51 protein-coding genes and 1 pseudogene (2 of these 52 cut by a window edge) are annotated in these 57,671 nt (G+C 65.6%); 28 read left to right on the top strand and 24 right to left on the bottom strand.

Features of this window, described 5'->3' with window-relative positions:
• The 9 genes from BST42_RS07130 to BST42_RS07090 form a co-directional block, all read right to left on the bottom strand.
• On the bottom strand, positions 1-183 hold the beginning of the coding sequence (locus BST42_RS07130) for a hypothetical protein (RefSeq protein WP_110918510.1). Its footprint begins 708 nt before the window's first position; the window shows 183 of its 891 coding nt (coding positions 1-183); it begins with the start codon at positions 181-183; its stop codon lies beyond the left edge, outside the window.
• Positions 184-189: 6 nt separating this feature from the next.
• Entirely contained in the window at positions 190-618 is a 429-nt protein-coding gene (locus tag BST42_RS07125; protein WP_110918509.1) for a cupin domain-containing protein, read from the bottom strand.
• 17 nt (positions 619-635) lie between these two features.
• On the bottom strand, positions 636-1,370 hold the full coding sequence (locus BST42_RS07120; protein WP_083117827.1) for an SDR family NAD(P)-dependent oxidoreductase: 735 nt from the start codon (positions 1,368-1,370) through the stop codon (positions 636-638).
• Positions 1,367-1,957, bottom strand: a complete 591-nt coding sequence (locus tag BST42_RS07115; RefSeq protein ID WP_083117826.1) for a sigma-70 family RNA polymerase sigma factor — start codon at positions 1,955-1,957, stop codon at positions 1,367-1,369. The genes BST42_RS07120 and BST42_RS07115 overlap by 4 nt, the downstream gene beginning before the upstream one ends.
• Before the next feature lie 138 nt (positions 1,958-2,095).
• Positions 2,096-4,891, bottom strand: a complete 2,796-nt coding sequence (locus BST42_RS07110; RefSeq protein WP_083117925.1) for a helix-turn-helix transcriptional regulator — start codon at positions 4,889-4,891, stop codon at positions 2,096-2,098.
• 86 nt (positions 4,892-4,977) lie between these two features.
• Positions 4,978-5,643: a nitroreductase gene (locus tag BST42_RS07105; RefSeq protein WP_083117825.1), complete on the bottom strand. Its 666-nt coding sequence runs from the start codon at positions 5,641-5,643 to the stop codon at positions 4,978-4,980.
• Positions 5,644-5,651: 8 nt separating this feature from the next.
• Positions 5,652-6,407 (bottom strand): SDR family oxidoreductase, encoded by a 756-nt coding sequence (locus tag BST42_RS07100; protein WP_083117824.1) that lies wholly within the window; start codon positions 6,405-6,407, stop codon positions 5,652-5,654.
• A gap of 91 nt (positions 6,408-6,498) precedes the next feature.
• On the bottom strand, positions 6,499-7,323 hold the full coding sequence (locus BST42_RS07095) for a cutinase family protein (RefSeq protein ID WP_083117924.1): 825 nt from the start codon (positions 7,321-7,323) through the stop codon (positions 6,499-6,501).
• A 55-nt stretch (positions 7,324-7,378) separates the two neighbouring features.
• A complete protein-coding gene (locus BST42_RS07090) occupies positions 7,379-8,866 on the bottom strand; it encodes an FAD-dependent monooxygenase (protein WP_083117923.1) in 1,488 nt (495 codons plus the stop codon).
• Positions 8,867-9,062: 196 nt separating this feature from the next.
• On the opposite strand from BST42_RS07090, the gene BST42_RS07085 reads away from it, so the two are divergent.
• The gene (locus BST42_RS07085) at positions 9,063-9,497 is read left to right on the top strand and encodes a MarR family winged helix-turn-helix transcriptional regulator (RefSeq protein WP_083117823.1); all 435 of its coding nucleotides are present in this window, start codon (positions 9,063-9,065) and stop codon (positions 9,495-9,497) included.
• 16 nt (positions 9,498-9,513) lie between these two features.
• Positions 9,514-10,371, top strand: coding sequence for an LLM class F420-dependent oxidoreductase (locus BST42_RS07080; RefSeq protein WP_083117822.1), 858 nt, complete (start codon positions 9,514-9,516; stop codon positions 10,369-10,371).
• Positions 10,372-10,380: 9 nt separating this feature from the next.
• On the opposite strand, the gene BST42_RS07075 is transcribed toward BST42_RS07080, so the two are convergent.
• The gene (locus BST42_RS07075) at positions 10,381-11,223 is read right to left on the bottom strand and encodes an LLM class flavin-dependent oxidoreductase (protein ID WP_083117922.1); all 843 of its coding nucleotides are present in this window, start codon (positions 11,221-11,223) and stop codon (positions 10,381-10,383) included.
• Between the two features lie 143 nt (positions 11,224-11,366).
• Between BST42_RS07075 and BST42_RS07070 the strand changes: the two genes are divergently transcribed.
• The gene (locus tag BST42_RS07070) at positions 11,367-12,362 is read left to right on the top strand and encodes an Lrp/AsnC family transcriptional regulator (protein WP_083117821.1); all 996 of its coding nucleotides are present in this window, start codon (positions 11,367-11,369) and stop codon (positions 12,360-12,362) included.
• A gap of 51 nt (positions 12,363-12,413) precedes the next feature.
• On the top strand, positions 12,414-13,292 hold the full coding sequence (locus BST42_RS07065; RefSeq protein ID WP_083117820.1) for a polysaccharide deacetylase family protein: 879 nt from the start codon (positions 12,414-12,416) through the stop codon (positions 13,290-13,292).
• An 18-nt stretch (positions 13,293-13,310) separates the two neighbouring features.
• On the opposite strand, the gene BST42_RS07060 is transcribed toward BST42_RS07065, so the two are convergent.
• Both BST42_RS07060 and BST42_RS07055 read right to left on the bottom strand, forming a co-directional pair.
• Positions 13,311-13,931 carry a TenA family protein gene (locus BST42_RS07060; protein ID WP_083117819.1) on the bottom strand — a complete coding sequence of 207 codons (621 nt, stop codon included), beginning with the start codon at positions 13,929-13,931 and terminating at the stop codon, positions 13,311-13,313.
• A gap of 23 nt (positions 13,932-13,954) precedes the next feature.
• Positions 13,955-14,527 (bottom strand): TetR family transcriptional regulator, encoded by a 573-nt coding sequence (locus tag BST42_RS07055; protein ID WP_083117921.1) that lies wholly within the window; start codon positions 14,525-14,527, stop codon positions 13,955-13,957.
• Between the two features lie 224 nt (positions 14,528-14,751).
• On the opposite strand from BST42_RS07055, the gene BST42_RS07050 reads away from it, so the two are divergent.
• From BST42_RS07050 to BST42_RS07015, 8 genes are all read left to right on the top strand, one after another.
• Positions 14,752-15,621 carry an amidohydrolase family protein gene (locus BST42_RS07050; protein WP_083117818.1) on the top strand — a complete coding sequence of 290 codons (870 nt, stop codon included), beginning with the start codon at positions 14,752-14,754 and terminating at the stop codon, positions 15,619-15,621.
• 4 nt (positions 15,622-15,625) lie between these two features.
• Entirely contained in the window at positions 15,626-17,842 is a 2,217-nt protein-coding gene (locus BST42_RS07045) for an acyl-CoA dehydrogenase family protein (RefSeq protein ID WP_083117817.1), read from the top strand.
• Positions 17,843-17,859: 17 nt separating this feature from the next.
• Entirely contained in the window at positions 17,860-19,053 is a 1,194-nt protein-coding gene (locus tag BST42_RS07040) for an amidohydrolase family protein (protein WP_083117816.1), read from the top strand.
• Between the two features lie 9 nt (positions 19,054-19,062).
• On the top strand, positions 19,063-19,347 hold the full coding sequence (locus tag BST42_RS07035; RefSeq protein ID WP_133057420.1) for a hypothetical protein: 285 nt from the start codon (positions 19,063-19,065) through the stop codon (positions 19,345-19,347).
• A 296-nt stretch (positions 19,348-19,643) separates the two neighbouring features.
• A complete protein-coding gene (locus BST42_RS07030) occupies positions 19,644-20,354 on the top strand; it encodes a cutinase family protein (protein WP_083117814.1) in 711 nt (236 codons plus the stop codon).
• Positions 20,355-20,590: 236 nt separating this feature from the next.
• Positions 20,591-20,908 carry an antibiotic biosynthesis monooxygenase family protein gene (locus BST42_RS07025; protein WP_083117813.1) on the top strand — a complete coding sequence of 106 codons (318 nt, stop codon included), beginning with the start codon at positions 20,591-20,593 and terminating at the stop codon, positions 20,906-20,908.
• A gap of 29 nt (positions 20,909-20,937) precedes the next feature.
• The gene (locus BST42_RS07020; RefSeq protein ID WP_083117812.1) at positions 20,938-21,723 is read left to right on the top strand and encodes an SDR family NAD(P)-dependent oxidoreductase; all 786 of its coding nucleotides are present in this window, start codon (positions 20,938-20,940) and stop codon (positions 21,721-21,723) included.
• Between the two features lie 92 nt (positions 21,724-21,815).
• Entirely contained in the window at positions 21,816-22,469 is a 654-nt protein-coding gene (locus BST42_RS07015; protein WP_083117811.1) for a nitroreductase, read from the top strand.
• Here BST42_RS07015 and BST42_RS07010 read toward each other — a convergent pair whose 3' ends face one another.
• The gene (locus tag BST42_RS07010; protein ID WP_276010499.1) at positions 22,470-23,216 is read right to left on the bottom strand and encodes a DUF1906 domain-containing protein; all 747 of its coding nucleotides are present in this window, start codon (positions 23,214-23,216) and stop codon (positions 22,470-22,472) included.
• 5 nt (positions 23,217-23,221) lie between these two features.
• The gene (locus BST42_RS07005) at positions 23,222-23,875 is read right to left on the bottom strand and encodes a L,D-transpeptidase family protein (RefSeq protein WP_435406013.1); all 654 of its coding nucleotides are present in this window, start codon (positions 23,873-23,875) and stop codon (positions 23,222-23,224) included.
• A gap of 97 nt (positions 23,876-23,972) precedes the next feature.
• Here BST42_RS07005 and BST42_RS07000 point away from each other — a divergent pair, with 97 nt between their 5' ends.
• The 7 genes from BST42_RS07000 to BST42_RS06970 all read left to right on the top strand — a co-directional run bounded on the left by BST42_RS07000 (position 23,973) and on the right by BST42_RS06970 (position 35,282).
• Entirely contained in the window at positions 23,973-24,581 is a 609-nt protein-coding gene (locus BST42_RS07000; protein WP_083117808.1) for a TetR-like C-terminal domain-containing protein, read from the top strand.
• Positions 24,582-24,758: 177 nt separating this feature from the next.
• Complete coding sequence (locus BST42_RS06995; protein WP_083117920.1) at positions 24,759-27,608, top strand: MMPL/RND family transporter; 2,850 nt, start codon at positions 24,759-24,761, stop codon at positions 27,606-27,608.
• A gap of 139 nt (positions 27,609-27,747) precedes the next feature.
• Positions 27,748-28,221 carry a hypothetical protein gene (locus BST42_RS06990; protein ID WP_083117807.1) on the top strand — a complete coding sequence of 158 codons (474 nt, stop codon included), beginning with the start codon at positions 27,748-27,750 and terminating at the stop codon, positions 28,219-28,221.
• A 148-nt stretch (positions 28,222-28,369) separates the two neighbouring features.
• Positions 28,370-29,947, top strand: a complete 1,578-nt coding sequence (locus BST42_RS06985; RefSeq protein WP_083117806.1) for a threonine/serine exporter family protein — start codon at positions 28,370-28,372, stop codon at positions 29,945-29,947.
• 207 nt (positions 29,948-30,154) lie between these two features.
• A complete protein-coding gene (locus tag BST42_RS06980; RefSeq protein ID WP_083117805.1) occupies positions 30,155-31,531 on the top strand; it encodes an MFS transporter in 1,377 nt (458 codons plus the stop codon).
• Positions 31,532-31,579: 48 nt separating this feature from the next.
• Positions 31,580-32,662, top strand: a complete 1,083-nt coding sequence (locus tag BST42_RS06975) for a sulfite oxidase (RefSeq protein ID WP_083117804.1) — start codon at positions 31,580-31,582, stop codon at positions 32,660-32,662.
• A 79-nt stretch (positions 32,663-32,741) separates the two neighbouring features.
• Positions 32,742-35,282, top strand: a complete 2,541-nt coding sequence (locus BST42_RS06970) for a DEAD/DEAH box helicase (RefSeq protein WP_083117803.1) — start codon at positions 32,742-32,744, stop codon at positions 35,280-35,282.
• A gap of 55 nt (positions 35,283-35,337) precedes the next feature.
• On the opposite strand, the pseudogene BST42_RS06965 reads toward BST42_RS06970, so the two are convergent.
• Positions 35,338-36,574 (bottom strand): annotated as a pseudogene (locus BST42_RS06965) (cytochrome P450).
• A gap of 164 nt (positions 36,575-36,738) precedes the next feature.
• On the opposite strand from BST42_RS06965, the gene BST42_RS06960 reads away from it, so the two are divergent.
• On the top strand, positions 36,739-40,053 hold the full coding sequence (locus tag BST42_RS06960; RefSeq protein WP_083117802.1) for a helix-turn-helix transcriptional regulator: 3,315 nt from the start codon (positions 36,739-36,741) through the stop codon (positions 40,051-40,053).
• 141 nt (positions 40,054-40,194) lie between these two features.
• A complete protein-coding gene (locus BST42_RS06955) occupies positions 40,195-41,838 on the top strand; it encodes a peptide chain release factor 3 (protein ID WP_083117801.1) in 1,644 nt (547 codons plus the stop codon).
• Between the two features lie 28 nt (positions 41,839-41,866).
• Here BST42_RS06955 and BST42_RS06950 read toward each other — a convergent pair whose 3' ends face one another.
• Both BST42_RS06950 and BST42_RS06945 read right to left on the bottom strand, forming a co-directional pair.
• Positions 41,867-42,544 carry an SDR family oxidoreductase gene (locus BST42_RS06950; RefSeq protein WP_083117800.1) on the bottom strand — a complete coding sequence of 226 codons (678 nt, stop codon included), beginning with the start codon at positions 42,542-42,544 and terminating at the stop codon, positions 41,867-41,869.
• 103 nt (positions 42,545-42,647) lie between these two features.
• Positions 42,648-43,538: a DUF732 domain-containing protein gene (locus BST42_RS06945; protein ID WP_083117799.1), complete on the bottom strand. Its 891-nt coding sequence runs from the start codon at positions 43,536-43,538 to the stop codon at positions 42,648-42,650.
• Positions 43,539-43,671: 133 nt separating this feature from the next.
• Here BST42_RS06945 and BST42_RS06940 point away from each other — a divergent pair, with 133 nt between their 5' ends.
• Entirely contained in the window at positions 43,672-44,703 is a 1,032-nt protein-coding gene (locus BST42_RS06940; protein WP_083117798.1) for a fused (3R)-hydroxyacyl-ACP dehydratase subunits HadA/HadB, read from the top strand.
• Positions 44,704-44,755: 52 nt separating this feature from the next.
• On the opposite strand, the gene BST42_RS06935 is transcribed toward BST42_RS06940, so the two are convergent.
• The gene (locus tag BST42_RS06935; RefSeq protein ID WP_083117797.1) at positions 44,756-46,099 is read right to left on the bottom strand and encodes an APC family permease; all 1,344 of its coding nucleotides are present in this window, start codon (positions 46,097-46,099) and stop codon (positions 44,756-44,758) included.
• Positions 46,100-46,163: 64 nt separating this feature from the next.
• Positions 46,164-47,027, bottom strand: coding sequence for a universal stress protein (locus tag BST42_RS06930; RefSeq protein WP_083117796.1), 864 nt, complete (start codon positions 47,025-47,027; stop codon positions 46,164-46,166).
• A 298-nt stretch (positions 47,028-47,325) separates the two neighbouring features.
• Between BST42_RS06930 and BST42_RS06925 the strand changes: the two genes are divergently transcribed.
• Both BST42_RS06925 and BST42_RS06920 read left to right on the top strand, forming a co-directional pair.
• Positions 47,326-49,449: an EAL domain-containing protein gene (locus BST42_RS06925; RefSeq protein WP_083117795.1), complete on the top strand. Its 2,124-nt coding sequence runs from the start codon at positions 47,326-47,328 to the stop codon at positions 49,447-49,449.
• Between the two features lie 76 nt (positions 49,450-49,525).
• Complete coding sequence (locus tag BST42_RS06920; RefSeq protein ID WP_083117794.1) at positions 49,526-50,005, top strand: hypothetical protein; 480 nt, start codon at positions 49,526-49,528, stop codon at positions 50,003-50,005.
• Between the two features lie 6 nt (positions 50,006-50,011).
• Here BST42_RS06920 and BST42_RS06915 read toward each other — a convergent pair whose 3' ends face one another.
• From BST42_RS06915 to BST42_RS06900, 4 genes are all read right to left on the bottom strand, one after another.
• Positions 50,012-52,888, bottom strand: coding sequence for an MMPL/RND family transporter (locus BST42_RS06915; protein ID WP_083117793.1), 2,877 nt, complete (start codon positions 52,886-52,888; stop codon positions 50,012-50,014).
• Complete coding sequence (locus BST42_RS06910) at positions 52,885-53,331, bottom strand: MmpS family transport accessory protein (protein WP_110918490.1); 447 nt, start codon at positions 53,329-53,331, stop codon at positions 52,885-52,887. The genes BST42_RS06915 and BST42_RS06910 overlap by 4 nt, the downstream gene beginning before the upstream one ends.
• 119 nt (positions 53,332-53,450) lie before the next feature.
• On the bottom strand, positions 53,451-54,281 hold the full coding sequence (locus BST42_RS06905) for an LLM class F420-dependent oxidoreductase (protein ID WP_083117918.1): 831 nt from the start codon (positions 54,279-54,281) through the stop codon (positions 53,451-53,453).
• A gap of 56 nt (positions 54,282-54,337) precedes the next feature.
• Positions 54,338-55,018, bottom strand: a complete 681-nt coding sequence (locus tag BST42_RS06900) for a TetR/AcrR family transcriptional regulator C-terminal domain-containing protein (protein WP_133057419.1) — start codon at positions 55,016-55,018, stop codon at positions 54,338-54,340.
• A gap of 83 nt (positions 55,019-55,101) precedes the next feature.
• On the opposite strand from BST42_RS06900, the gene BST42_RS06895 reads away from it, so the two are divergent.
• The 4 genes from BST42_RS06895 (at position 55,102) to BST42_RS06880 (ending at position 57,395) form a co-directional block, all read left to right on the top strand.
• Positions 55,102-55,875, top strand: coding sequence for an emopamil-binding protein (locus BST42_RS06895; RefSeq protein ID WP_083117791.1), 774 nt, complete (start codon positions 55,102-55,104; stop codon positions 55,873-55,875).
• Between the two features lie 74 nt (positions 55,876-55,949).
• Entirely contained in the window at positions 55,950-56,474 is a 525-nt protein-coding gene (locus tag BST42_RS06890; RefSeq protein ID WP_083117790.1) for a hemerythrin domain-containing protein, read from the top strand.
• Positions 56,471-56,719 (top strand): hypothetical protein, encoded by a 249-nt coding sequence (locus BST42_RS06885; RefSeq protein WP_083117789.1) that lies wholly within the window; start codon positions 56,471-56,473, stop codon positions 56,717-56,719. Before BST42_RS06890 ends, BST42_RS06885 begins: the two co-directional genes overlap by 4 nt.
• A 4-nt stretch (positions 56,720-56,723) precedes the next feature.
• Positions 56,724-57,395, top strand: coding sequence for an alpha/beta hydrolase family protein (locus BST42_RS06880; protein ID WP_083117788.1), 672 nt, complete (start codon positions 56,724-56,726; stop codon positions 57,393-57,395).
• A gap of 5 nt (positions 57,396-57,400) precedes the next feature.
• Here BST42_RS06880 and BST42_RS06875 read toward each other — a convergent pair whose 3' ends face one another.
• Positions 57,401-57,671: the end of a lysophospholipid acyltransferase family protein gene (locus tag BST42_RS06875; RefSeq protein ID WP_083117787.1), read on the bottom strand. 668 nt of this gene lie beyond the right edge of the window; only the last 271 of its 939 coding nucleotides appear in the window; its start codon lies off the right edge, out of view; the stop codon is at positions 57,401-57,403.

Raw genomic sequence — 57,671 nt, 5'->3', positions numbered from 1 at the left:
CAGCTGGTCGAATCCGAGATCGTCGAGCACGCTGAGCACCGGATCGTCGCCGTGGTGTGCGCGGTTGCGGGCGAGCACGTCATGCCCGGCTGCGCGCAATTCGGCGGCGAGGAGTGTGAAGCGGTCGATGTCCCAGTCATCCGGCTGGGCGGTGATCGTGGTCTGAAGCAGAATGCGAGACACGGTCATTCAGTCCTTTCCGGCGGCGGGTTCGGCCGATACCCGCAAGTGTTTGCGGGCGGCCAGTTCGCTGTCGTCGACGAGCTCGAGCATCGGCCTGCCTGGGACGCACACCATCGTCACGACGAACCGGCTCTTGGCGTCGTCCCGGTTGTTGGCGTCCGAGTAGTGGATGACGTCTCCGCCGGGCTCCCAGAAAGCTTCGCCCGCGCGGATGACACGTGGCGGCTGCCCTTCGAGTTCAAAGAGCATCTCGCCTTCCAGCATGTAGCCGAACGCCGGGCCGCTCGGATGGCGGTGCGGTGGGGCTCCGGCACTGCCCGGCGGGTATTCGATGACGACGGTCATCACGTCGGCGCCGTCCGGGATAAAGGTCGGATGCACCTCCTGAACGACGGTCAGTGCGTTCTCCCATTGCGGGTCATGGGTTTTCGGCATGTTCATTCTCCTTGGTGTCAGACGGCGGTTCCGCCGCCGTCGGCGTGCAGGGTCGATCCGGTGATGAAGCTCGCCCGGGGGGACGCGAGGAAGAGCACCGCGTGGGCGATTTCCTCGGGGTCGGCGGTGCGCCCGAGGGGCAGCGCCCTGCCGAGTTCGTCGTTGGTGTCACCCCATTGCGCGGCGACGCCTTCGGTGTTGGTGGGCCCGGGCGCGACGCTGTTGACGCGCACGCCGTAGGGGCCGAACTCGGCGGCCCACGATCGCGTCAGTGCTTCGACCGCGGCCTTCGACGCGCCGTAGGTGGATGCGCCGCCAACACCCTTGGACGCGACCATCGACGTGACGTTCACGATGCTGCCCCGGTGCCTGCGCAGCATGCCCGGGACCAGGCCTGCGGTCAGGAAATACGTGCCGCGCACATTGGTGTCGAACGTCGTTTGGAACGTTGTGATGTCCTGGTCGACGGTGAGTGCTCCGGGAAAGCTGGCGGCGTTGTTGACCAGGATGTCCACCTCGCCCACCCGGTCGACCAACGCCTGTACCGCGCCGGCGTCGGCCAGGTCCGCGGCCACGAAGTGCGCCCGGCCGGAGATCTGGCCTGCCGCGGCCGCGCCGCGTAGGCGGTCTCTGCCGGTGACGATCACTGTGGCGCCGGCGCGGGCCAACAGCCGAGCGCACGCCAGCCCGATCCCGGCGGTGCCGCCGGTGACAAGCGCCGTCTGCCCGCTCAGTTCCGTCACGGCGGTCATGCGATCTGAGCCGTCGGTGCGTACGCGCTATCTGCCAGAGCCACCCGCAGCCGCTGCCTTCCGCGGGAGGCCCGGGACATCACCGTGCCGCGTGGGATGTTCAGGATCACGGCGGTCTCGGCGTAGGTGTGGCCCTGGATCTCGGCGTAGAACAGCACCGTGCGGAAATCCTCCGGCAAGCTGGCCATCGCCGACCGGAGGTCGCGGTCGGGCAGCCGGGTGAGTGCCTCGGCCTCGGCGGAGCGGGACGCGGTGGACGACCGGGCAGCGCTGTCGGCAAGGTCGCCCTCGGCGACATCGTCGACCGGCACCTCCGATGGCCGGCGCTGCTTGGCGCGGAACCCGCTCACCCAGCGGTTGTAGAGAATGCGGAACAGCCACGCCTTGAAGTCGGTGCCGTCGCGGAACGTGTGATAGCCCATGAACGCGTGCAGCAGGGTGTCCTGCACCAGGTCCTCGGCGTCGGCCGTGGTTTTGGTCAGCCCCCTGGCCCGGCGCAGCAGGGCGTCGAACAGAGGTTGCGCGTCGCGGGCGAACCGGTCGGCGGCCGCGGGGTCGATTGGCCGGGGAACAGACGTGACGGTCATGAACGGTCTCCTGGGGGCGAGTTGCTGATGACCTCAGCCTCGCCGCCAGGTCTCCCCGGCGAACCCTTGATAGCCCGTAGTCCGTAGTCGTCGGCCCGGGGTCGGGCTACCGACTGCCCCCGTCGCGGCGGATCAGGCCTAGCTCGCCCAGGACATCGTCCGCAGTTGCCTGCGTGAGGTGATGCCGAGCTTGGCGAACACCTTTCGCAGATGCCACTCGACGGTGTGTGTGCTGATGAACAGCTGCGCACCGATCTCCTGGTTCGTCAGCCCCTCACCGGCCAGTCGCGCGATCTGCGCCTCCTGCGCTGTGAGCTCACCGCCCGAACTCGGCTGCTGAGCGCGCACCTTCTCGCCGGTGGCCGCCAGCTCTCGGCGGGCGCGCTCGGCGAAGGCGTCGGCACCCATCCGGACGAACATGTCGTGGGCCTCGGTCAGGTGCCGTCGGGCGTCGGTTCGGCGCAGCACCCGCCGCAACCATTCCCCGTACACGAGGTGCGCGCGGGCCCGGTGCACCGCGATCGTGGTGCGCCCCAACCGCTCGATGGCTTCGGTGAACAGCGCGTCGGCGTCGGCGTCGTCGGCGAGCATCGCCTGGGCTGCTGCCAACGTGCCCAGGCCCCAATCGGTTCCGCTTGCTCCCGCGCGATCGGCGAGGTCGTCGATCGCCGCGGTCGCGGTGTCCCGCTGGCCGCTGCGCGCGGCCGCTTCGACCAGTTCGTACAAACACCAGCTGTAGAAGCCGATGTCCTCGTATTCGCACACCGTCCGGGCGGCGGCCAATGCCTCGTCGTAGCGGCCGAGCCCGTTGTAGAGCACCGCCGCCGCGTATCCGGTCAGCCCGAGCACCCGGCCCTCACCCCGACTGGTTCCGTCCGCTTCGGTGGCCTTGATCAACCGTTCGGCCTCGGCCGCATCACCCCGCCAGGCGGTCAGCATCAACGCGTGGTACTTCACCGCCGCATAATGGTCGGTGGCCGACGTGATCGCATTGGCTTCCTCGACAAGGGTTGCCGCCGTGCGGAATTCGCCGGCAACCAGGTGAACGCCGGCCTGGTAGACCAGCGCACGCGGCAGGATGGCCAGGGCGCCGGCGTTGCGCGCGGCGCGCACAGCTGCGGCAGCGAGCTGATGCACGGTGGCATGATCCCACAATTCGTGGGCCGATGACTCTTGCAGGATCGGGAACGCAGGCACCATCCACCGCAGGACGTCGCGATCGTCGGCCGCCGCCTGAATACACATGTGATCCAAGCCGATTCGCATCGATTCGGCACCGGCGCCGACTCCCTGAGTGATGCGCCCGGCGACCCCCTTGAGCAAGAAGTCCACTGGGCGGGACAGTTCGGCCGCACGATCCAGTGCGGCCAGGGCTGCCTGCGCAGCATGGGTCAGCGCCCCCGGGTCACCGAGGCGTCCGGCATACATCAGCGCCGCGATCGCCTCGAGGTAGCTCTCCCGAGATGCGTAGTCGTCGAGGGGTTCCAGCCCGCGAGCAGCGTCCAGCAGTGCCTGCGCGGTCTCCCGCACGGACGGCGCTCCGGCCTCGCCGGCTCGGCTGCGGACAAAGTCCATCTGGGCGCGCACGCGCGCCACCTGTGCCCGTTGCAGCTCCGACAAGGGCCCTCGCTCCGCGAGGTCGAGCAGGTCACGAGCGGCGGCCGGCGCTGCGGCATCTCGCTTGGCCTTGGCAGCGGCCAACGCGCGCGCACCGCGCAGGTGCGGATCGGCTGTCAGGACCGCGGAGCGCTCGAGAAATGCTGCCGCCGCAGCGATTCCGCCACGACTCTGCGCCCGGGCCGCCGAGTTCTGCAGCTCCTCGGCCACCGCGTCGTCCGGGCCGGCCGCAGCGTTGGCGGCATGCCATGCGCGCCGATCAGGATCGGCCTCCGGATCGGTGGCGTCGGCAAGGGCACGGTGGATGGCTCTGCGGTCGGCCAGATCAGCGGCGCGGTAGGCCGCGGACCGCAACAACGGATGCCGGAACCGCATCCGCGGACCGAACTCGATCACACCTGCGGCTTCGGCCGGCGCGAGCGCGTCGATGGGGATACCCAGCGCGGCGGCGGCCCGCAGGAACAACGCCGCATCGCCGACCGGCTCGGCCGCCGCCACCAAGAGCAGCCGTCGAGTCGGTGCGGGAAGGCTCTGGACTCGCTTCACGTAGCTGGTCTCGACAGCGCCGGGCGCCGACGCCGAACCCGACAGCCAGAACCCGCCGGCGAGCTCGGTTGAGGAGGCGTTGCGTGGAACCTCAAGCAGCGCAAGCGGATTACCTCTGGTTTCAGCGACGATGCGGTCACGTACCGGTGGATCGATGCCACCGAGCATCACCGAGTCCAGCAGCTCACGTGCATCCCCGTCGGACAGGCCGCGGACGATCAGTTCGGGCAACCCGGTAAGCGGCTGTGCGCCGTCGTCGCGCGCGGCGAACACCAACGCGATCGGCTCGGCCAGCAGGCGGCGCGCCACGAAACCCAGGGTCTGCACCGTCACCTGGTCGAGCCAATGTGCGTCGTCGACGATGCACAGCAGGGGCTGACGTTGAGCGGCCGCCGCCATCAGACTCAGCACCGCCAAACCCACCAGGAACCGGTCGGGGGGCTCACCCACTCCGCGACCGAAGGCGACGTCGAGCGCGCGACGTTGCGGATCCGGCAGCTCACCGAGGTGCTCCATGAGCGGGGCGCACAGTTGCTGCAGTCCGGCGTACGCGAGTTCCATGTCCGACTGAACGCCCGCGACGTGTAGCACTCGTAGCGCCGACGCCTGCTCCGAGAGATACCCGAGCAACGCCGTCTTACCGACGCCGGCCTCGCCGCGCAGCACCAGCACCTGCGAATCGCCACCGGCGACGGTCGAGATCACCGAGCGCAGCGCTCGGCACTCGGCGGCACGACCATGCAAGTGCTCTGGCCGCCCGTCGCTCGAGATAGGCACCACCGTCTGCCCCTAGCGGACCTCACCGGAATTTCCGGTCCTGATCGTAACCGGGGGTGGGGGCGCCGCGGGGGGTGGACCTATCCGGGCAGGAATGTGACGGTCTCGTCAAGCGGGGCACGACCGGTACGTGAGTAGCTGACCGAGATGTCTTCGTAGCCAACGGACATGCCACAGAACAGCATCAGCTCGTCGGGCGGAGACACCACATCGGCAACCGTTCGGCGAACCTGCGACCACGCCATCTGCGGGCAACTGTGCAGCCCTTCAGCGCGAAGCAGCAGCATGACGGTCTGCAGATACATGCCGAGGTCGGCCCACTGCGGCAGACCGAGGTGTCGATCGATGTAGCAGAACAGCGCGACCGGCGCGCCAAAGCAATCCCAGTTCGCGACGGCCGCCCGCTGCCGGGCCTCCCAGTCCTCCCGAGCGATACCGAGTGCGGCGTACCGCTGCCGACCGAAGGCGGCGCGGCGCTCCCGGTACGGCGAAGCCATCTCGGCGGGATACATCTCGAATTCCCGGTCGTCCCAGGCTTCACCTGCGACGACGCGTTCGACGGCGATCTTCTTCAGCTCGGCCAGCGGTGCACCGGTGACGACGTAGACATGCCACGGCTGGATGTTCGACCCCGAGGGCGACCAGCACGCCGCGGCCAGCACCCGCTGCAGGATCTCGGGTGCGACGGGCCGATCGGTGAAACCCCGGACGGCCCGCCTGCTTCGCACCGCTTCGTATACGTCCACAGCTGTGTCTACGACTTCGCAGCCGATTCGAGGAGCCAGTCCTCGAATCGGGTGTCGAACAGTGTCGCGCCCGGGCCGGGCACCAACGTGCGCTCGTCGATGTCGACGCCCCAGTACGACGCGGCGGGATCGCTGATGACGGTGCGGCCGTCAGCACGGGAGGTCAGCGCGGTGCGGATGAGGTCCGGAAGCAAAACCATGTCGGGGCCGCCGATCTCGACGATGCCGTTGACCGGGTCGCCGACGGCGGCGATCGCGACTCCCTCGGCCACATCGACTGCCGCCATCGGCTGGAAGTACTTCGGCGGCAGCACCACGGTGTCGCCCTCGGTCGCGGCGTCGGCGAGGGTATTGACGAACTCGAAGAACTGCGTCGCGTGCACGATCGAAAACGGGATCGGGCCTTCACTGATCAGCTTCTCCTGGAGCAGCTTGCCCTGGAAGTAGCCGCTCTGTGCGGCAAGGTCCTCGGTGCCCACCACCGACAGCGCGACGTGGTGCCGGACACCGGCGTTCTGCTCGGCGGTCAGCAAGTTCGTGGTCGCGGTGCGGAAGAACTCGATCGCCGAATCGTCCAGAGCCGGCGAATTGGAGACGTCGACGACGACGGAAGCTCCCGCCATCACCTCGGCCAACCCCTCACCGGTGGTGGTGTTCACGCCGGTCGAGGGAGCTGCCGCGACGGCCTCGTGGCCGCGGGCGGTCAGACTCTGCACCACTTTGGACCCCACCAGGCCGGTGCCACCGATTACGACGAGTTTCATGATGATCCCTTCTGGCTTTCGGGAGCAGGACAGCTCCCTGACGGCCAGAACGGATGACGTCTGGAAAACTCATCCCGGCGCTTGATCCGGGTCAGGAGGTGTGGGCGGACAACTCCACCGGCGAGGCGGTCTCCGTCGCCGTCACCAGGGTGTAGAGCGGCGCGACCCACGCGTGGGGGCCGCTGAGGGCAGGCGCGTACGAGGTGTGGATGGCGATCGCCGCATCGGAGATCTTCCCGGTGTCGGGGTTGTAATCGCAGACCGGATCACCGACGTCGCAGACGCTGATGGTTCGGGTGCCGATCGCGGGCGGCAACTCAGAGGTGTTGGTCGACGCCAGGAAGGAGTGATCCTGCGCGACGCCCTCGCCGTGTCCGAGCGCGACGGCCGTCGACCCCAGTTTGATGGTGGTGTCGACCGGCAGCCGGTCACCATCGGCGATCAACAGCGCGGCGGCCAGATGCGGATCGTCAGCAAGGTCGTACAAGTTGCGGTGGACGATCATGGCGCCCTGCGAGTAGCCGGCCAGGACCACCTTGGTGTCCGGGCAACGCTCGGTGAACGCCTTGTACTGCTTTTCGGTCGCGTCCGTACCGTCACCGACACTGCCGAGGAAGCCCAGCCAGCCACTGATGCCGCCCTCCAGCGGCACCGGAGCCGCTGGGTACTGGACCGCCTCGGCGTCGATGGTCCGGCCGTCTGCGGCCAGCTGTGATTTGAGCTGCTGGTAGGACTGGTACACCACGGAGCCCATCCCGCCGTTGGCGGTCAGGTTGGCACCGTCGCGCTGACCGGACCCGGCCGCGCCGATCCAGTGGTAGTCGGCGCACCCCGGTGCCGCCGACGCGGTGGCCGCCGTCAGCCCGGCCAGTGCGATACCCGCGGCCAGCGCGGCCGATCCCAGGCGCCCAATCACAATGAATTCCTCCACGGTTCTGTCGCCTGTTGATCGCCGCACGGGCCGCCCGCCGTTACACCGGCGGGCCAAACCACCTGGTCAGCGCTTCATTCAGACCGTCCGAGGACCCCTCACCGACCCATGCGACGTGTCCGTCCGGACGGATCAGCACCCGTGTGGGCGCGGCCACCTCGCCGAGGGCCGGAAGCTCCCACGCGCCCTGGTACCGCGCAGCGATCAGGCTGACGCGATCGCCCCATCCGGCCAGATCGATCCCGCCCGGCTCGTCGAGGTCCAGCAGCACCGGACGAGCGGCGTGAAGCGGTTCGAAGGCGCGCCTCGGCCCGTCGGCCGTAGCAACGTCGAGGTCCGGCATCCGCCGGCCCAGCAGCGGATGACCCGGCCCGAGGTCGTAGCGGATGTCCAAACCGGACATGCGAGCGGCGAACGTCTTGCGGACCTCGTCTATACCAAGCATCTCGGAGATGTTGTCGTGCAATGCTTTTGTGCGATCGTCGGTGCGCAGCAATGCCATTTGCGCCATCGTGGTCTGCAGTACGCGCGCGCCCACCGGGTGCCGTTCGGCGTGGTAGGTGTCGAGCAGGGTGTCTGGCGCGGTTCCGTTGACCACCTGGGCAAGCTTCCACCCCAGGTTGACCGCATCCTGCAGGCCGGTGTTCAAACCCTGGCCACCGATCGGGTGATGGATGTGGGCGGCGTCGCCGGCAAGCAGGATCCGGCCTTCACGGTAGGTGGCCGCCTGCCGCGACGCGTCGGTGAACCGGGCTATCGAGGTGGGGCTGTGGATCCCGAAGTCGGTGCCGTAGACCGCGGTGAGGGCAGCGCTCAGATCATCGAGCGTGGGTTCGGTTGCCGGCCCGACGTTTCGCTCGGTCACCATCACCCGGACCGGTTCGGTGTCATTCTGCCGGTCGAGCCCGTGGGTGCCGATCGCGTCGCGATGGATGCCCAACGTCGGTTCGTCGCGGACCTCGACCTGAGCGATCAGATAGCTGGTCGTCGGTTCCCAGCCGGGGAAGCCAATGCCGGCCGCCTTGCGAACCAGACTGCGACCGCCGTCGCATCCGAGAAGGTATTCGGCGCGAAGGGGTCCATCTTCGGAGAGTTCGACCTCGACTCCGCCCTCCCCCTGGGTCAAGCCGGTCACCTCCACCCCCCGCCGGATGGGTACGCCCAGTTCGTCGACCCACTCCGCCAGGAGCCGTTCGATCTCGTTCTGCCACAACGCCAATCCGTAGGGGTGGGGTGTAGGAAAGTCGCTGATGTCGAGCCGGATCTGAGCGAACCCGGCGATTTGGACAGCCTGGCCGGCCGCCAGGAACCGGTCCGCGATGCCCCGCTGGTCCAGCAGTTCGATCGTGCGGCAGTGCAGACCGCCGGCCCGCTGGCCGATGACCTGCTGGCTCGTGCGGCGTTCCACGATCGCGACGTCCACCCCGGCCAGTGCCAGCTCACCGGCGAGCATCAGCCCGGTCGGCCCTCCCCCGGCGATCACCACGGTGTGGTCGTAGTCAGATCCGTCGTAGTCAGATCCACGCATTCGCATGCCCCCTGTGCAGTGAGTTTCCATTGAAGGCAGCGATTTTGCGGCACGCAGGGGGTCTTGCCGCAAGCCCCCCGGTGCGCTATATGTTGAAAGTGGCGGGGCACGTCTCCCCGCGAATCCGCAGAAATCGATCGTGCCGTCGCATGCGCCCAGAATAGACAGTTGCAACTGTGCAGTTTAGGCTGTCTATATGGCGACCGTCGATGAGTCCTCGATCCAGGCGGCGCGAGATCTCCGCGTGGTGTTCAGCAGACTGCGTAGGCGATTGCGCGCCGTGGCCACCGACGATGACCTGACCCCGTCGGAGACCGCCGTGCTTCTGCGGCTGTTCAAGGACGGGCCAAGTTCGACCAGCGAACTCGCAGGTGCAGAACGAGTTCGCCCGCAATCGATGGCTGCCACGGTGGCCGGCCTGGACAGGCACGGGCTGATCGACCGCACACCCGATCCTGACGACGGCCGCCGACAGTTGATCGGTCTGACCAACGTCGGGCGCCGACGCGCCGAGAGCGACCGCAAGGTTCGGGACGAGTGGTTGGTGCGGGCGATGCAGGACCGATACACCGAGGACGAGCGACACGTGATCAACAACGCGTTGACGTTGCTCAGTCGACTCGACGAATGAAAGGTAGCTAACCACAATGAAATTGGGCATTCACTACATTGATTTCCTGCCGGGCGCGCCGGAACTTCTCGGGCCGACGATGGCTGGTACCGCCAAGGCTGCCGAGGACGCCGGCGTGGAGATGTTCACTCTCGCCGACCACTTCTTTCAGATGGAACCGATGGCGCCCGCGGAGAACCCCTTCCTGGAGGGCTACACCTCGATGGGTTACCTGGCCGGTGTGACCGACCGAATCACGTTGACCATGTTGGTCACCGGCGTCACCTACCGCTATCCCGGGGTGCTAGCCAAGACGATGACCACGCTGGACGTGCTTGCCGGCGGCCGCACCATGCTCGGACTGGGTGCCGCTTGGTACGAGCGGGAGCATCACGCCCTCGGTATCCCCTACCCCGCTGTGCGTGAACGATTCGAAATGCTGGAGGAGACACTGCAAATCTGTCTGCAGATGTGGAGCGACGACAACGGTCCTTATGAGGGCAAGCACTACCGTCTCGCCGAGACCCTGTGCGAGCCACAGCCGATTCGCCGACCGCCGATTCTTGTGGGCGGTTCCGGGGAGAAGAAAACGCTTCGGCTGGTGGCCCAGTACGCCGACGTGTGGAACAGCACGTCATCCCTGGACGAGCTGCCGCACAAATTGGACGTGTTGCGCCGACACTGCGATTCCGTGGGGCGTGACTTCGACGAAATCCGTCTCACAGCAGCCTATTCGGACGACCCGTTCAATGACATCGACGAGTACCTGCGCACCCTGGAAGCCTACGCGCAGCTCGGCATCGACTTGATCAACACCGGACCGATGCCGGGCACCCCCGACCCGCAGGGTTGGGTGAACCGGCTCGGCGACGAGGTGATCCCGCGAATGCCTTGAGCCAGCGGTCTACAGCACAGCGTCGGCCAACAGGTCGACCTGGTCGATCGACGCGACGGCAGGGTGGAAGAGCAACCGGTCGAACCCGAGGTCGCGGTAGGCGCGCACCGCCGCGCGCGCATCCTCGGCGGAATGAATCATGTCCTCCACGTTGAGTTTTGCGTACTCCGGGTTGAAGCCGTAGTAGCGGCCCAGGTGGTCGCGTCCTCGCCGCACCACCTCCCCATCGCCGAGTGCGAAGTTCACCGAAGCATGAATCTGCGGGGTTCCCGGCCGCCCGGCCGCCTGCCAAGCCGCACGAATCCGCTCCGCGAACACCGACTGCGTCTCGAAATCGCGCAGCGCCCCGGCCACCCATCCGTCACCGACAGTGGTGGCCCTGCGGATCGTGGCCTCCGATCGTCCGCCGAAGAGCAGTGGAATCTGCACTGGCGCAGGGCATAACCCCGCATCAGCACTCCAACCGTGCCGCATCACAACCAGCTGTTCGTCGAGGATGCGTCCCCGCCTGGCGAAGTCCACGCCAACCGCGTCATAGTCGTCGGCCCGCGATCCGACTCCGATGCCGACCGTGAGACGGGAACCCGCACACGCAGCCAGGCTGCCAAGTTGTTTTGTCAGCACCGGTGCCGAATAAAGCGGTGCCAGAATCACATTCGTCACCAGTCCGAGCGTGCTCGTCGCGCCTGCCGCCACCGACAGCGCGATGACTGAGTCCAGGCTCGGGTACAGCAGCCGGTCGATGGTCGTGAGGGATTCGAAGCCGCGCTCCTCGCCGCGACGGGCCCACGAACCGATCACCGCCCCGCTGACACCTGCGACATGGTTTGGCAGCCCGATACCGATCCTCATGACATCCTCCGATTCCATCGGCCACGTCCGCGTGGCCCGTCCAGTGAGCCCAGTGTCGGGGCAACCGGTGCGAATCCACCACAACAGAGCACCAATGCCGCAGATATCGGCAGCGGAGTCAGCCTTTACGTACCGTTATCGACATGACGGCCCCGCTGGACGGCAAGATTCTGCACGCGCTTCAACTGTCCCCACGCGTCTGGTTTCGACGAATCGGTGACGTGCTGGGCGTTCCCGAACACACCGTCGCACGCCGGTATCGCGCTATGCGCCGTGACGGTGCGATCCGCGTGATCGGGATGGTGAATCCCCAGGTGTACGGCGAGTGTCAGTGGGTCGTTCGACTGCGAGCCAGGCCCGACACACTGCCGAACGTGGCCGAGGCGCTCACCCAGCGACCGGAAGTCACCCACGTCAACGTGTTGTCCGGATCAACCGAGCTGGTGTGCATCGTTCGAGCACCGCTGGCCGAGGACAGCGACGGGATCCTGCATCGCCTGCCTCGCACGTCGGCGGTTTTGAGCATGACGGTCGATCTGGTGCTGCACGTCTTCGGCGACTCCTCCGGTGCGGTCTGGACCGGCTACGGACACACCCTCACCGCCGCGCAGACCGCGGCCCTGGTGGACGTTCGACCCGAACGGTCCGGTGGTGTGGTCCCGCCGGGCAGCGAGGATCTTCCCCTGCTGGAAGCACTGTCACAAGATGGTCGGATCGCCCACGCACAGCTGGCCGAGTTGACCGGCTGGTCGCCGGCCCGAGTCAAACGACGCATCGCGGCGATGGAATCAGCGGGCACCCTGACCTATGACGTCGACGTGCTCACCGAACGGTTGGGCTTCGGTGTCCATGCCCTGATTTGGATGGCAGTGACACCCCTCGACCTGACAGGTGTCGCCGAACAGCTTCTCGCACATGCCGAGATCGCCTCGGTGATCGCCGTGAGCGGACCCCATAACCTGCTGGCGGTCGTGATTGCGCGCGATGTCGATCACCTGCACCGCTACATCACCGACCAGCTGGGGAAAGTCCGCCATGTGCAGGGGTACGACGTCGCCGTACGAACGCAGCGGCTCAAGCAAGCGGGCTCGCTGATCTCGCACGGCCGGCTGCTGAGCATGCGTCCGGCTCGGAGATAGGCCATCATCTACGAGCATGACCTGGGAGCACCGTCGGCGGGTCCGCCGGATATGAGCGTGACACCGGCCGAGCCAGTCGCGTGGCCAGCGGGCAAGCGGGCCGCCGCGTGCTTCACGTTCGACATCGACGCCGAGTCCGTCGTCTTGAACATCGATGCGGCGCATGCCGATCGAATGTCGGTGATGTCCCACCAGGCCTATGGGCCGCTCGTCGGTGTGCCCCGTCTGCTCGCGCTGCTGGCGCGACACGATGTCCGCTCGACGTTCTTCGTCCCGGGCTACACCGCGGTCCGCTATCCAGATGTGGTGCGCGCCATCGTCGACGGCGGCCACGAGGTCGCACACCACGGCTATCTTCACGAGGTCCTCACCGGCATGACGCCCGAGCAAGAGGGAGTCATCCTGGACCGCGGCACCGATGTGCTGGCCGCGCTGACCGGTGAGGCTCCGGTTGGCTTTCGGGCTCCCATGTGGGAATTGAACTGGCACTCACCAGAATTGTTGGCCGAGCGGGGCTTCCTGTACGACACCAGCCTGATGGACGCCGACTATCCCTACGAGCTGCGGGTGGGCGCCACCGGCAGCAGCCTCGTCGAGATTCCGGTGCAATGGGCGCTCGACGATTGGGAGCAGTACTGCTACCTACCGGAGATCTCGGGCAGCGGGCTGATCGAGAGCCCGCGCAAGGCCGCCGAGATCTGGCGGCTGGAGTTCGAGGGCCTGCGCGCAGTCGGAGGCTGCTTCGTGCTGACCAACCATCCTTTCCTGTCGGGACGGCCATCACGGGCGGCGGCGTTGGAGGAATTGGTCGAGCACGTGGTGTCGTGCTCGGATGTCTGGGTGGCGCCTCTGCGCGACGTCGCCCAGCACGTGCGTCGACTGGGCCTCTCCCCGCGCTCGGTCGAACGGCCTGATCCCGCCGACTTCTGACGGCGGTCGCGCGACCGGTCAGGTGTCGGTGTTGTTGGCCGCTTCGAAGAACGCCAGTTCCAGCCGCATCGCGCGGCGGTACGCGTTGCGCACCTCGGCAGTGTCCGGTGACTGTTCGTCGAGCAGGTTCTCCAACTGGCGGGCGATTGCGTCGAATTCCGGTGCGCCGTATGCCTGTACCCACTGCGCGTACGGTCCGGCCGAGTCGGCGTCCAGCGATTGACCGAGCCACGCGTACAGTCGCATACACGGCGTCATCGCCGCATAGGTGACCTCTGGCGGTCGCGACGCCGCGGTCGCGAGAAGGAACTCGGTGTACGAGCTGGTGGCCGCAAGCGGTTCGACGCATGCCATGTCGATCTCCCAGGAGCTGGCGTAGGACGCGTGCAGTCCCAATTCCTCGCGAACCCCGGCGATCAGATCGGCCAGAACAAGCAGCGTCGAGGTGTCCGGACTATGAACCAACGCCAATGCATATGCGCGGGCGAAGGATTCGAGGAAGAACGCGTCCTGGGCGATGTATGCGGCGAAGCGTCGGCGCGGCAACGAGCCATCGGCGATACCGCGGACAAACGGGTGCGCCAGGATATCGGCGGCCAGATCGGCATTGCGCGACCACAACTGAGCAGACAACGTCATATCGCTCGAGCCTAGCCGCAGAACTACGCGCGCTGCGCCTCGGCGAGCAACACGCGGGCCACCCACTCCACGTGATTCAGCGATTCGTCCAATGTCAGTCGTCCAGCGCGCAAGCCGGCCAGCGCGGCGCTCAGCGCGGCGTTGAGGCCGAAACTCACCTGGGGGATCAACTCGGGCGCGACCCCGGCCAGCAGACGGTTGTACAGCTCGACGTTGGTGCGCTCCATCTGATCGATCGACGAACGCACCTCGGGATCGGTCGACGTCATCATCTGCAGCATCAAGGCGGTCATGGCGGGGTTACGGTTGAACGCACGCTGGGCGCGGCGCAGGTAGTCCAGAACCGCGGGAAGCGGGTCGCCGTCGGCGGGGCCGCCGCCGGACAGCATGCGGCGGGTCAACCGCTTCTGCCAGTCTGCCAATGCGGCGGCGAGCAGATTCTCTTTGGAGCTGAAGTATCGATACAGGGTGGCCAGAGCGACCCCGGCGCGCTGAGCCACATCTCGCATCTGGACCGCGTCGGCCCCGACCGCACCGATCAGATCGATCACCTCTTCGATGATCTTCGCGCGACGGGCGAGCTGACCGCTGGTCATATCCGACAACGGGATGATCCGGCCTGCCGGCGACATCAAATCGGGAGCTGGCGTGTTGACGATGTCACCTCCGATTCGGCCCAGAACGGTCTTCTGCGATAGTACGACAAACTAGTCGAGAACGGGGATGTAACGCCAGCTAGCGGGTTGACACAAGGTAGAACCGTGTTTCACTATGATGGTCGCGGCGGCACTCCGCCGATCTTTTGGGATGGGAGGACGCCATGGCCGGACCGGTCGGTCTGCCGGTGATCGACACGATGATCGGATTCCCGCACGAGGGGACCGCTCAGTACGACTTCATCCGGAAGCAGACCAAAGATCGCGAGTCCAAAGAGGACTTCGACTTTCCGGTCGAGTACATGTTCAAAGACGTGCCCAAGGGACTGCCTACCGACGACCCGGTGTCGCTGCTGCTGCAACAGATGGACCGATTCGGTATCGAGAAGTCGATGATCGGTGTGAGCGAGGGCTCCGCGGCAGAGCTGGCGCTCAAGATGTTTCCGGATCGGTTCATCGCCTCGGGCAATGTCAACGACCCGAACGACGTCATGGGCACCGTCAACAACATCCGCCGGGAGTACGAGACGTACGGCATCCGCGCCGTGTCGTGCTTCCCGTCGGGCACCTTCCCTCAAGTGCCGATCGACGACCCGAAGATGTACCCGGTCTACGCGACCTGCGTCGAACTCGGCCTCCCCATCTTCTGCTGCGCCGGTGTCCCCGGGCCACGCATTCCGATGGCGCCGCAGGAGGTTTCGCGGATCGACATCGTGATGTTCGACTTCCCCGACCTGGTCTTCGTCACCCGTCACGGGTGCGAGCCCTGGCAGGACCTCGCGGTCAAGCTGATGCTCAAGTGGCCAAACCTGTACTACTCGACATCGGCGTTCGCGCCCAAGTACTACCCCAGGGAAATCATCGACTACGCGAACACCCGCGGCGCCGACAAGATCATCTACGCCGGCTACTTCCCGATGGGCCTGTCGCTGGAACGCATCTTCAGTGATCTGCCCAAGGTGCCGTTCAAAGACGAGGTCTGGCCGAAGTTCCTGTACGGCAATGCCGCTCGAATTCTAGGACTGGAGAACTAACGCAGTGTTGGCGATCACGATCGAGCAGGAGCAGCTGACCGAGGCCGTGACCCAGTTCGCGGCCCGGCATGCCCCGATCGACAAGACACGGGCCTCACTCGACTCGATCGCGGCCGGCGAATTGCCCACCTGGTGGGAGGAATTCACCGCACACGGCTTCCACGCGGTGCACCTCCCCGAGGAGGCCGGCGGCCAGGGTGGCACGCTCACCGACACTGCGTGCGTCATCGAGGCCGCGTCCGCGGCCCTGCTGCCCGGCCCGCTGCTGAGCACGGTGTCGGCCGGTGCGGTGGCCTGCCTGGCCGACGAGTCGGCGGCGACGCTGCTGTCCGATCTCGCCGGTGGGGTGACGGCTGCGGTGGTGCTGCCCGAAGACTCCGGTGTGCGGGCGATCCCCGACGGCGGCGGCTGGCGATTGACCGGATCGATCGACAGCACGCTGGGACTGATTGCCGCGCAGCGCATCCTGCTGGCGGTACACGCCGAGGACGGGAACGAGTTGTGGTTCGGCCTGTCGGCGGGACCGGACATCGCCGTCGAGCAGCAGCGTGGCACCGACCTGAGCACCGACGTCGGCGTGCTGGTGCTCGACAGCTATCCGGTGACCGTGGATCAGCGGATATCGGGCATCGAGACCGAACGCGCTCGTTGCGTCGTCGCGGCGCTGACCGCGTGCGCTTCGGCAGGCACGGTACGCAAGGGCGTCGAGACCGCGGTGAACTACATCCGCACCCGCGAACAGTTCGGCAAGCCCGTCGGGTCGTTCCAGGCCCTCCAACACAAAGCCGCCGTGCTGCTGGTGAACGCGGAGCTGGCCTCGGCGTCGGCATGGGATGCGGTGCGCGCGATCGACGAGAGCATCGAGCAGCACCGGCTGGCCGCCGCCTCGGCCGCGTTGATGGCGGTGTGCGCCGGCCCCGACCTGATGCTGGACGCGCTGTTGATGTTCGGCGCGATCGGCTACACCTGGGAACACGACACCCATCTGTATTGGCGGCGCGCCACCAGCCTGGCCGCATCGCTGGGACCGTCGCCACGGTGGGCGCGGGAGGCAGGTGAACTGTCCCGCACGCTGAAGCGCTCTACCGCAATCACTCTCGGCGACGATGTCGAGTCGGAGTTCCGCGCCGGCCTCGTGAAGACGCTCGACCAGGCCATGGAACTGCGGAACGAGACGCCTACCGACGATCGTCGCGCACCCGGGCTGGCCTACGGATCGCAACGGAACCTGCTGGCCGACGCCGGTTTGGTCGCCCCGCACCTGCCCGCCCCCTGGGGCGTTGGGGCCACACCGGTACAGCAGGTGATCATCACCGAGGAATTCGACAAGCGCCCCGATCTCGTGCGCCCCTCGCTCAACATCGCAGAGTGGATCCTGCCGACGATCCTCGACAGCGGAACCGACTCACAGCGCGAACGATTCGCGTGGCCGATGCTGCGCGGCACCGAGCGCTGGTGCCAGCTGTTCAGTGAACCGGGCGCCGGCTCTGACCTCGCGTCGCTGACCACGCGCGCTGCGAAAGTCGATGGCGGCTGGCTGGTCAACGGGCACAAGATCTGGACCTCGTCGGCGCACGTCGCCCAGTTCGGCGCGATGCTGGCCCGCACCGACCCGGACGCATCGAAACACGGCGGGATCAGCTACTTCCTGGTCGACATGTCCTCCCCCGGCATCGAGATCAGCCCGATCAAGCAAGCCAGCGGACACTTCGACTTCAACGAGGTCTTCCTGACGGACGTCTTCATCCCCGACGACATGCTGGTCGGCGAACCCGGCCAAGGCTGGGACCTGGCCGTGGCCACCATGGCCGTCGAACGCACGGCGATCGGCAACTACGTCAACCTCGATCGGTCCGAAGCCCTGCGGCGGGTGGCCGACGCCGACGGGCCCGATCACGACACCGTCCTGCAGGCGCTGGGCGGAATCGAAGCGCACACCACCGCCATCAAGGCGATGGTCCTGCGCGAGACGTTGCGACTGGTGCAAGGGCAGGGACCCGGACCGACGTCGAGCATCGCCAAGTACGCGATGGTGCTACTGCTGCGCCGCGCCTCCACAGCCACCTTGAGTCTCACCGGACGCCTTGCCATGCTTGAGGATTCGGACCCCCCGGTGATCAGCCCCTACTTCGACATGCCGTCCGAGCTCATCGGCGGCGGCACGGCAGAGATTCAGCTGACCATCATCGCCTCGATGATTCTTGGCTTGCCGCGGAAATAGTTGGAAAGGACCGAGCCATGACCACTGCGCTGCCGTTCACGTTCTTCGACTGTGACAACCACTATTACGAGGCCGAGGACGCGTTCACCCGCTACATCGACCCGAAACTCAAGAAGCGCGCCATCCAGTGGGCACAGCTCGACGGCCGGCAGCGACTGCTGGTCGGTGGCAGGGTCAATCGGTTCATCCCCAACCCGACGTTCGATCCGGTGGGCAAGCCCGGTGCCCTCGACGAATACTTCCGCGGCCGCAATCCTCATGGTTCGGACCTGAACTCGCTGTTCGGCGAGCTGGAACCGATCCGGCCCGAATACCGCAACCGTGACGCGCGGCTGGCGGCCATGGATGCCCAGGGCATGCAGGGCTGCATCATGCTGCCTACCCTCGGAGTCGGGATGGAGCAGGCGCTGCTCCCCGACTTCGACGCGACGGTCGCTACATTCAAGGCTTTCAACCGCTGGCTCGACGATGACTGGGGATTCGCCTACCAGGAGCGGATTTTCACCGCGCCCTACATCACCATGTGCCGCCCGGCCGAAGCAGTGCGCGAGCTCGAGTGGGCGCTCGGCCGCGACGCGCGTTTCATCGTCATGATCCCCGGCCCGATCACCACCGAGGTCGGCATGCGTCCGCCCGGCGATCCGATGTTCGACGAATTCTGGCAGCTGGCCAATGATTCCGGGATCACGGTGTGCTACCACTCCGGGGAGACCTACTACTCGAAGTTCATGCCGGCGTGGGGCGAGTCGGACTACATGATGTCGTTCAACGCGCTGCTGGGCTTCCGGAGCCTGTTCAGCGGCGATGCTATCCAGGACACGTTCGCCAACCATCTGCACAACGGGTTGTTCCTGCGATTCCCGAATCTGCGGATGGCCTGTATCGAAAGCGGATCGACGTGGGTGTTCCATCTCTTCGAGAAGCTGACCAAGTCGTGGGGCCAGATTCCGTTCATCTACAAAGAGGATCCGCGCGAGACATTCAGACGCCACGTCTGGGTGTCACCTTTCTACGAGGACGAACTGGCCAGCCTGCTCAAACTAATGGGTGCCGAGCACATCCTCATGGGGTCGGACTATCCACACGTCGAAGGCCTGGCCGAGCCGGCGTCCTACATCAAAGACCTGCAGAACTTCGATTACACGCCCGAACAGTGCCGGAAAGTCATGCGGGACAATGGTATCGAGTTGTCAGTTCGCCGCCCGGTGTAGTTGCTGTCCGTGAAGGTCGCCAAGACCGGCCTGGTCGCCATGCTGTTGGAGGCAGGCGAGGAGAACGCCGCCGTCCTGCTGGCCCGCTCGACGCTGCCCGATGAGCTCGACACCGACACCGATCTCGACATCCTGCTCAGCTTCGGGCTGGAGCGTGATCTCCTCGACGAGATGGCGCGGCTGACGATCGGCGCGATCGAACCCGACGACGTGAACACCCGCCGCCGACGAGACCTGCTGGACAAGACCATCTCGCGACGATGGGCGGCTCTCGTCGACCGCTGGGTCACTTAGCTTTCGGCGGTTACACCTGGTGGGCGATCCAGTTGCCCAGCGGAATCATCGCCGCCGTCGTGGCACGTAACGCCCTCGCCGAGAGTGGGGATTGTCGTCGCGATTTCGGATCAGCGTCACCGGCAACCCGCACGCTCGACGGATGCGGGGCCGCTGGCGCCCCGATACCTGCTAGCCGGTACACCGATTGGCGGACAGCGGGCGGCGCGACGTGGGTGCCACCGTCGATGTGTCTGCACCCCCGTGCACGGAACTCTTGGGGCAACAACGCACGACATCTCCCGGGAGGAATCACCATGAAGCTCAGCACTTTGACCGCAGTCAGTTTGTCGGCAGCGGCATTGATGGGTCCCGCCCCGATCGCCGCTGCCCAATCGTCGTGCCCCGACGTGCAGGTCGTGTTCGCGCGTGGCACCTTCGAAGCGCCGGGCGTGGGCGCGACGGGTCAGGCTTTCGTCGATGCGCTGACCACCCGGCTGAACGGCAAGGACAGCATCGACGTCTACGGAGTGAATTACCCAGCGTCACTTGACTTCGCCCAAGCAGCCGACGGCGTCGCCGATGCGAGCACCAAGATCGAGTCCATCTCGGCGACGTGCCCGGACACCAGGATCGTCCTCGGTGGCTACTCCCAGGGTGCGGCGGTCGCCGGCTACACCACCACAGAAACGGTTCCGGCGGGCTTCGTGTTACCCAGTGGCATCAGCGGACCGATGCCGCCGGCGACCGCCGGCCACGTCGCCGCGGTGGTGCTGTTCGGGACACCGGCGAACTGGGTGGTCGATCTGGCCGACCACAACGCGCCTCCGATCAGCATCGGGCAGCTGTACCAGCCCAAGACTTTGGAGCTCTGTGCGGCTGGAGACCCGGTGTGCTCCCCGGGAGGGCTGGACCGGTCGGCACACAGTGCCTACAAGAGCAACGGCATGGCAGACCAGGCGGCGGACTTCGTGGTGAACGCGTTGTCGACCACCGCATCCGCTCATTCACCGCAGCAGACGATGTGATCCAACAGAATTGACCACACCCATCGACCACGCCCACGTCGACCGGTAGTCTCGAAGCGTCGAAAAGGACCAGGAGCGGCACCGGTAAGCCCGCTCCCTTCCGCAAGGAAGCTCCGTACCGCCCGTATCGGACCCGCGACAAGCAACTGGCGCTGCTGCGCCGGTGGCTTGGCGCCGGCACCGACAGGGCCGTGGTCAGTCTCCGGTGCACAGCGCCCCTACACAAGGAGGCCGTCATGCCATTGATCCGAACCGGCGCCGGAATCGTCACCCAGATCAATACGTTCACGGTGCCCGAAGGCAGTCAACAACCGCTCATCGAATTGCTCGAAGAGGCAGCGCGATTCGCCAGTACGACCCCTGGTTGGCGCTCGGCCAGCCTGCATCGCAGCCACGACGGCACCCGGGTGGTCAATTACGCCCAGAGCGACAGCCTCGAGGCGGCGCTGCGGGTGATCGAACGGTTACGCGCAGCAGGATTTTTGGAGCGCAACGCCGAATTCGGCGAGGCCCACCCCGGGCTATACGACGTGGTCTTCACATTAGAGCGCTGAATCCACACCGGTGAGGCACAGTATCCCTCGTGGACAACAACCTCACCGACAAGATCGCCGTCGTCACCGGTGCCAGTAAGGGAATCGGTTTGGCTATCAGCCAGACCATGGCGGCCGCAGGCGCGCACGTCATTGCCGGGGCCCGGCACAACAGCGCCGAGTTGGAGGAGCTGGAGGCCGGCGGCTCTGCGACGTTCGTCGCCGCGGACCTCGCCACTCCCGAGGGGGCGAGGGCGGTGGTCGACGCGGCCGCCCAACGCGGCGGCCTCGACATCCTGGTGAACAACGCCGGCGCTGTCACCCCGCGATTCGACGGCCTGTTGTCGGTCACCGACGACGACTGGTTGGCGGGTTTGTCGGTGAACTTCCTGTCCGCCGTGCGGACCACCCGGGAAGCGATCCCGCACCTGCTGCGCCGCGGCGGCGGTTCGATCGTGATGATCGGCTCGGTCAACGCGACACTGCCGGAGTGGAACATCGTCGATTACGGCGCCGCGAAGGCGGCCCTGGCCAGCTTCGCGAAAGCGGTCTCGAAGGAGTTCGGGCACAACGGTATTCGAGTGAACACCGTCAGCCCGGGACCGGTGGCCACGCCGCTGTGGCTGGCCGAGCAGGGTATCGCCGCGCAATTCGCTGCAGCGAGCGGAGCCACCCCGGATCAGGTCGTCGACTCCGTGGTCGCCGGCTCGGCCACCGGGCGGTTCACCACCGCGCAGGAGGTGGCCGACCTCGTCATGTTCCTTGCGGGTGAACACTCCGCGAATATCACCGGCTCCGACATCCGCATCGACGGCGGCTACGTCCCCACCCTGTAGGGACCCGGGAGGACCTCGATGACGTCAATGGGATGCAAAAGTCGATCGGCGACGTTTTCCGCTGCAGAACGGACTGACGAAAGCAGGAAGCGATGCACGACCTCGAGAACGCGATCCGCGAGCGGCGGTCCATCCGCTTATTTCTCCGCGACAAGCCGGTGCCCAAGGAATTGATCACCGAATCACTCGAGCTAGCGATCCGCGCGCCGTCCAACTCCAACATCCAGCCGTGGCACGTGGTCTTCGCCTCGGGGCCGGCCCGTGACCGCCTGGCCGAAGCGCTGCTGGAGCAGGCTGATATCGAGGCTCCGAACGTACCCGAGTTGCCGGAGTCGTTCGCCCACCTCCGCCGCGAGCTGGGCGCACTGGTGTACGGCGCGATGGGAGTGGCCCGCGACGACGCCGAAGCCAGACGCGTTGCGGTGCTGCGTAACTGGGAGTTCTTCCGCGCTCCCCTGGCCGGCATCGTGTGCATGCACCGCGATCTGGGGGACGTCGACGCGGTCGGGGTCGGGATGTTCCTGCAGACCTTTCTGCTCGCCCTCACCGCCCGTGGGCTCGGCAGTTGCGTCCAGGTGTCCGTGGCCGGCTATCCCGAGGTGCTGCGCGAACAATTGGGCATCGCCGAGGAGATGCGCATCCTGTGCGGCGTTTCGATCGGCTATCCCGATCCGGAATTCGCGTGTAATCAGCTGACTGTGCCGCGTAACCCGCTGGACGCCAACGTCACCTTCATCGACAGCTGATCAGCGGGCCAGGTCCCATTGGCCGAAGTCGGGCGCCAGGACGTCGTCGACATCGACATGCACACCGTCGATGAGCGCACCCGGATCCGACGTGGTTACGACCTCCCGCTGGAAGAGCACTGCGGCAGGCTCGCGCACACCGCCCGACCATGCCTTGGTCTGCCAGGCCCAGCGATAGCCGGGCGTGGTGGAATGGCCGACGACACCGTCGCCGATCGCCCATCCGACTTGCCGCACCCCGCCGTATATTCCGGTGCGCTCGACGCCGATCACCGAGTTGATACCGCGAAACCATTGGATCGCAGTGCTTTTCCACGTGTCAGAGCTGATGTCCTCGTCGACGCTGAAGAAGATGGGCGCTGAATTCGGGCCGCCGGCGGCGCCGTGAATCCGCAATGCGGTCTGCGCGTCGGCAACGCCGCCGTCGAAGCCGCGGGTGAAGTCCGACGGCGTGGACCAGCCGGGCTTGCCGAACTGGTAACAGCTGACGACGTGCAGTCCGGCTGCGATGAGTCCATCGGTGTAGTCGCGGGTGACCGGCTTGAAATCGAAGGTGGCGCCGGGACGCAGCTCGGACACGTACACCAGCGCCCCGGCGTAGCCGGCGGCTTTGATCTGCTCCGGGCTCACCAGTCGGTCGGCGAAATCGATGAGCTGCAACCCGTCCGCGCCTGCCCTGGGCGCCCCCAGCGCGGCGGCGCCGGCCAGCGCCGTGAGCGCATACCGAAAGACATCCCGCCGATTCAGCGCGGTCACGACCGAGCCGTGATGAGCGACGGGTCACCCACCCCGATGGTGATCTGCGGGTTGGCCGCGGGATCAAGCCAATTCAGGATCGACCGCATCTCGTCGCGGCCGATCGCGACGCATCCCCAGGTGGGATCGCCGTCGGACACGTGCAGGAAGATCCCGGCCAACTTGCCGGGGATGCGGTTCGGGTTGGACGTGATGTTCACGGCGTAGTCGTAGACCGGGCCGGAGTCGTAGAGGTTCTCCGCGATCGCCGAAGGCTGACCGCCACTGCGGACATGGGTGTTGTACCCCGGCGACTTGGGGTCCTCGTCCCACCAGTCCTGGTCGGTGGCCTGGAAGTACGGCATCTTGGTGCCGGGGTTGGGCTGGCGTCCGAAGGCCTGGTCGAAGCCGAAGGTGCCTTCCGGAGTGCGGTAGACACCGTCGGCCGGGGCGCCGACACCGAGTTCGCCGACCTTGGCCGGCGTGGGGCCCAGCACCACCTTCCAGTCCTGTCCCACCCGCTGGAACGCGGTCAACGCTCCGGTGGTGGCGTTGGCGGCGGGCACGCCGACGACGATCCACTGTGAGGAGTCCGGCGCTGCGCTCGCCGCCGGTGCCAACAGCAAGCTCAACAGCATTGCCAGGCCGATCCGCACCACGACGCTCGCCACGGCGTTCATGGTAACCGCAGGGTGCGGACTATCGGCGGCAGCGAAATGGCCTTCCGCCGGGATTGGGCAGTACTGGACCGTACTGCCTGTGCGCTCTATGGTGGGCGCTGTGACCAGGATTGTCGACTACGAGGCGGATTCGTCGCCGTGGTCGGCGCGCGAGGCCGAACTGCTCGCGGCCACCCTGCAGCTGTTACAACAGCACGGGTACGAGCGGTTGACCGTCGATGCGGTCGCCGCGACCGCCAAGGCGAGCAAGGCCACGGTTTACCGGCGCTGGCCGTCGAAGGGCGAACTGGTGCTGGCCGCCTTCATCGAAGGTGTCCGGTGCGCGGCGGTCCGCCCCGACACCGGGTCGCTGCGGGAAGACTTGCTGCGCCTCGGCGAAGCCATCACCGAGCACGCCGCCAAGCATTCGGCCACTATCCGCGCGGTGATGGTGGAGGTTTCCCGCGATCCGGCCCTGCGCGAGGCGATGCAGCATCAGTTCCTGGATCAGCGAAAGGCTTTGATCGAGTCGGTGCTGCAGCATGCTGTCGACCGCGGCGAGATCAAGGCGGAGGCGATCACCGAAGAACTCTGGGACCTGATGCCCGGGTATCTGATCTTCCGGTCGATCGTGCCCAACCGCCCTCCGGATCGCCAGACGGTGCGGGTGATCGTCGACAACGTCCTGATCCCCAGCCTCACGCGTCCTATCAGCTGAAACCAAGTGTTGCCTGAGGTGATCCAGTACCGTACCGTACCGCCTAGAGCGATCAGCCCCTGCTGACCGGGAAAAGATCTCTCCCCGCCAAGTAATCGTGTTCGCCGGTTATCGAAAGGCTAACGGGTGCAGAGGGTTTCGACGGAGGCTCCAGACCAGCAGGCGGCCGACCGCTCGCTGACCCACCGGTTTGCGCGGCTGACGCGCGTGCTGTGCATCCCGATCCTGCTCTTCTGGCTGGTGGTCGCCGCGCTCAGTAACGCGCTGGTACCCCAGTTGGAAGTCGTCGGCCAGGCGCAGAACGTGGCGTTGAGTTCACCCGATTCACCCTCGCTGCAGGCGTTCAAGCGGATCGGCAAAGTGTTCGGTGAATTCGATTCCGACAGCGTTGCGATGATCGTGCTCGAGGGAGACCAACCGCTCGGGGCCGACGCGCACCGCTACTACGACGAGTTGCTCAAGCGGGTGGCTGCCGACCGTAAACACGTCCAGCACATTCAAGATTTCTGGGGCGATCCCCTGACCGCCGCCGGAGCGCAGAGTCCCGATGGCAAAGCCGCCTACGTGCAGGTCTACCTCTTCGGAAACCAGGGCGAAGCCCTATCACTCGAATCCGTCGACGCTGTTCGCGACATCGTCGATCACACTCCCGCGCCACCCGGGGTCAAGGCTTATGTCACCGGCGCGGCACCACAGGTCGCCGACCAGTTCGAGACCGGCGACAAGGGCACCGTGAAAGTCACCCTGCTGACCATCGGGGTGATCGCGATCATGCTGCTGCTGGTCTACCGCTCGGTGGTCACGATGGTGCTGATGCTCATCACCGTGCTCATCGAGATGTCCGCAGCACGCGGTGTTGTGTCGTTTCTGGCCAATACCGGACTGATCGGGCTGTCCACCTACGCGACCAATCTCTTGACGCTGCTCGTCATCGCAGCCGGCACCGACTACGCGATCTTCCTCGTTGGCCGATATCACGAAGAACGGTCCGCCGGCGTGGACCGGGAGACGGCGTTCTTCGACACCTACCGGGGCACGTCCCACGTGATTCTCGGCTCGGGTCTGACGATCGTCGGGGCTGTCTACTGCTTGGACTTCACCCGCAACCCCTACTTTCGGACCTTGGGTATCCCGTCGGCGATCGGCGTCTTCGTCACGCTGATCGCGGCGCTGACGCTGGCCCCGGCGATCCTGGTGATCGGCAGTCACTTCGGCCTGCTGGATCCCAAGCGGCGAGCCAAGACTCGCGGGTGGCGGCGTATCGGCACCGCGATCGTGCGCTGGCCCGGGCCGATCCTCGTCGTCTCGCTGGGGATCGCGCTGATCGGCCTGCTGGCACTGCCCGGATACAAGACCAGTTACGACGTCGGGGCCTACATGCCCGCCGACGCCCCGTCCAACGTCGGCTACACCGCCGCGGAACGACACTTCTCCAAGGCGCGACTCAATCCGGAACTGGTGATGATCGAAGCCGATCATGATCTGCGCAACCCCACCGACATGATCCTGCTGGAGCGCGTCGCCAAGGCCGTCTTCCACACCCCGGGCATCGCCCTGGTCCAATCCATCACGCGCCCGCTGGGCACACCGCTGGACCACAGCTCGGTGCCGTTTCAGATCAGTGCTCAAAGCAGCGCCCAGATCAACAACCTGCCCTACCAACAGGCCCGCGCGGCGGACCTGCTCAAGCAGGTCGGCGAGATCGACAAGACGATCAACATTCTGCGCGAGCAGTACTCCCTGCAGCAGCAGAGCTCTGAAGCCACCCATGAACAGGTCGAGGCGTTCCATAAGACCGTCGAGGTGGCGCAGGACCTGCGCAACAAGATCGCCAACTTCGACGACTTCTTCCGGCCGCTGCGCAACTACTTCTATTGGGAGCCGCACTGTTTCGACATTCCGATCTGTGCGGCGCTGCGATCGGTGTTCGACGCACTCGACGGCATCGATGCTCTGACCGACCAGTTGGCCAATGTCACAGCCAGTTTGGACAAACTGGATGCGCTCCAACCGAAGCTGCTGGCCCTCATCCCACAACAGATCGACAGTCAGCAGGCCAACCGCGATCTGTCGATGACGAACTACGCCACCCAGTCCGGCATCTACGACCAAACGGCGGCCGCACTGCAGAACGCAACGGCCCTCGGTGCGGCGTTCGACGCGTCGAAGACTGACGATTCCTTCTATCTACCCCCAGAAGTGTTCAGCAACAGCGAATTTCAGCGCGGCCTCAAGCAGTTCCTGTCCCCGGACGGCAAGGCAGCGAGGATGATCGTCACCCACGACGTGGATCCCGCCACGCCCGAAGGACTTGCGCACATCGACGCGATCAGGCACTCCGTTCAGGAGGCCGTCAAGGGAACGCCGCTGGCCGGGTCGAGTATCTACATCGGTGGTACGGCGGCAACGTATAAAGACATCGCCGATATGGCCAAGTACGACTTGATGATCGCCGGCATCTCGGCGCTGAGTCTCATCCTGCTGATCATGATGTTCGTCACCCGCAGCATCGTGGCCGCGTTGGTGATCGTCGGCACGGTGGCGCTGTCGCTGGGCGCCTCGTTCGGTCTTTCGGTGCTGGTATGGCAGGACCTTCTGGGCAAACCGCTGTACTGGGTGGTGCTCGCGTTGGCGGTGATCCTGCTACTCGCGGTGGGTTCGGACTACAACCTGTTGCTGATATCGCGGTTCAAAGAGGAGATCGGGGCGGGCCTGAACACCGGCATCATCCGCGCCATGGCCAGCACCGGCGGTGTCGTCACCGCCGCGGGCCTGGTGTTCGCCTTCACCATGGGCTCGTTCGTATTCAGCGATCTCCTCGTGCTCGGCCAGATCGGCACCACCATCGGACTCGGGTTGTTGTTCGACACCCTGATCGTGCGGTCGTTCATGACGCCGTCGATCGCGGCACTTCTCGGCCGGTGGTTCTGGTGGCCGCTCCGGGTGCGACCGCGACCCGCCAGCACCATGTTGCGCCCCTATGGATCCCGGCCCGCGGTGCGCCAACTGCTGCTGTGGGACGACTGACGGCACTGTCAGCTAAAACACAATGTTTCCACATTGAGATCTAGGTTTGTCCCATTTGCAACAGGGGTAACTTTAGTAACAGCGCTGTGGTATTGGCGCCGTCCTGAACAGCTAAGAAAGAGTCGAATGGATCATCGTGATGAACACAATCTTGTACTTCAGCGCCAACGGCCCCGTTTATGAGACCCGCGCCTACTCGAAGGCCGATATCGATCGCTTGTTCAAGGGGCGTCAGCTCCACTGCCTGACCAGTCCCGACCGGCAGTTCGACTTCTGGTTCAGCCCCTCGTCACCGGGTTGCCAGAGCCGGATCAATGAGCAGGCAACTGAAGTTCTGCTGGCCACAACCAATTTCACCGCTAAGACGGTCCCCCTCCTGCCAGGCTGTGTCGTCGTCGCCACTCACGACGCAGACGGTGACCTCGACGGGCTCAGCTGGCACCAGCTCGAACTCCTGGTCCGCAAAAACCGTTCGCTGACCACTCGCGAACTACGCGTTCTCGACAAGCGGATTCAGCGGCACAATCGCCGCCAGGCCAGGCCCGTCCGCCCCGCAGCCGTCACTGCGATGCCCGTGCCGAGTGCGCCGCGGCGCATGCCGGTCCCACACTGAGCACCTGTCCCGGCACTGCTGCCTGAGCTTGGCCATCGAGCCCGGCAAAGGCTAGACACGGACCGAATCCGTTGCTGGATATACGGTTTCGCATCGCCGAAGGGCAGCCACTCACATCGTTGAGCAGTTCCTCGGTATCGTCGGACAGATGGCGTCCGATCGGTCGGCCCGGGCGGCACGTCGCCGAGGGCTGAATATCAGCCTACGGGGCCGGCGCGACCCCGCCCCGGGGGCGGGCCAGCGCACTCGCGACTCGGCAGGGTTGGGAGACCGCCACACCCGACGGGTCCTCGACCTCACCATCCGGCTGGCCGAGGTGATGTTGTCGTCGGGATCCGGAACTGCCGATGTGGTGGCCACTGCTCAGGACGTGGCGCAGGCCTACCAACTCAATGACTGCGTCGTCGATGTGTTCGTCACCACGATATTCGTGTCGGCCCTGCCAACTGCCGACAGTCCGCCGGTAACCATCGTCCGGTCGGTGCAGGCGCGCTCAACCGACTACACCCGGCTGGCCGAGCTCGACGGCCTGGTCCGTCGCATCACCTCAGGCGGCGTCTCCGTGGACGACGCCCACGAGGCGATGGACGAACTGACGGCGCAGCCCCATCCCTATCCGCGCTGGGTGGCGACCGCGGGATGGGCCGGATTTGCCATCGGCATCGCGATGCTGATGGGAGGCACCTGGCTGACCTGCCTACTGGCCGCAGTGTCAGCGGCGCTGATCGACCGGGTGGCGCGGTTGCTGAACCGCGCCGGCACCCCATTTTTCTTCCAGCAGGCCGCCGGTGCGGCGATCGCCACCATCATCGCGGTGCTGGCATATCTGTTCGCGGGACAAGGTCCTACCGCGTTGGTCGCCACCGGGATCGTCGTATTGCTGTCGGGGATGACTCTGGTGGGCTCGGTACAGGATGCCTTGACCGGTTACATGCTGACCGCCGTCGCCCGGCTCGGTGACGTCCTGTTCCTCACCGCCGGCATCGTCGTAGGCATCCTCGCCGGGCTGCAGATGGCCGCACTTGCGGGCGTTCAGATCGAGCTTCGCGTCGATGCCACCGAATCGTTCATCATCCCGAACCGGCCATTTCCGATCGTGCTCGCGGTCTCCGGCGCCGCGTTGGCCGGCGCGTGCCTGGCCCTTGCCAGTTACGCCCGCCCACGTGCGATGGTCACCGCCGGGGCGGTGGCCGGTCTCGCCGAATTGGCGTTGATCGGTCTCGGCAACGCCGACTTCGGCCAAGTGGTCGCCACCGGCATCGCGGCGGCCGGGGTGGGCCTGCTGGCCACCTTTCTCTCCATTCGGCACCAGGCGCCCTCCCTGGTGACGGCAACAGCGGGCATCACGCCAATGTTGCCCGGCCTGGCCGTCTTTCGGGCGGTGTTCTTCCTGGCCGTCGACGGTGACTACGTCGGCGGGGCCGCCCAGGCCCTGGCAGCGGCCGCCACCGCGCTGGCCATCGGGGCGGGCGTGGTCATGGGAGAGTTGCTCGGATCCCCCTTGCGCTATCGCGCAGGCCGGGTAGGCGACTTCTTCCGAGTCGAGGGGCCACCGGGCCTGCGTCGTGCGGTCGGACGCGTCGTTCGACTGCGGCCGGTTGCCGAACGTCCCGCCAAGCGCGCACCCCACCAACGATCGTGGAGTGTGGCGCTGGAGCCCACCCCGGCCGACGATACCGGCCCGCCTGAGCAGCGTCAGTCCGGTGACCGACCGGACACGCCGTAGCGCAGTCTGCCGACGAGCGGTCGCACAACGCGGCAACTATTGCCCGCCCCCACCCGCCGAGCAATAGTTGCCGCCGAGCAACAGTAGACGGTCGTCAACAACTACTCGAGAGTTTCTTTCCTACTCTGGGTTTCGACCACCAGGCAACTGGGAACGCGCTGTGGGCGGCCCCGCCGCACCGATCAGCTATCCGAAGGAGGGCTCCCTGTGGACGCCGGAGAACATCGACCACCGGTCGTCGACAAGGAACCCTCGCCTGGCGTTTTGAAGAAAGCCATCGCCGCCTCGGCCATCGGCAACGCGACGGAATGGTTCGACTACGGTATCTACGCCTATGGCGTCACCTACATCTCGGCGGCGATTTTCCCCGGAGACACCGAACAGGCAACGCTGCTGGCGCTCATGACATTCGCGGTGTCGTTCCTGGTCAGGCCGCTCGGCGGATTCGTATGGGGACCGCTCGGCGACCGTCTGGGTCGAAAAGCTGTGCTGGCCATCACCATTCTGCTCATGGCCAGCGCGACGTTCTTGGTCGGCCTGGTCCCGACGTACGCCACGATCGGCATCTGGGCCCCGCTTCTGCTGGTCCTGCTGCGGATGATCCAAGGGTTCTCCACGGGCGGTGAGTACGGCGGTGCGGCCACGTTCATGGCCGAATACGCGCCGAGCCGTCGTCGCGGCGTGTTGGGCAGCTTCCTCGAGTTCGGCACCCTGGCCGGGTTCTCCTTCGGCGCTCTACTGATGCTGGGCTGCTCGCTGGTGCTTGGCGACGACCAGATGCAGGCGTGGGGATGGCGGCTTCCGTTTCTCGTCGCAGCGCCACTCGGCTTGATCGGGGTCTACCTGCGGTCTCGGCTGGAAGACACACCGGTGTTCCGGGAACTCGAAGCCCACGGCGATACCGAAGACCAGACGACGACCCAATTCCGCGACCTCATCACCGGGTACTGGCGGCCGATCCTGCAGCTGGGCGGCATGGTCGTCGCACTGAACGTCGTCAACTACACGCTGCTGACCTACATGCCGACCTATCTGGAGAACGAGATCGGTCTGTCTGCCGACCAGTCGCTGTTGGTGCCGATCATCGGGATGTTGTCAATGATGGTCTTCGTCCCGTTCGCCGGTCTGCTCTCGGATCGGGTGGGCCGCAAGCCGCTGTGGTGGTTCTCGTTGATCGGGCTGTTCGTGGCAGGCTTGCCGATGTTCCTGCTGATGGGCACCGGCTTGGCTGGAGCCGTCATCGGGTTCGCCGTGCTCGGATTGCTGTATGTGCCGCAGCTGGCCACGATTTCGGCGACCTTTCCCGCCATGTTTCCGACGCAGGTACGCTATGCCGGTTTCGCCATTGCCTACAACGTCTCGACATCCCTGTTCGGCGGCACCGCGCCGGCGGTCAACGACTGGCTCACCACCCGCACCGGCGATGCCCTGATCCCTGCGTACTACATGATGGGCGCCTGCGTGATCGGCGCGCTCGCCCTGATCAAGGTGCCCGAGACCACCCGCTGTCCGCTCAACGGCACCGCCATGCCGGGTACCGACGACGCACCTCCCCCCGTCGCCTACGAGAAGGCGACCGCCTGAGCCGGGCGTTCATGGTGAGCCCGGTCGCGCACGCGGGATAATGGGTCGATGCCAAACGTTGATCGACACGGGCTCGTCAAGCCAACGCCGCCGGATCTGATGGAAGACACCGGCTCGGGGCTGGACTACGGCACCCGCCCCGATCGGATGTTCGGCGACATCGTCGGCACCGATCGATTTTTCGTGCGCAGCCACGCCGACACACCAGTCATCGATGCCGCCGACTGGAAGTTGCAGATCACTGGTGACGGTGTGCGGCAAGCCGTTTCGCTCGGTTACAACGATCTGCGCACAAATTTCCCGCTGACGTCCATCGTGCGCACCATTGAGTGCGCGGGCAACCGGCGGGTGCAGTTCGGGCTCGAGGTCGGCCAAACCTTCGAAGGCACCCAGTGGGGGCGTACCGCAATCGGCACCGCCGAATGGACCGGCGTCCGGTTGCGCGACCTGCTGGAGTCGGCCGGTATCACGGCCGATGCCAGCGAAGTCGTGCCCGAATCGCTCGATGCGATCCGGGCCAGGCGCCCATTACCGTTGGCCAAAGCCCTCGCCGACGACACCATCGTCGCGTGGGCGATGAACGGCGAAGAGTTGCCACCTGACCACGGCTTCCCGGCGCGATTGGTCGTATCGGGGTGGCTCGGCGCCGCCAGCATCAAGTGGCTCGGCCGTATCGACGTCGCCACGCAGCATGTCGAAGTGCCTTGGAACACCATCGATTACGTGATGATCGGGCCGGGCTACCCCGCCGCAGGCGACCAGGCTCGGGGCCCCGCCATCACCGAACCTGCGCTGTCCAGCCTGGTCGAACTGCCTTGGCCGGCACGCCTGTGCCCTGGCCCGCAGATCATCCGCGGCCGGGCGTTCGCCGGTGAGGCTCGGGTCACCTCCGTCGACTATCGGATCGACGATCATGCCTGGCAGAGCGCCACCATCACCTCCAGTGGCGAACCTGGCGTGTGGGCCCGGTGGCAACTCCGCTGGGACGCCCAACCGGGCGAGCACGTCCTACGCGTGCGCGCCGCCGACGACCGGGGGCGCGTTCAGCCAGATTCCACCCCCTGGAACGAGTTGGGCTACATGCACGAATCGGTTCTCGCCCATCCGATCTCAGTTGGCGACAATCCCTGACCACGTTCCACCACGGAACGAAGCCCGGCCTGCATCCGACCAGGTCGGCGCAGCCTGACTAGGCTGTGCCAGTATCCCGATGACTGCTTCCACTCCCCTCCTCGACGACCCCGCCGATCTGTCCGCAGTTCGCGCGCTGGGCTCCGACCCGGACCGGCTGTTCACCACCTTCGCCGGCTGGGCCGAAGCCAACGGCACCCCGCTGTACCCGGCGCAGGAGGAAGCGCTGATCGAATTGGTCAGCGGCGCCAACGTCGTTCTGGCGACACCGACGGGCTCCGGGAAGTCCCTGGTGGCCACCGGGGCGCTGTACGCGGCCGTGGCCGCAGAGCGGCGAAGCTACTACACGGCACCGATCAAAGCTCTGGTCAGCGAGAAGTTCTTCGCGCTGTGCGCGACGTTCGGTGCCGCAAACGTGGGCATGCTCACCGGCGACGCCGCGGTCAACGCGAGCGCCCCGATCATCGCCTGCACCGCGGAAATCCTGGCCAACATCGCGCTTCGCGAAGGAGCGGACGCCGACATCGGCGTGGTCGTGATGGACGAGTTCCATTTCTACGGCGACCCCGACCGCGGCTGGGCCTGGCAGGTACCGCTTCTGGAGTTGCCGCATGCCCAGTTCCTGTTGATGTCGGCCACGCTCGGCGACGTCAGCTTTCTGCGCAAGGACCTCACCCGTCGCACCGGTAGGCCGACCGCCCTCGTCGCCGGCGCCCAGCGTCCCGTACCGCTGTTCTACTCGTATGCGACCACGCCCATGCACGAAACGATCACCGAACTGCTGCAGACCAAACAGGCGCCGATCTACATCGTGCACTTCACCCAGGCGTCCGCGTTGGAACGCGCCCAGGCGCTGATGAGTGTCAACGTCAGCACCAAGGAGGAGAAGGCAGCGATCGCCGAGCACATCGGCAGCTTTCGATTCTCGACCGCGTTCGGCTCGACGCTGTCACGACTGGTTCGACACGGCATCGGCGTCCACCATGCCGGGATGCTGCCCAAGTACCGGCGGCTGGTGGAACAGCTTGCGCAAGCAGGCCTGCTCAAAGTCATCTGCGGCACCGACACTTTGGGGGTCGGCATCAACGTGCCGATCCGGACGGTCGTCTTCTCGGCTCTGTCGAAGTACGACGGGACCCGGACCCGGCTGCTCAATGCCCGCGAGTTCCATCAGATCGCCGGTCGCGCCGGCCGGGCCGGTTACGACACGGCCGGCACCGTCGTCGTGCAGGCGCCCGACCACGAAGTCGAGAACCTCAAACAGTTCGCCAAGGTCGCCGACGATCCGAAGAAACGGCGAAAACTCGTGCGCCGCAAAGTACCCGAAGGCACGGTGCCGTGGAGCGAGGCCACCATGACGCGGCTGGTCGAAGCCACCCCGGAGCCCCTGACCAGCAACATGCGCGTGTCCACGGCGATGATCCTCGACGTGGTGGACCGTCCCGGTGACCCGTTCGTCGCAATGCGGCGACTACTCACCGACAATCACGAGCCCCGCAAGCGCCAGTTACAGCACATCCGGGAAGCCGTCGGCATCGCCCGCTCGTTGCTGCAGGCCGGGGTCCTCGAACGGCTCGACGAACCACAGGCCGACGGCCGCCGCTACCGGCTGACCGTCGACCTGCCGCCCGACTTCGCCCTCAATCAGCCGTTGTCGACGTTCGCGCTGGCCGCGGTCGGCGTCCTCGATCCGGATTCGGAAACCTTTGCGCTGGATGTTGTTTCGGTGGTCGAAGCAACGTTGGAAGATCCCCGCCAGATTCTGGCTGCGCAGTTGAACAAGGCCAGGGGCGAGGCCGTGGCGGCGATGAAAGCCGACGGCATCGAGTACGACGAGCGGATCGAACTGCTCGACGACGTCAGCTATCCCAAACCGCTCGAGGAGCTCCTCGGACACACCTTCGAGGTGTACCTGCACACCAACCCCTGGGCCGCGGACGCCCGGCTGTCGCCGAAATCCGTTGTCCGCGAGATGTGGGAGCGGGCGTTCACCTTCCGCGAGTTCGTCAGTGTCTACGGACTGACCCGGTCCGAGGGCGCAGTACTGCGTTATCTGTCCGACGCGTTCAAGGCGCTGCGCTCCTCGGTGCCGACCGCGGCGCGAACCGAGGAATTCACCGACATCGTCGAGTGGCTTGGCGAACTGGTGCGCCAGGTCGACTCCAGCCTGCTGGACGAATGGGAGGAGCTCACCAGTCCCGACCAACCGCACGACGTCCCGGTCGCGGTGCCGATGCGTCCGCGGCCGGTGACCGGCAATGTGCGGGCCTTCACCGCGATGGTCCGTAACGCCCTGTTCCGGCGGGTGGAGCTGTTCGCCCGGCGCCGCTGGGATGAGCTGGGCGGACTGGACGCCGGTTCGGGATGGTCCGCGCAGCGCTGGCACGAGGTCGGGGACGACTACTTCGACGAGCACAGCGACGTGGGCACCGGCGCCGACGCCCGCGGACCGGCACTTCTGATCATCGACCGAGGACTCGACGTGTGGCGGGTGCGGCAGATCCTCGACGACCCGGCCGGCGACCACGACTGGGGCATCGAGGTCGAGGTGGACGTGGAAGCCTCGGACGAGGCGGGTGCCCCCGTATTGCGGGTGGTCGACGTCGGCCGGTTGGACTGAGCGCCCGCTCGGCACCCCTGATCTGCCCGTTCGCGCCGCCCAGCGCCTGGACAATTCAGTGCCCGGCGGTGAATTCGATGGGCAATTCGGCGGGTCCGGTGATGCCAGACAGCACATTCCACCGAGCCGGTGCACTGTGCGCGGGATCAGGCATGCGGCGGGTGACCACGCGCAGTGCCTCGGTCAACTCCAGCCGCGCCAGATGTGCGCCCAGGCAGTAGTGAACCCCACCGCCGAACGTCAGCATCGCCGGTGAGCCCTCGCGGATGATGTCCAGTCGATGCGGGTCGGCATAAACCTCTGGGTCCGCGATTGGCGGCGGCGGTGTTGGCAACGACGAGAGTCCCGGCAGGGATGACGATGCCGCCCAGATCGACGTCCTCGGCGGCCCTCCGGATGGTGGCCAGAACGATTGGGTAGTAACGCATTACCTCGTGCACCGCACTCGGCGCTAGGTCCGGGCGCTCAGCAAGCAATGCCCACTGATCCGGCTGAGCGCAGAGCGCGTGAAGTGCCGCGGCCAACTGGTTGCGGGTGGTGTCCGTGCCTGCGACCAAGAGCGCGGCGGCCAGCATCAGCAGCTCGCCGTGGGTGAGGCGGTCGCCATCGTCCTCTGCCCGGATGAGATCTGAGATCAGGTCGTCGGTCAGCCGGTGCTTGCGCTGGGCCACCATGTCTTCGAGATAGGCGTCGAGGTCCCGCCAGGCCGCCAAGATGGTCGGTCCGTCTGTGGCGAGATTCCAGTCGAACAGCTTTTTGATGTCATCCGTCCAGTCCGAGAACAAAGCCCAGTCCTCTCGGGGCGCACCGAGCAGCGCACAGATGATCGGCGTCGGATACCCCCGGGCGATATCGCTGACGGCATCGCAACGTCCGACGTGAGTGAGTGGCTCGACGATTTCGGTGATGGTGGCGGTGATCAGGGCGCGCAGCCGTTCGGCTCCCCGCGGTGCGAGCGCTTTGGACACGAGGCGGCGCAATCGATGATGTTCGACGCCGTCGATGCTGAGGATGTTCTGGGTCGCGCGGTCCCATAGCGGCCCGTCAGTGATTCCCTGTGCATCCAGCCCGAGGCCAGTGGCGGTGACAAACCGCGGATCGCGCAGCACGGTGTGGACGAACTCGTAGCTCAAGATCTCGGGCCCATGCGGCCCCAGCGCAATCGGTGCCTGCGATCGGGCGACAGCGATCGCATGGTGTGCCTGGTCGGGATCATCGAGGTGGTCGTAGGCCAGCGACGGCAGGTTCGCGTCGAAGACGCTCACACCGGAACGGGCGAGTTTGGTAGTCATGGCGGTGGTCTCCTGGAGTCGGTACTGGTCCGACTATCGGCTCGCGGTCAGTTCGGAGCATCGGCCAGTACGCGCAGAAATCGCCGTGTGGGGGTCGTAGATCCGCGTACGGTTGCCCGGGTTCTCCGCATTTGTGCTGATGATTTGCCAGTCGGCGGACCGGGATGCTGACTAGCATGAGCGCAATCGAATCACCGGCGGAGACGCTGCTGACCTGGAGCGAGCAGATCGTGGGGGAGCTGCCAACCGGAACCGTGACGTTGTTGCTTGCCGACGTCGAGGGCTCCACTCGGCTGTGGGAGACCCAGTCCGAATCCATGGCGGCCGCCCTTGATCAACTCAACCGCACCGTCGACGATCTGGTCCCTACCCACGGCGGTGTGCGGCCGGTCGAGCAGGGCGAGGGCGACAGCTTCGTCGTGGCATTCGCTCGCGCAAGCGATGCCGTCGCGTGCGCATTGCAGTTGCAACTCGCCGAACTGGCGCCCATCCGTCTGCGCATCGGGCTGCACACCGGGGAAGTGCAGCTCCGCGATACCGGCAACTACATGGGGCCGACCATCAACCGGGCCGCGCGCCTGCGCGATCTGGGCCACGGTGGGCAAACGGTCCTATCTGGTGCCACCGAACAACTCGTCGTTGACCGGTTGCCCGAAGGTGCTTGGTTGAGCGATCTCGGCGTGCACCAGCTCCGCGATCTGCCACGGCCCGAACGGGTTGTGCAACTCTCCCATCCAGGCCTGCGTAATGACTTCCCGGCACTTCGTACGGTCAATGCTGCTGGAGGTCGACACCTTCCGGCGCAGCTGACCAGTTTCATAGGGCGTGATTCCCAGATCGACGATGTCGAGCGGGTCCTGAAACAGAATAGGTTGGTCACGCTGACCGGCTCCGGTGGTGTTGGAAAGACCCGCCTGGCGGTGCGCATCGCCGAGCACTTGTCCGAGGGTTTGACCGGCGGGACCTGGTTCGTCGACTTGGCTCCGATTACCAATCCCCTTGTCGTGCCGATTGTTTTGGCCCGTACGCTGGGTCTTGCCGACCAGCCGGGCCGATCGACGAGGGAGGCGGTCGCGCGGTTCGTCCGCAATCGCCAGATGCTGCTGGTGCTCGACAACTGCGAGCACATGCTGGACGCGTGCACCGAGCTGTTGGTGGAGCTGCTCGACGTGGGCCAGGAAGTCACAGTTCTGGCAACCAGCCGTGAGCCGCTCGGCATCGCCGGCGAGGTGATTTGGCGGGTTCCATCGCTGTCGGTGGACGGTGAGGCGATCGAGTTGTTCGTCGACCGTGCGCGACGTACCAGGCCAGATTTCGGCCTCTCAGAGGCCAATTCATCGGCAGTAGCGGAGATCTGCCGACGGCTTGATGGCATGCCGTTGGCAATCGAGTTGGCCGCGGCACGGACCCGCACCCTGTCGCTGACCCAGATCGTCGACGGCCTGCACCACAGCTTCCGGTTGCTCGCCGGTGGAGCGCGTACCGCCGTGCGCCGTCAGCAGACGCTGCGAGCATCGATCGACTGGTCGCACACCATGTTGACCGATCCCGAACGAATTCTGTTCCGCCGCTTGGCGGCATTCATGGGCGGGTTCGATCTGAACGCCGCCGACGCGGTCGGAGCTGACGCAGATGTCGAACACTTTCAGCTCATCGATCTGCTGGGTCTGCTTGTCGACAAGTCGCTGGTGGTGGCGGAAGAAGTCCAAGGGAACATGCGATACCGCCTGCTGGAGACCGTCCGCCAATACGGACTCGAGAAGCTTACCGAGTCCGGCGAAGCCGAGACGGTGCGAAACCGTCACAGGGACCACTACACCGAAGCTGCAGTGGAACTCGCAGCCCGCTCCGGCGGCGATGGCGCGCCACTGATCCCATGGGCCGAAATCGAAATGGACAACTTGCGCGCCGCGCACACTTGGAGCTGCGACAGCGGGAACTTCGAGGCGGCTCTGCGACTCGTCTCGGCGCTGCAACGCCTATGGGTCATCCGCGGTCGGTTTCGTGAGGGCGTCGCAGGATTCGGTGCGGTGTTCAACGACGCGAGGTATCGCGACGAGGATGTCGCGCCGGCAACGTGGATACGGGCGGTGGCCAACGCTGAGCTCCTGGCTGTCTGGATATCGGTTCCAACTTCCTTGCAACGCGCGCAATACGCGCTCGCCGCGGCACGCGCACTCGACGAGCAAGCCCTCGTCACTCAGATACTGCTGACATGCGGACTGCTGTCGATGAACGACAGCGACCTCGCCGGGGAATACTTCGCCGAGGCGGCGGGCCTAGCGCGGGCAACCGGTGACTCTGCCACCCTCTACCACGTCTACTGCTACGAATGTTTCGTCACCAACGTCGTCGGCGATCCCCGCGCGTCGGAGGCTGCCGGTGAGTTGGGCCGCGACCTCGCCGACGCGCTCGGTGACAGCTTCATGTCGAGGTATAGCCGCACGTTCCTCACCGGTTCGCTGGGCCTGCAGGGCAAGCTGTCCGAGGCGCTGGCAGTAGGCAGCCAACTGGTCGAGGAAGCGCGCGGCGCCGAGGACCGGCCCATGCAAGCCTTTGGTCTGATGGCGCTGGCCCAGGTACTGACGTTTACCGGGAACGTCGCGGGGGGGCGCGCGGCGGCTGAAGCCGCGCTCGAGGTCGGGGCCTCCCTGGGCGGGTTCCATGACGACACCGCATACCTTGCCGTGGCAACCGCCGCGCTCGCCGCCGGGGACGCCCAGGCGGCTAGAACAGCCTGTGAAGACGCCCGGCGCCACACCACGCCGCTGAAGGAGCTGTTCGTCAGGAGTTTGTTGCCGATGGCCGAGGCTGCCTTGGAGTGCGGTGACATTGCTGCCGCGCGCCGCTGGGCCGATGAGACCGCCGGGGTCGTGCCCGGCAGCTACCGCGTGCAGGCGCTGAACGCTCGCGCCCGGGTCGCCGTCGCGCAAAGCGAGCTGCACCAAGCTGACAGTGATCTACACGATGCCGTCACCGTCGCGGAACGCACCGGCGGATATCTCCGGTTGCCGGAAACGCTTGAATGCCTGGCCGGCCTTGCGGCCGACGACAATCCGGTACATGCCGTCAGGCTGCTCGGCGCGGCCGATGCGATGCGCCGGCGGCACGGCAGCACGCGCTTCCCCCATGTCCAGGTCACTTGCGAGGCGGCCTTGGCAACAGCACGGGAGGCGTTGAGCACAAACGTGTTTGACACCGCTTGGACCGAGGGCACTGCGCTGTCCACCAGCGAGGCCATCAATTACGCACAACGTGGTCGCGGGGCACGCGGGCGGCCGGCCTCAGGTTGGGAGTCGTTGACTCCGAGCGAACTCGACGTGGTTCGACTCGTTAGCGAGGGTCTGTCCAATAGGGACATCGCGGTGCGGTTGTTCGTCTCCCCGCGGACCGTGCAGTCACATCTCACACACGTGTACGCCAAGCTTGGCATCTCGTCACGGGTGCAACTCGTGCAGGAAGCCGCTCGGCACATCTGATATGGCCGTTCACGCCGGTCAGCGTACGGTCGCCACCGATGCTGGCGGGTGTGATTTCGCTGGATATTCCGACCCCGGGTGTGCTCGGAGCGCTCGCACGATTAGAGGTTTTGCGTCGTCGGCAAATACGATCGACGGGCAATGAGTGACCAAGACCTCGACGTCCCGGCGGCGCCGACCACAGCCGCGGGACACCGCCTCGCAGCGGAGGCCGGCCGCCGGCGCACCTTCGCCGTCATCAGCCACCCTGACGCCGGTAAGTCGACGCTGACCGAGGCCCTGGTGCTGCACGCGCGGATCATCACGCAGGCCGGCGCCATCCACGGCAAGGCCGGGCGGCGCGCGACGGTCTCGGACTGGATGGAGATGGAGCAGGCCAGGGGTATCTCCATCACCTCGACGGCATTGCAGTTTCCGTACCACTCGCCCGAAGGGCAGGACTGCGTCATCAACCTGCTCGACACCCCCGGGCACGCCGACTTCTCCGAGGACACCTACCGGGTGCTCAGCGCAGTTGACTGCGCGGTCATGCTGATCGACGCCGCCAAGGGTCTGGAACCGCAGACGCTCAAGCTGTTTCAGGTGTGCAAGCACCGCGGACTGCCCATCCTCACAGTCATCAACAAGTGGGACCGTCCCGGCCGGCACGCACTGGAGCTTCTCGACGAGATCCAGGAACGCATCGGTCTCAAGCCGACCCCGTTGACGTGGCCGGTCGGCATCGCCGGTGACTTCAAGGGTGTGCTGGATCGCCGCACCGGCAACTTCATTCGGTTCACCCGCACCGCGGGCGGTGCGACCGCCGCACCCGAGGAGCACATCGCACCCGAACGCGCCCACGACGCCGCCGGTATCGACTGGGACAACGCGGTCGAAGAATGCGAACTGCTTTCCGCCGATGACGGCGACCACGATCAGGAAGCCTTCCTGCAGGGCGTGACCACGCCGGTCCTGTTCACCTCCGCCGCACTGAATTTCGGCGTGAACCAGCTTCTGGACAACCTGACAAGGCTTGCTCCCGCGCCGAGCGGCCACGTCGATGTCGACGGCAATGTGCGACCGGTCGACGCGCCGTTCAGCGCGTTCGTCTTCAAGGTCCAGGCCGGCATGGATTCCGCCCACCGTGACCGCATCGCCTACGCCCGGGTGTGTTCGGGAACGTTCGAGCGCGGTGATGTCCTGACCCATGCCGCGACCGGTAAGCCGTTCGTGACCAAGTACGCCCAATCGGTGTTCGGCCAGCAGCGCTCGACACTGGATGACGCCTGGCCCGGCGACGTGATCGGCCTGGCCAACGCCAACGCACTCCGTCCGGGTGACACCCTCTATCGCGATGTGCCCGTGCAGTTTCCGCCGATCCCGAGCTTCGCTCCCGTGCATTTCTCCGTCGCCCGGGGCACCGACCCGAGTAAGCACAAGCAGTTTCGCAAGGGGATCGAGCAACTCGAGCAGGAAGGCGTGGTGCAGGTTCTGCGGTCTGATCGCCGGGGCGAGCAGGCGCCGGTACTCGCGGCCGTCGGCCCACTGCAGTTCGAGGTGACGAGTCACCGGATGGCCACCGAGTTCAACGCACCGATCTCGCTGGACCCGCTGCCCTACACCGTGGCGCGCGCCGTCGACCCCGAGGACGCGCCGTTCGTCGACAAGCAGGTGTCGACCGAAGTGCTCACCCGCACCGACGGCGTCATGCTCGCCCTGTTCACCACGAAGTGGCGACTGCAGGGGTTTCAGGAGGACAACCCCGCGGTGACGCTGCGCCCACTGGTCGCCGCCGGCGACGACTGATCACGCGTCGTCTCCCCGCGATGTCGGGCTAACCGTTCGCGGTGGCCAGCCCGGCCTTGACCTGCCTGCTGAGATCGTCGGCCAGGATCTCGGGTTGGCCGCTGAGCAATCCGTCGACGGCCAGCTTGGCCACCACAGCTGGATCAACCTTCTGATCGGCGGGAACGAACGAAGCCATATCGGTGTCCATGAAACCGACGTGTAGGGCCGCGACGTGAACTCCCCTGGGCGCCAACTCAGTTCGCAGCGCGTCCGTCATGGCCCAGCCCGCCGCTTTGGCTGCCGAGTAGGCGCCGAACGACGGTGCGTGATACCACGACAGCACCGACAGAACGTTCAGGACGGAGCCGCCGCCGTTCTTCTCGATGACCGGGACGAACTCGCGGGTGACATTGAGCGTGCCGAAGTAATGCGTTTCCATCTCCAGCCGGATGTCGTCGATCGATCCGGTGAGCAGGTTGGACTCGGTTGAGACGCCGGCGTTGTTGATCAGCACCGAGACATCCTCGGCGATCGCCGCCGCACGGCGTACCGACTCGGGGTCGGTGATGTCCAGCTGGATCGGGACCACACCGGGCAGGTCGATCGTTTCGGGCCTGCGGGCCGCGGCGTAGACCTTGGCTCCCCTCGAGAGCAGTTCGGCGGCGAATTGCCGTCCCAATCCACGGTTCGCTCCCGTTACCAGTGCGGTGATCTGCTGTGTCATAGAAGTTCTCCCTTGGCCAATGTCTTCTCTGGCGACAACAGTAGAACGGGCTGGGTTAATTCCGCTAGACCCAGCCTCTGATGCTCTGGATTCTCGGCCGCAACTAGTGGCCGAGGTGGATTTGAAGTCCATGGCTGCGCAGCTGTTCAAAGCTGTAGCTGAAATCGCCTCGCCGGCCGATGGATACGACGTAGCGATCCTGGCCCTCGTCGATGGAGAACGTGAACGAGAACGTGCAGTTCGCGCTGTCACCGGTACCGGCGCCCAGCGACGTGGTGGTGAGAATGTCTCCCTTGCTGTTCTTGACTGTCACCGGGGTGGTGCGTCCGACATCGGCGTAGCCGTCCGTACCGTGGCATGCGCCGCCGTCGACGACGATCGAACCGGTACCGAGGCTGTCGGTCAGGACGAAAACCCCTGAGATCTTGGCGGATTCGAGAATGCGAAAGCCTTTGTTGAACTTCGGACAGAACACGTCGACGGCGATCTTGTCCGCGAGCAGACCCTGCTGCGGCCCGCCGTGTTCGAGCTGATTGCAGACCTCGTGCCCGTGAGCGACGGCATTGGCCTCGGAATTGAACTGGTCGAACAACCCCGCGGTCTGCAAGGCCTGCACGTAATCGACTTCGGGCGGCGGCGACGGCCGGTGCCGCGCCCAGAGGAGGCCTGCGACCACCCCGGCGACCATCACGATGACGGCTGTCGTGACCCCGGTGGCCAGCCAGGTCAACCGGATGCTCGACCGGGCCACCGGCACCTCGACGTACGACGGCAACATCTGCCCGCCGACGGGGTCACTGGACTCGGATCTGCCGTTACGCACCCGGTTGGTGGCGTGCCCGGCCGTGTAATACCGGCCTTCGTAGCGGGCGGTGGGATCCGGCCGCCAGCCCGTCGCCGGAGTGGGTGTCAACACGCCGCCGCAGCGCGCGCAGGTGCCACCTGCGTCGAGGTCAGCCCCGCAATAGGGGCAGGCCGCGGGCGCTCTCTTCATCGCTCACCCCAACCGCCGTACGCTCGGTTCTCCTTGACAGCCGAATCGTATCGGCGTGTCACGCTATGTTCTCTGCGCGTTAGGGTGCTGTGGTCGGCTTCAGTGAACAAGCCGATAGAAAAGTTGAGCATCTATGACCGCACCAGCAGAGACGTCGCCGCTTGAAGCGCGGGTAGGCCACTACTACCGGATGAACGGCACCTATCTCGTCGGCCGGGAGAAGCTCCGCGAATACGCCCGCGCGGTGCAGGACTACCACCCTGCCCACTGGGACGTCGCCGCGGCAGCTGAGCTGGGCTATTCGGATGTCGTCGCCCCGCTGACCTTCACCTCGGCACCAGGCATGCAGTGCAACCGCCGGATGTTCGAATCGATCGTCGTCGGCTACGACACCTACCTGCAGACCGAAGAGGTCTTCGAGCAACACCGTCCGATCGTCGCCGGCGACGAACTCGTGATCGACGTCGAGCTGACGTCGGTGCGGCGAACCGCCGGGCGAGACTTCATCACCGTCACCAACACGTTCACCGACACTCACGGCGAACGGGTGCACACCCTGCACACCACCGTCGTCGGCGTCACCGCGGAGGACATCGACGCGGGCGTGAAGATCGCCGTTCAGAACGCGATGATGCACGACATGAACATCCTCGACATCGGCGGAGATGACGCCAGCTACGAGAAGGAGCTGCGCCCCGACGGCGAGATCCGGATCTCGGACGGCGGTCTGACCCGATCACCGGGGACGCGATCGTTCGACAGCCTCACCGTCGGCGAGGAACTCCCCGCCCACCACACTCGAGTGTCCCGGGGCGATCTGGTGAACTACGCCGGCGTAGCGGGCGACGCCAATCCGATCCACTGGGACGAGGACATCGCCAAGCTGGCGGGTCTCCCCGACGTGATCGCTCACGGCATGTTGACCATGGGCCTCGGCGCCGGATACCACTCGGTCTGGTCGGGCGACCCGGGTGCGGTCACCCGCTTCGCTGTGCGACTCTCGCAACCCGCGGTCGTCTCGGCCAAGGAAGGTGCCGACATCGAGTTCAGCGGCAAGGTGAAATCGCTGGATCCCGAAACCCGCTCGGGTGTCGTCCTTGTCGGCGCGAAGTCGGCGGGAAAAAAGATCTTCGGTCTGGCAACGATGAACGTACGGTTCAGCTGAAGCGGCGTGAACCGTCCGTGGCCGGCTCGGCGCGGTCCGGACCCCCGGTGGTCTAGTGCTTGAAGTCCGGGACCGTGGCGCCCTCCTCGGTCAAGGTCTCGTCTTCGATCCGCATGGTCAGCTGGTCACGGAAACCCTTGGTCAGGTAGACCAACACCGCGATCCCGATCGCCAACCAGATGCCGCCGTACAGCAGCGCATCGAAATGCAGGTTGACCCACAGCGCCCCGGTGAGCGCCATGCCGATCGCCGGCAGCACGATGTTGGTGGCGATCTCCTTCGGGGTGCGACGGCGCTTCAGGCGGAACGCGAACAGCACGATGATCGTCAGATTCACCACCGTGAATGCGATGAGGGCACCGAAGTTGATCATCGACGAGGCGAATTCCAGGGTGAATTTCACTGCGAGCAGTGACACGACGCCGACGATGATGACGGCGTGGGTAGGGGTGAGGAACCGCGGGTGGATGTAGGACAGGAACCGCCCGAATCGCCCCCTGCCGTTGCGGCCCATCACGTAGATCATTCGCGCGACGCTGGCGTGCGACGCAAGGCTCGACGCCACCACCGCGGCCAGGGCGGCTGACACGAAGAACACCTTGAACAACATGCCGCCGACCTTCAGCGCCATCTCGGGCAGCGTGTCATCGGTGACCTCGAACCCGTCGAGGGTCGGGAACACAGACTGGCTGAACCACGCCGCAGCGAAGAAAATGCCGCCACCGATGAGCAGCGCCAGCACAATTGCCCGCGGCACGATGTCCGGCGATTTCGCCTCCTCCGCGTACATCGTGATCGCATCGAAGCCGATGAACGAAAAGCAGACGACGGTCGCGCCGGCGACGACGGCCTGCATCTGGACCCCCTCGTGCACGAGCGGATCGAGAGTGAAGATCGTCCCCGCGCCCATGCCCTTGCTCAGCGCCATTGTTGCCAAGACCAGGAAGGCCCCGATGAGGACGACCTGGAACACCACCAGGATTCCGTTGACGCGCGAGGTTCCTTTCATACTCAGGTAATTCAGCCCGGTGATGGAGGCGACGTACACCAGCACGAAGACCCACGACGGCGCGGACGGAAAGAACGACTCGAAGTAGATGCGGGCGATGACGGCGTTGACCATCGGGAGCAGCAGATAGTCCAGCAGCGAGGACCATCCGACCACGAAGCCGAAGTTCGGGTGGATGGTCTCCGATGCGTAGGTGTAGGCCGAACCCGCCGACGGGTAGACCCGGGTCATCCGGCCATAGCTGATCGCGGTGAACACCATCGCGACCAAAGCGACGATGTAGGCGAGCGGTACCACCCCATTCGTTTCGCCCGAGACGATCCCGAACGTATCGAAGACCGTCATGGGGGTCATGTAGCCCAAACCGAGCCCGACGACGGCCCACAATCCGAGCGACCTCGAGAGGTGCGATCTCGGCGGAGAAGCGTTTTGCGACAAGTTGTTTGCCTTCCTAGTGGTCGGTGGCGGCGTCAGGCCCCGGGACGACGACGAGGGGCACGTGCAGAACCCGCATCATCTTCGCCGCCGTCGAGCCGAGGAACAGTCGTCTCGGTTGAGCCAGCCGGCTGGAGCCGACGATGATGAGATCGCCGTCGCGCCAGTCGAGCTTCTCCACCGCCGCCTCGACCGTGGCGCCGTCGGCGACCACCACGGTGACCGGAAACCCCTTGGGCAGCGACGCCTCGGCGGCCGCCAGAATCGCGGCGGCGTGGTCGAGTGCCTGTTGGCGCGTCGCGTCGGCGCTGACTTTGTTTCGTGAGCCGTAGTGGTCGAGCGCGACCAACGACACCAGCCGCAACGGAACTCCTGCGGCAGTGCTGACGCGTACCGCGAGGTCGAGCAGATGCTCGGCGCCAGGCCGGGTGCCAACCCCACACGTGATGCTGCGGACGCGTTCGACATCGGAGTGCCGGGTGCCGCGCGGGGCGACGGCCACGGGGACAGGAGCCGAATGCAACAGCTCGTTCACGACCGAGCCCAGGGTGAATCCGGCGGCAAAGCCACCCGATCCGCCGACGACGATCGCGGCCACCTCCAGCCGCTCGGCTTCCCGGCTGATGCCCTCGGCGAACGATTCGTGGAAGCTCACGTGGATGTGCGCGGTGACGTCGTCCGGCACCGACTTCTGGGCCTCACGCAGCCACTGCGTGGCCTGGGTGGCGAGTTCGCTCTGATATTCGGAGTCAAGCGGAATGGGAACCGGCAGCACCGAGCAGATCTCCAGTTCGGCGCCGAGTGTCCTGGCCAACCGCACGCCCAGGGCCAACGCGTCGGCGCCGCCGGGGGTGGCCAGGTATCCGATGAGCAGTCTCACTGCGTTCCGTTCTGTCGGTGCGGTGCGGTGCGTTCACACGACGGCGCAAACGCAAGGTGCAGATTATCGACCGCACACCCGTCGCGTCCGGTAAGCGTGCACATCGGATGGGCTGAACGGAAGTTCGATCCGGAACCCCGCCACAGACTCATGTTTCGCAGTACGACGAGCTGCGCCCGGTCGGGGGTCGCCCAGAAGACGCCGTCCGCAAGTCACGCAATATGACGCCTCGGCAAACTGTCTTACCGACAGTGGCATTCCAGTGCAGATTTACCGGTGGTGCGGTCTACTGGTGGCTATGGGGTTCGACGGGGTCGACGAGCCGCTCGCAGAACACGGGGCCGAGCTCCCCGTCGAATTGGTCCGTACGTTGCTGGGGCTGCTACGGAACCGGCTCGGACTGGAGACGGCGTGGCTGTCGTCGTTTCGTGACGGTGTCCAGACCTTCGAGGTCCTCGACGGCGACGCCGACGCGATGGGATTGTCCTCGGGCGACCGCGCGTCGCTGTTCGATTCGTATTGTGTGCGCGTCATCGACGGGCGACTGCCCGGAATCATCCCCGATACCCGCGCCAACCAGACCACCGACGGCCTGCCCATCACCAGCGAGTTCGGGTTGGGCGCCTACGTCGGTGTGCCGGTGCTCAACCGCAATGGCGGCACGGTCGGCATGGTGTGTGCAGTCAGCCGCGACGCCAAGCCATATCTCGCCGATGTCGACCTGCGCATAGTCAAACAGATCGCCGAACTCATCGGCACGTTGATCGAATCCCCGGACAGTGGTCGCGACACCACCGCCGCGCAACGCGCGTCGATACGCCGGGTGGTGTACCAGCGTGACTTCGAAGTGGTGTTCCAGTCGGTTCACGACGTGGCGACCGGCAAGGTGGTGGGTGTGGAAGCGTTGGCCCGCTTCCCCCGTGAACCGTTTCGTCCCGACGGATTCCTGGCCCAGGCGGCACTGCTCGGCCTCGGTATCGAATTGGAGACCGCGATCGTGGCGCGCGTCATCTCAATGATGCCGCAACTTCCCGAGGACGTTTTCGTCGCAGTGAACATCTCCCCGGCCGCGGCGCTGGTCGCTCCGTTGACTCAGATGCTGGCGGATGTCGACCCGTCGCGAATTGTCTTGGAGCTCACCGAACATGACGCTGTCCTGGACTACGGCGCGCTCGATGAGGCACTGGAGCCGTGCCGCGCCCGGGGCGTCCGGGTGGCGGTCGACGACGTCGGCGCCGGATTCTCCTCCTTCTCCCACGTATTGGAGTTGGGTCCGGAATTCGTCAAGATCGACCAGTCGATCACCCGTCACATCGACGTCGACGACGCCCGGCGTCGGCTGGCACACGCCATCGCCGAACTCGCCGGACAGATGGGCGCGACGGTGATCGCCGAAGGCGTTGAGACACAAGGTGAACTCGACGCCGTCAACTCGGTGGGCATCAGTTCGGCGCAAGGCTACTACCTCAGCCGGCCACGCCCTCTCGTGCACGGATTTCCGCCTGCGCCGGCCGCGGCATCGACCGACCTGTTGCCGACGGCGGTGGACTTGTTGGGAGAGAGACGATTTGAACTCGCACTCGCTCATTCGCCGATCGGCATGGCTGTCGTCGGCTTGGACGGAACATTTCTGCGCACCAACCGCGCCCTGCGGAACATGCTCGGCTACACCAAACGTGAACTGGCCGAACTGACATTTCAGGAGATCACCCACCCCGACGATCTCGACGCCGACGTTGCGCTTCTCACCGAATGCCTGGAAGGGCGGCGGCGTTCCTACCGCATCGACAAACGCTATATCGCCGCCGACGGACGCATCGTGTGGGGCGCGCTGACCGTTGTCGTCGTGAACGCTCCGCGAGGCCAGCCACGCTACTTCGTTTCTCAGATCGTCGATGTGACCGCGGATCGGATTCGCGAGGCGGACTTGGCTCGCCAGGCAGCGACCGATCCCCTCACCGGGGTCGCAAATCGGTCCGCCGGCTGGAGCCGGCTCGAGCAACTCGACGTCAGCGGGCGGGGTTACGGCATCCTGTTCTGCGACATCGAGCGCTTCAAGAACGTCAACGACCAGTACGGCCACCGTGCCGGGGACCGGCTCCTCGTCGAGGTCGCCGCCCGCCTGCGAGCGGCGGCGGATGATGACGACACGGTGGCTCGTTGGGGCGGTGACGAATTCCTGGTGATAACCGATTCCGTCAACGACTGGGAGCTGGCCCGCCTGGCCGATCGGATCACCGACCAGCTGGAGAGCACGCCGGTGACCGTCGCCGACGATAGGCAGGTACTGGCGCGCCTGACCATCGGCTTCGCCGCCCACCGCACCGGTGACGGACGTTCGATCGACGGTGTCCTCGAACATGCCGACCAGGCCATGTACAACAAACGCCGCCGGGACCGGGCCCGCGCCGCGGGTAGCTAGGCCGGCCCGAAGCCGCATCCCGCTAGATCGGGTAACGTTTCTGTGGTATTCGCGCGTGCAGAAGAGGAGCGCCTACATGAACCTTGGCCCCTGGGGTGACCTCACGATTCTTGCCGCTGTGCTGGAGATCGTCTTCGCCACTTGCGTATTCGTCTATATCGCACGCCTGGAGCGCCGAACGTCTCATCCGATGGGCGACCAGGTGGGCGCCCACAAGAGGGTGCTGGCCAAGGTGCGCAAGCGGGAACCGCTGTCGCAGGACGAATTCGATTACGCCAGCGAGCTGGTCGCCGACGCTCGATCACCGCTGGCATACGCCATTCCCGCGGCGCTGTTCACCATCGGGTTCTTCTACGTGGTGGGCTGCCTGTTCATGCTGCACCTCGACGGCGGTAACCCGTCGTTTCGGACATTCATCGGCGGCATCCCGATGCTCACATCGATGAACATGGCCGCCCAGTTGCGTCGGGTCGCCGGGATGAAAAGCAAGCTGCGAGACATCCCGGTGTCGGAGAACGACGACACCGACCGGCTCACTTCCGTTGGTAACAACTGACTTTCGTCAGTCCGGTGCTTTGGCTATCACGTCGTCGTCCTCCCACAACAGCAACTGGCGGACCGACTGGCGGGTGCCATAGGGCTGAAGCATCTGGCTGGCGGGCCGGGGACGCACTTTCAGCGGCCACCAGAACCATCGGCCGAGTAGCGCCGCAACCGCGGGTGTCATGAAAGACCGCACAATAAGCGTGTCGAACAGCAGGCCCAGGGCTATCGTCGTCCCGATCTGACCGAGGATCCGCAAGTCGGCGAAGATGAATGACGCCATCGTCGCGGCGAACACCAAACCTGCCGCGGTCACCACCGCACCCGATCCGGCCATCGCCCGGATGATGCCGGTGTTCAGGCCGGCGTGGATCTCCTCCTTGAACCGGGAGATCAGCAGCAGGTTGTAGTCCGATCCGACGGCCAACAACAGAATGATGGCCAGCGCCAGCACGATCCAGAACAGATGTATGCCAAAGATGTCCTGCCAGATCAGCACCGACAGCCCGAACGAGGCACCGAGGGACAACGCCACCGTGCCGACGATCACGAACGCGGCGACAATGCTGCGGGTGATGAACATCATCACGAGCAGGATCAAGCTCAGCGCCGCGATCCCGGCGATCATGAGGTCGTACTCGGCGCCGTCCTGGATGTCTTTGTAGGTGGCAGCCGTCCCCGCGAGATAGATCTTCGAACCGGCCAGCGGCGTACCTTTGACGGCTTCCTGCGCAGCGTGCCGGATTCTGTCGATGTGCGAAATGCCTTCCGGCGTAGCGGGATCGCCATCATGGGTGATGATCATCCGCGCTGCTTTGCCATCCGGCGACAGGAACAACTTCATACCGCGCACGAACTCGGGATTGGTGAACGCCTCCGGCGGCAGGTAGAACGAGTCGTCGGTCTTGGATGCGTCGTACGCCTGGCCCAGCGCCGTCGAATTCTGCAGCGCGGCCTGCGACTGGTCGTTGATCCCCGAGGTGGTGGCGTAATTGGTCAGGGTGAGATCACGATTGGTCTGCTGGCTTGCGATCTGTGGAGGAATCAACGCCAGCAGCTTGGGTTGCAGCGCATCGAGTTTGGCGATACTGCCCGCGACGTTGCCCAGCTGATCGGTGAGCGCGTCGATGCCGTCCAACGCGTCGAACAGCGACCGCAGCGCAGCGCAGACCGGGATGTCGTAACAGTGTGGCTCCCAATAGAAGTAGCTGCGCAGCGGGCGGAAGAAATCGTCGAAGTTGGCGATCTTGTTGCGCAGGTCCTGAGCGGTGGCGACGGTGTCCTGAAACGCCTTGGTCTGCTCGTCGGTGACGGCGCTGGACTGCTGCTGCAGCGCGTACTGCTGGCGCAGGATGTCGATCGAGTTGTTGATCACGTCGACCTGCTTGAGCAGGTCCTCCCCGCGGGCCTGTTGGAACGGCAGATTGTTGATCTGCGAGGCACTTCCGGCGCTGATCTGGAACGGGATCGACGTGTGGTCCAGGGGCGTTCCCAGCGGGCGGGTGATCGACTGCACCTGCGCGATGCCCTCGGTGTGGAAGACCGCCTTCGCGACGCGCTCCAACAGGATCATGTCGGTGGGGTTGCGCAGATCGTGGTCGGTCTCGATCATCAGCAGCTCGGGATTGAGCCTGGCCTGGGAGAAGTGGCGTTCGGCTGCGGTGTATCCGACATTCGCCGGCGCACTGGCCGGCATGTACCCGCGGGCGTCGTAGCTGGTCTTGTAGGCGGGCAGCGCGATCAGACCGATCAGCGCGATGGCGACCGTCACCACCAGCACCGGCCCGGGCCAGCGCACGATCGCGGTACCGATCCGCCGCCAGCCCTGGGTGCGCATCGGGCGGGCGGGCTCGAACAGACCGAAGTGGCGACCGATGACCAACAGCGCCGGAGCCAGCGTCAGCGCCGCCACCACGGCGACGAGCACGCCGATGCCGGCCGGAACTCCCAGGCTGTTGAAGTACGGCAGCCGGGTGAAAGTCAGGCACAACACCGCTCCGGCGATCGTCAGGCCTGACCCGAGGATGATGTGCGCGGTGCCGTGGTACATCGAGTTGTACGCCGAGACTCGGTCCTGCCCGGCGTAGCGGGCTTCATGAAAGCGGCCGAGGAGGAAGATCGCGTAGTCGGTTCCGGCAGCGATCACCAACAGCGTCAACAGGTTTGTCGAATACGTCGACAGTTGGATGATCCCGGCGTTCGCGAGCACGGCCACCGACCCCCGTGACGCGGTCAGCTCGATCATCACCGTGAAAATCACGAAGAACACCGTGGTGAGCCGTCGGTACAGGAAGAACAGCATCACCGCGATCACACCGATGGTGATCAGCGTGGTCTTCAATGTGCCGTGCCTGCCGACCTCGAACTGGTCGGTCACCAGCGGCGCGGCGCCGGTGACGTAGACCTTGAGGCCCGGCGGTGGCGGGGTGTTGTTGACGATGTTGCGTACCGAGTCGACCGATTCGTTGGCCAGCGATTCGCCCTGGTTGCCGGCTAGGTACAGCTGAACCAGCGCCGCCTTGCCGTCGGCGCTTTGCGAGCCGGCGGCGGTCAGCGGGTCACCCCAGAAGTCCTGGATGTGCTGAACGTGCTTGGTGTCCTGCTGCAGCTTCTTGATCAGGCCGTCGTAGTAGTGATGGGCTTCGGCGCCGAGCGGCTGGTCGCCTTCCAGGACGATCATCGCCGAACTGTCGGAGTCGAATTCGCCGAAAACCTTGCCGATCCGTTTGGCGGCCAGCAGCGACGGCGAGTCCTGCGGGCTCAGCGAGACGTTGTGGGACTCGGCGACGGTTTCGAGCTGCGGGACGAAGACATTGGTCATCACCGCAAGGCCCAGCCAGAACACAGCGATGAGAACCGAGTACCGGCGGATGAAGTCGGGAATCCGGTGGGTCATCCCGACTTGTCCAGGCAATACGTGAAGGCGTTCAGCGTATTCACAGTGCGCTCGTCCTTGACGACGTCATCGATCTTGATGCGGCAGCCGATCGAGTCGCTGTCACCTTGCGCGGAGACGTTGACGAAGACGGCGGGCTGGGTGGTGGTCGTGTCATACGCCCACGGCAGCGTGACGGCATCTGCGCGTTGTGGCTGCGCGTTGACGTCCAGGTAGGTGATGGTCGCGACGGTGCCCGGCGGGCCGAAGACCTCCAGCACCACATGCTTGGGGTTGAACGGGACGATGTCGTTGCCCGCTCCGCTCGGGGTGGAGGTGACGTCGTGGGAGGCGAAGATGCCGTGCAGCCGATACACAGCAAAACCTGCCACCGCGACAACCACGACCGCCACCAGCAGCATCCAGCGTTGGCTGAGCCGCCGACCGAGCGAAACCCGCTGCATCCGTGACCCTTTCATGAGCGGCGACAGGCGCGGACGGTACAACGTTCCCAAGGGGGCTTATCAACTAGATTGACCGTACGGTACCGGACCGGACTCCACAACAGCGGATCACAGACAAGCTAGCCCCGGAACTGAGCAACCTTCCGGGCGTAGTCGTCGAGCAGGCGCAGCGCGTCGTCTCGCGACTTAGTCGGGAGCAGAAGATTCGCCTGGCGGTAGCCGAGGCCGTCAAGCGCCTGCCAGTAGTCGAGATCGATCGGCGTGCCGAACGTCGTCAACAGCACATCGTGACCAGCACCCGACCGGATCTGCTCGATGCGCTTGGTCAGCCGTTCGACGGGCAGCGGATTGGAGATCCACCCCGCCTGGTGGCGGATGATTCGCTTGACCGTCGCGTCCGAGTCGCCACCGATCACGATCGGCGGATGCGGTTTCTGAACCGGCTTGGGACGCGCGTATGAGGGCTCGAAGTCGACGAACTTGCCGTGGTACTCGGCCGGTTCGTCGGTCCACAGCGCCTTGATGGCTTCGATGCGTTCGTCCAACAGCGCACCACGCGTCTTCGGATCGGTGCCGTGATCGCGCATCTCCTCGAGGTTCCACCCGGCGCCGACACCGAACACGAACCGGCCACCGGAGATGAGGTCGATACTGGCCGCCTCCTTGGCGGTGGTGATCGGGTCGCGCTGGATGAGCAGCGCGATCCCGGTGATCAGCTCGATGCTGGAGGTCACTGCGGCGGCTGCGGCGAGGGTGACGAACGGGTCCAGGGTGCGGTAATACACCGACGGCAGGTCACCACCCTGCGGGTAGGCGGATTCCCGACTGGCCGGGATATGCGTGTGCTCGGCTATGGCGAGTGCGTGAAAGCCCCGCTCTTCGATTGCCCGGGCGAGTGAGACGGTGTCGATGGTGTCGTCATTGACGAAGGTGGAGATGCCGAATTCCATACCGACCACATTGCCACTGTCGCGTCGGACGGACCGCGGGAACGGTCGCTGCGGCGTCACCGCGCAGACAGCTTCGCCGCCAATCCGGTGATGAGCACGTCCAGGCTGAATTCCAGCTGTTGTCCGTCGTCAGGTGCGGCGTCGCGCCCGGCCACCACTTCGCGCAGCAGTGGAAAGGACTCCGCAGCAGTGGTATTCAGAGCAGCCGCGACGTCCGCGACGTACGGATGCTCGCGGCTTCTGGACAGAAAGACCGCTTCCCGCCCCGCGGCGTGGCCCAGCTCGCTGACCAGACGAAGGATGTGGCCGGACTCCGCAAGCGAGAAGCCTGCGTCGACGAGGCCCCGCAGAACGCGCTCGACAGGTTCGAGCGCTCCGATACCGCTGGCGGGCAGCCGAAAATAGGTCACTAGTTCGCCGAGCGTGACAGTGGCGTCACGAAGGGCGGTGGCGTAGCGGCGCAGGACGTCGCGCCAGTCGCCGCCGGCTGGCATGTCGATGCGGCTCAGCTCCAGGGCGAACGCATCAACGGCGACCAGCTCGCGCAGGGCTTCCCGATCACCCACGTGATAGTTGAGAGCTTTGGGATCCACGCCGAGCACATCGGCGACTGCCTGCATGGTCAGCTCATCGAACGCCAACGATCGGGCCGCGGACACAATGCGTTCGCGGGTGATCTGCCGTGGCCGCCCGCGCTGCCGGGGCGCCGCTGACTCCTGCACACCGAGCCTTTCCACGCCAAGCACCGTCGACGCGTGATAATTTCCCGTTCGGGATTAATTCCAGCACGCGACCCCATCATCGGCGATGAGGACACCCTATGACCAATGTTGTTGAGCGCGAGCCGAACCTCGTCAGTCCGTGGGCGCCGCACCGGGTGCGGATGTACCTGGCCACCGCGCTGTTCACCGGGCTGGTGTTCGTCGGCATGACGATCGGGGTCGGAACGGGCCTGATCGAACCGACGTTCACCTCCGACGTGATCGCCAACCTGTTGTTCGGCATTCCGGCAATCCTCATTCCCCTCGTGCTGCTGTGGGATGCGCCCGGCGAAGTTCGCCTGCGGGAGGAGAAGGCGGCCGAACTCACGCTGTTCTACCTGCCGTACACCGCATTCAGCCAGATCTGCTACGAACTGGTGTTCCTCATCGGCCATCCGCTGGGATGGTGGACACCCACCAACGATCCGGGCATCAAATGGCTGTGGTGGCAGTACGGCCTCGCCGACACCCGCTACGCCAGCGGCAACCCGTGGACCTTCGCCCTCGAGGTGGTCGGGGTCATCACCGGCATCGTCGTCATCCTCATGTGGACCCGGCTGGTCCGGCACTCACTTCCGATCGAGAAGCGCATCCAGTCCCTGTGGGTGGCCTTCGCCGGTATCGCGGTGCTGATGAGCAGCACCGCCGTCTACTTCATCTCCGAGGTGGGCGCCGGCTTCAAAGACATCGGGCAGGGTGCGTTCGGGCTCTGGTTCAAGTTCGTCGGCGAGAACATCCCGTTCATCGTGTTGCCCGCAATGGTGCTGTACGCCATTCACCTTCAGATCGATTACCTGACCCGGAGGGTGGCCGCCTCCGGCGCGGGCCGGTAGCGTGCACGCACCTCCGGCCCCGCATTCCCACTCGCGGGCGTTTCGATCAGCGACGGGTGGGGCAACTGTTGCCCATGTCCGACATCATCGATCTCATCTACGCCGATCATGACTGGCTGCGACGTCAGTTCTTCCGGCTCGACGATGCCACGTCCCACGACGAGCTGGCCGCCATCTGGACGACGCTCAGTGCACGGCTCGACGCCCATGCCGACGCCGAAGAGACCGTCTTCTATCCGGCCCTGCTCAAGCACGGTGGCGACGACGACCCGGGCAACCCGGAGGGCGATCCTCGAGACGAGACCGAAGACGCCATCACCGACCACAACGCGATCCGTGATGCGGTGCGTGAGTCGCGTAGGCACAAGCCAGGGACGACGGAATGGTTCGAGGCTGTCTTCGCGGCGCGTAAGGAGAACGGCGAACACCTCGACGAGGAAGAGCGCGAGGCCATGCCGGACTTCATCAAGAGTGCGACCTTGGAGTTGCGCCATGAACTCGGCATGAAGTGGTTGCAGTTCTACGCCGAGCGGGAGTCGATCGACGGGATCGATACTCGCGACAAGGATGCCGACTCCTACATCGAGAAGCACTCATGACCGACTCCGATGGGCGCATTGATGCCGTCGCGCCGGGTGACATCGTTGCTCTGGACCTGGGCTCCGGCGAACGGGACTACAAGGTGGTGCACAAAGACACCGTCGACTCCGGCTTTCTGATCACCTTCGAGGACGACGACGGCGAGACCTTCGACCTCGAAATTTCTTCCGGCACAACGGTCAAGCGATCGTTGGAAGCCAAGTGGGAATCGTCGCAGAGCCCTACGCCGCATTCGTCGGAGTGAGCCCGTGGACGTCGTCGAGTACGCCCCGGGGCGCCGGGCCGATGTGTATGGCGGGGCGCCCGACCCGGTCGCGCTGCTATGGCACGGTACCCAAACCGACTCCCGTGCAGCGGTGCGCGTTCTCGCCCAGGCACTCGCCGAGCGCGGGATCTGCGTCGTGGCCCCGGACTGGGACTCCCACGCCGGGGATGGCGGTCGCGCGGACCTGTTGAGCTCGATCGACTTTGCACGCTCGCGCGGCAGCAACAGCGCGCTGGTCGTCATCGGGTGGTCCTTGGGCGGCGCTGCCGCAGCGGGTCTGACCTTGCGAGCAGTGGAGTTTCAGGTGTCGGTGGCGCATGCAATCTGCCTCGCCGGAGCGTTCATGGTCGACGATCCGATCTCTGGCAGCCCGGTCCTGGACGGCATCACCGGCGACGCCGTACGCACCCCGTTCACGCTGTTCTCCGGGACCGCGGACGACGTCGTCCCGACCTCCGTCGCCACCGAGTTCGCGGCGGCGCTCCACGCGAACGACTGGCCGGTGGACATCGTCGAACTCGAGGCCGACCACGGCTCGATAGCCGGCGCACGGTACGACGCCGCCCTCGACCGCTACGAGGCTGCCGAGGACCCGGCGACGAAAGCAATCGTCGATGTCATAGCCGATCGCATCGCCGCCATCATGTTCGCTTGAGCGAGTTACCCGAACAACGGCAGCGCCCGCTTACGGGCCAGCGCATCCATGCCGCTCTGGATGCTGTCCTGCACCTCTCGGTACTTCTGCTCGACGTAGTCGTCGTCCTCGGCGCGGGACGGGTCGTGGTCGACCTCCACCGCCGGCATCAGCCGGGTGCGGATCTTCGCGGGCAGCGGCAACTGCGGCAGAGCGGCCGGCGCGATACCCCACGGAAGGGAGACGGCGAGCGGAAACACCTTGAGCCGCAACATCTTATCCAGCCGCAGGGCTCGC

It is taken from the genome of Mycolicibacterium rhodesiae, assembly GCF_002086695.1.
Taxonomy (GTDB): Bacteria; Actinomycetota; Actinomycetes; order Mycobacteriales; family Mycobacteriaceae; genus Mycobacterium; species Mycobacterium rhodesiae.
The sequence above is the reverse complement of the archived record's forward strand: the minus strand, read 5'-3'. Positions and strand labels throughout refer to the sequence as shown.

Excerpts from the sequence above, each read along its gene's own strand:
- BST42_RS07125 (WP_110918509.1), bottom strand. The coding sequence starts at position 618 with ATGCCGAAAACCCATGACCCGCAATGGGAGAACGCACTGACCGTCGTT.
- BST42_RS07120 (WP_083117827.1), bottom strand. The coding sequence starts at position 1,370 with ATGACCGCCGTGACGGAACTGAGCGGGCAGACGGCGCTTGTCACCGGC.
- BST42_RS07115 (WP_083117826.1), bottom strand. The coding sequence starts at position 1,957 with ATGACCGTCACGTCTGTTCCCCGGCCAATCGACCCCGCGGCCGCCGAC.
- BST42_RS07100 (WP_083117824.1), bottom strand. The coding sequence starts at position 6,407 with ATGAAACTCGTCGTAATCGGTGGCACCGGCCTGGTGGGGTCCAAAGTG.
- BST42_RS07090 (WP_083117923.1), bottom strand. The coding sequence starts at position 8,866 with ATGCGTGGATCTGACTACGACGGATCTGACTACGACCACACCGTGGTG.
- BST42_RS07085 (WP_083117823.1), top strand. The coding sequence starts at position 9,063 with ATGGCGACCGTCGATGAGTCCTCGATCCAGGCGGCGCGAGATCTCCGC.
- BST42_RS07080 (WP_083117822.1), top strand. The coding sequence starts at position 9,514 with ATGAAATTGGGCATTCACTACATTGATTTCCTGCCGGGCGCGCCGGAA.
- BST42_RS07075 (WP_083117922.1), bottom strand. The coding sequence starts at position 11,223 with ATGAGGATCGGTATCGGGCTGCCAAACCATGTCGCAGGTGTCAGCGGG.
- BST42_RS07070 (WP_083117821.1), top strand. The coding sequence starts at position 11,367 with ATGACGGCCCCGCTGGACGGCAAGATTCTGCACGCGCTTCAACTGTCC.
- BST42_RS07065 (WP_083117820.1), top strand. The coding sequence starts at position 12,414 with ATGAGCGTGACACCGGCCGAGCCAGTCGCGTGGCCAGCGGGCAAGCGG.
- BST42_RS07060 (WP_083117819.1), bottom strand. The coding sequence starts at position 13,931 with ATGACGTTGTCTGCTCAGTTGTGGTCGCGCAATGCCGATCTGGCCGCC.
- BST42_RS07055 (WP_083117921.1), bottom strand. The coding sequence starts at position 14,527 with ATGACCAGCGGTCAGCTCGCCCGTCGCGCGAAGATCATCGAAGAGGTG.
- BST42_RS07050 (WP_083117818.1), top strand. The coding sequence starts at position 14,752 with ATGGCCGGACCGGTCGGTCTGCCGGTGATCGACACGATGATCGGATTC.
- BST42_RS07040 (WP_083117816.1), top strand. The coding sequence starts at position 17,860 with ATGACCACTGCGCTGCCGTTCACGTTCTTCGACTGTGACAACCACTAT.
- BST42_RS07030 (WP_083117814.1), top strand. The coding sequence starts at position 19,644 with ATGAAGCTCAGCACTTTGACCGCAGTCAGTTTGTCGGCAGCGGCATTG.
- BST42_RS07025 (WP_083117813.1), top strand. The coding sequence starts at position 20,591 with ATGCCATTGATCCGAACCGGCGCCGGAATCGTCACCCAGATCAATACG.
- BST42_RS07015 (WP_083117811.1), top strand. The coding sequence starts at position 21,816 with ATGCACGACCTCGAGAACGCGATCCGCGAGCGGCGGTCCATCCGCTTA.
- BST42_RS07000 (WP_083117808.1), top strand. The coding sequence starts at position 23,973 with ATGGTGGGCGCTGTGACCAGGATTGTCGACTACGAGGCGGATTCGTCG.
- BST42_RS06990 (WP_083117807.1), top strand. The coding sequence starts at position 27,748 with ATGAACACAATCTTGTACTTCAGCGCCAACGGCCCCGTTTATGAGACC.
- BST42_RS06985 (WP_083117806.1), top strand. The coding sequence starts at position 28,370 with ATGGCGTCCGATCGGTCGGCCCGGGCGGCACGTCGCCGAGGGCTGAAT.
- BST42_RS06975 (WP_083117804.1), top strand. The coding sequence starts at position 31,580 with ATGCCAAACGTTGATCGACACGGGCTCGTCAAGCCAACGCCGCCGGAT.
- BST42_RS06970 (WP_083117803.1), top strand. The coding sequence starts at position 32,742 with ATGACTGCTTCCACTCCCCTCCTCGACGACCCCGCCGATCTGTCCGCA.
- BST42_RS06960 (WP_083117802.1), top strand. The coding sequence starts at position 36,739 with ATGCTGACTAGCATGAGCGCAATCGAATCACCGGCGGAGACGCTGCTG.
- BST42_RS06955 (WP_083117801.1), top strand. The coding sequence starts at position 40,195 with ATGAGTGACCAAGACCTCGACGTCCCGGCGGCGCCGACCACAGCCGCG.
- BST42_RS06950 (WP_083117800.1), bottom strand. The coding sequence starts at position 42,544 with ATGACACAGCAGATCACCGCACTGGTAACGGGAGCGAACCGTGGATTG.
- BST42_RS06945 (WP_083117799.1), bottom strand. The coding sequence starts at position 43,538 with ATGAAGAGAGCGCCCGCGGCCTGCCCCTATTGCGGGGCTGACCTCGAC.
- BST42_RS06940 (WP_083117798.1), top strand. The coding sequence starts at position 43,672 with ATGACCGCACCAGCAGAGACGTCGCCGCTTGAAGCGCGGGTAGGCCAC.
- BST42_RS06925 (WP_083117795.1), top strand. The coding sequence starts at position 47,326 with ATGGGGTTCGACGGGGTCGACGAGCCGCTCGCAGAACACGGGGCCGAG.
- BST42_RS06920 (WP_083117794.1), top strand. The coding sequence starts at position 49,526 with ATGAACCTTGGCCCCTGGGGTGACCTCACGATTCTTGCCGCTGTGCTG.
- BST42_RS06915 (WP_083117793.1), bottom strand. The coding sequence starts at position 52,888 with ATGACCCACCGGATTCCCGACTTCATCCGCCGGTACTCGGTTCTCATC.
- BST42_RS06910 (WP_110918490.1), bottom strand. The coding sequence starts at position 53,331 with ATGCAGCGGGTTTCGCTCGGTCGGCGGCTCAGCCAACGCTGGATGCTG.
- BST42_RS06905 (WP_083117918.1), bottom strand. The coding sequence starts at position 54,281 with ATGGAATTCGGCATCTCCACCTTCGTCAATGACGACACCATCGACACC.
- BST42_RS06895 (WP_083117791.1), top strand. The coding sequence starts at position 55,102 with ATGACCAATGTTGTTGAGCGCGAGCCGAACCTCGTCAGTCCGTGGGCG.
- BST42_RS06890 (WP_083117790.1), top strand. The coding sequence starts at position 55,950 with ATGTCCGACATCATCGATCTCATCTACGCCGATCATGACTGGCTGCGA.
- BST42_RS06885 (WP_083117789.1), top strand. The coding sequence starts at position 56,471 with ATGACCGACTCCGATGGGCGCATTGATGCCGTCGCGCCGGGTGACATC.